General features: G+C 68.6%; 50 protein-coding genes and 1 pseudogene (1 of these 51 running past the window's edge). 31 read left to right on the top strand and 20 right to left on the bottom strand.

Annotation, left to right across the window (positions count from 1 at the left end; genetic code table 11):
* Both IT306_05715 and IT306_05710 read left to right on the top strand, forming a co-directional pair.
* On the top strand, positions 1-1060 hold the 3' portion of the coding sequence (locus IT306_05715; GenBank protein MCC7367896.1) for an MFS transporter. 296 nt of this gene lie to the left of the window's left edge; the window shows 1060 of its 1356 coding nt (coding positions 297-1356); its start codon lies off the left edge, out of view; its stop codon occupies positions 1058-1060.
* A gap of 144 nt (positions 1061-1204) precedes the next feature.
* Positions 1205-1378, top strand: coding sequence for a hypothetical protein (locus IT306_05710; protein ID MCC7367895.1), 174 nt, complete (start codon positions 1205-1207; stop codon positions 1376-1378).
* A gap of 68 nt (positions 1379-1446) precedes the next feature.
* Here the strand turns inward: IT306_05710 and IT306_05705 are convergent, their stop codons facing one another.
* The 3 genes from IT306_05705 to IT306_05695 all read right to left on the bottom strand — a co-directional run bounded on the left by IT306_05705 (position 1447) and on the right by IT306_05695 (position 5329).
* A complete protein-coding gene (locus tag IT306_05705; protein MCC7367894.1) occupies positions 1447-2277 on the bottom strand; it encodes an ABC transporter permease in 831 nt (276 codons plus the stop codon).
* On the bottom strand, positions 2278-3258 hold the full coding sequence (locus IT306_05700) for an ABC transporter permease (GenBank protein ID MCC7367893.1): 981 nt from the start codon (positions 3256-3258) through the stop codon (positions 2278-2280).
* 184 nt (positions 3259-3442) lie between these two features.
* Positions 3443-5329 carry an ABC transporter substrate-binding protein gene (locus IT306_05695; protein MCC7367892.1) on the bottom strand — a complete coding sequence of 629 codons (1887 nt, stop codon included), beginning with the start codon at positions 5327-5329 and terminating at the stop codon, positions 3443-3445.
* Positions 5330-6005: 676 nt separating this feature from the next.
* Here IT306_05695 and IT306_05690 point away from each other — a divergent pair.
* The 3 genes from IT306_05690 (at position 6006) to IT306_05680 (ending at position 10162) form a co-directional block, all read left to right on the top strand.
* A complete protein-coding gene (locus IT306_05690) occupies positions 6006-7106 on the top strand; it encodes a mandelate racemase (protein ID MCC7367891.1) in 1101 nt (366 codons plus the stop codon).
* Positions 7107-7508: 402 nt separating this feature from the next.
* Entirely contained in the window at positions 7509-9665 is a 2157-nt protein-coding gene (locus tag IT306_05685) for a flagellar hook-length control protein FliK (GenBank protein ID MCC7367890.1), read from the top strand.
* A gap of 191 nt (positions 9666-9856) precedes the next feature.
* Complete coding sequence (locus tag IT306_05680; protein ID MCC7367889.1) at positions 9857-10162, top strand: EscU/YscU/HrcU family type III secretion system export apparatus switch protein; 306 nt, start codon at positions 9857-9859, stop codon at positions 10160-10162.
* Here IT306_05680 and IT306_05675 read toward each other — a convergent pair.
* On the bottom strand, positions 10146-12602 hold the full coding sequence (locus IT306_05675; GenBank protein MCC7367888.1) for an AAA family ATPase: 2457 nt from the start codon (positions 12600-12602) through the stop codon (positions 10146-10148). The two genes, IT306_05680 and IT306_05675, sit on opposite strands and share 17 nt — an antisense overlap.
* 352 nt (positions 12603-12954) lie before the next feature.
* Between IT306_05675 and IT306_05670 the strand changes: the two genes are divergently transcribed.
* From IT306_05670 to IT306_05620, 11 genes are all read left to right on the top strand, one after another.
* The gene (locus IT306_05670) at positions 12955-14403 is read left to right on the top strand and encodes a universal stress protein (GenBank protein ID MCC7367887.1); all 1449 of its coding nucleotides are present in this window, start codon (positions 12955-12957) and stop codon (positions 14401-14403) included.
* A 706-nt stretch (positions 14404-15109) separates the two neighbouring features.
* On the top strand, positions 15110-18649 hold the full coding sequence (gene nifJ, locus IT306_05665) for a pyruvate:ferredoxin (flavodoxin) oxidoreductase (GenBank protein MCC7367886.1): 3540 nt from the start codon (positions 15110-15112) through the stop codon (positions 18647-18649).
* A 137-nt stretch (positions 18650-18786) separates the two neighbouring features.
* Positions 18787-19182 carry a hypothetical protein gene (locus IT306_05660; GenBank protein MCC7367885.1) on the top strand — a complete coding sequence of 132 codons (396 nt, stop codon included), beginning with the start codon at positions 18787-18789 and terminating at the stop codon, positions 19180-19182.
* A 54-nt stretch (positions 19183-19236) separates the two neighbouring features.
* The gene (gene hoxE, locus IT306_05655) at positions 19237-19773 is read left to right on the top strand and encodes a bidirectional hydrogenase complex protein HoxE (protein MCC7367884.1); all 537 of its coding nucleotides are present in this window, start codon (positions 19237-19239) and stop codon (positions 19771-19773) included.
* Positions 19770-21410, top strand: coding sequence for an NAD(P)H-dependent oxidoreductase subunit E (locus tag IT306_05650; protein MCC7367883.1), 1641 nt, complete (start codon positions 19770-19772; stop codon positions 21408-21410). Before hoxE ends, IT306_05650 begins: the two co-directional genes overlap by 4 nt.
* The gene (gene hoxU, locus IT306_05645; GenBank protein MCC7367882.1) at positions 21407-22129 is read left to right on the top strand and encodes a bidirectional hydrogenase complex protein HoxU; all 723 of its coding nucleotides are present in this window, start codon (positions 21407-21409) and stop codon (positions 22127-22129) included. Before IT306_05650 ends, hoxU begins: the two co-directional genes overlap by 4 nt.
* On the top strand, positions 22126-22716 hold the full coding sequence (locus IT306_05640; GenBank protein ID MCC7367881.1) for an NADP oxidoreductase: 591 nt from the start codon (positions 22126-22128) through the stop codon (positions 22714-22716). Before hoxU ends, IT306_05640 begins: the two co-directional genes overlap by 4 nt.
* Positions 22717-22842: 126 nt before the next feature.
* Positions 22843-24288: a Ni/Fe hydrogenase subunit alpha gene (locus IT306_05635; GenBank protein ID MCC7367880.1), complete on the top strand. Its 1446-nt coding sequence runs from the start codon at positions 22843-22845 to the stop codon at positions 24286-24288.
* Positions 24288-24806, top strand: a complete 519-nt coding sequence (locus tag IT306_05630; GenBank protein ID MCC7367879.1) for a hydrogenase maturation protease — start codon at positions 24288-24290, stop codon at positions 24804-24806. The genes IT306_05635 and IT306_05630 overlap by 1 nt, the downstream gene beginning before the upstream one ends.
* Positions 24807-24945: 139 nt before the next feature.
* Complete coding sequence (locus tag IT306_05625) at positions 24946-25323, top strand: hydrogenase maturation nickel metallochaperone HypA (GenBank protein MCC7367878.1); 378 nt, start codon at positions 24946-24948, stop codon at positions 25321-25323.
* Positions 25323-25583, top strand: coding sequence for a HypC/HybG/HupF family hydrogenase formation chaperone (locus tag IT306_05620; GenBank protein MCC7367877.1), 261 nt, complete (start codon positions 25323-25325; stop codon positions 25581-25583). The genes IT306_05625 and IT306_05620 overlap by 1 nt, the downstream gene beginning before the upstream one ends.
* A 9-nt stretch (positions 25584-25592) precedes the next feature.
* On the opposite strand, the gene IT306_05615 is transcribed toward IT306_05620, so the two are convergent.
* The 3 genes from IT306_05615 to IT306_05605 all read right to left on the bottom strand — a co-directional run bounded on the left by IT306_05615 (position 25593) and on the right by IT306_05605 (position 29895).
* Positions 25593-26237, bottom strand: coding sequence for an NIPSNAP family protein (locus tag IT306_05615; GenBank protein ID MCC7367876.1), 645 nt, complete (start codon positions 26235-26237; stop codon positions 25593-25595).
* A 61-nt stretch (positions 26238-26298) separates the two neighbouring features.
* Positions 26299-26589, bottom strand: coding sequence for a nucleotidyltransferase family protein (locus IT306_05610; GenBank protein ID MCC7367875.1), 291 nt, complete (start codon positions 26587-26589; stop codon positions 26299-26301).
* A 54-nt stretch (positions 26590-26643) separates the two neighbouring features.
* Positions 26644-29895 (bottom strand): efflux RND transporter permease subunit, encoded by a 3252-nt coding sequence (locus IT306_05605; GenBank protein MCC7367874.1) that lies wholly within the window; start codon positions 29893-29895, stop codon positions 26644-26646.
* Positions 29896-30054: 159 nt separating this feature from the next.
* Between IT306_05605 and IT306_05600 the strand changes: the two genes are divergently transcribed.
* Complete coding sequence (locus IT306_05600; protein ID MCC7367873.1) at positions 30055-30216, top strand: DUF664 domain-containing protein; 162 nt, start codon at positions 30055-30057, stop codon at positions 30214-30216.
* 323 nt (positions 30217-30539) lie between these two features.
* Here the strand turns inward: IT306_05600 and IT306_05595 are convergent.
* The 10 genes and pseudogenes from IT306_05595 to IT306_05550 form a co-directional block, all read right to left on the bottom strand.
* Positions 30540-30618: pseudogene (locus tag IT306_05595) on the bottom strand (hypothetical protein).
* A gap of 103 nt (positions 30619-30721) precedes the next feature.
* The gene (locus IT306_05590; GenBank protein MCC7367872.1) at positions 30722-31846 is read right to left on the bottom strand and encodes a mandelate racemase/muconate lactonizing enzyme family protein; all 1125 of its coding nucleotides are present in this window, start codon (positions 31844-31846) and stop codon (positions 30722-30724) included.
* A 127-nt stretch (positions 31847-31973) separates the two neighbouring features.
* Entirely contained in the window at positions 31974-32351 is a 378-nt protein-coding gene (locus IT306_05585) for a response regulator (protein ID MCC7367871.1), read from the bottom strand.
* A 101-nt stretch (positions 32352-32452) separates the two neighbouring features.
* Positions 32453-33487, bottom strand: coding sequence for a methionine synthase (locus tag IT306_05580; protein ID MCC7367870.1), 1035 nt, complete (start codon positions 33485-33487; stop codon positions 32453-32455).
* A 77-nt stretch (positions 33488-33564) separates the two neighbouring features.
* Positions 33565-35547 carry an aconitate hydratase gene (locus IT306_05575; GenBank protein MCC7367869.1) on the bottom strand — a complete coding sequence of 661 codons (1983 nt, stop codon included), beginning with the start codon at positions 35545-35547 and terminating at the stop codon, positions 33565-33567.
* Positions 35548-35787: 240 nt separating this feature from the next.
* Positions 35788-36999 (bottom strand): hypothetical protein, encoded by a 1212-nt coding sequence (locus tag IT306_05570; GenBank protein ID MCC7367868.1) that lies wholly within the window; start codon positions 36997-36999, stop codon positions 35788-35790.
* Positions 37000-37017: 18 nt separating this feature from the next.
* Positions 37018-38532 carry an extracellular solute-binding protein gene (locus tag IT306_05565; protein ID MCC7367867.1) on the bottom strand — a complete coding sequence of 505 codons (1515 nt, stop codon included), beginning with the start codon at positions 38530-38532 and terminating at the stop codon, positions 37018-37020.
* 116 nt (positions 38533-38648) lie between these two features.
* Positions 38649-39533, bottom strand: a complete 885-nt coding sequence (locus tag IT306_05560) for a carbohydrate ABC transporter permease (GenBank protein ID MCC7367866.1) — start codon at positions 39531-39533, stop codon at positions 38649-38651.
* Positions 39530-40483, bottom strand: a complete 954-nt coding sequence (locus IT306_05555; GenBank protein ID MCC7367865.1) for a sugar ABC transporter permease — start codon at positions 40481-40483, stop codon at positions 39530-39532. The genes IT306_05560 and IT306_05555 overlap by 4 nt, the downstream gene beginning before the upstream one ends.
* A 354-nt stretch (positions 40484-40837) precedes the next feature.
* Positions 40838-41980, bottom strand: a complete 1143-nt coding sequence (locus IT306_05550) for a citrate synthase (GenBank protein MCC7367864.1) — start codon at positions 41978-41980, stop codon at positions 40838-40840.
* A 275-nt stretch (positions 41981-42255) separates the two neighbouring features.
* Here IT306_05550 and IT306_05545 point away from each other — a divergent pair, with 275 nt between their 5' ends.
* Positions 42256-42402, top strand: coding sequence for a hypothetical protein (locus tag IT306_05545; GenBank protein MCC7367863.1), 147 nt, complete (start codon positions 42256-42258; stop codon positions 42400-42402).
* Positions 42403-42542: 140 nt separating this feature from the next.
* Positions 42543-43892 (top strand): glutamine synthetase, encoded by a 1350-nt coding sequence (locus tag IT306_05540; GenBank protein ID MCC7367862.1) that lies wholly within the window; start codon positions 42543-42545, stop codon positions 43890-43892.
* A gap of 68 nt (positions 43893-43960) precedes the next feature.
* Here the strand turns inward: IT306_05540 and IT306_05535 are convergent, their stop codons facing one another.
* Together IT306_05535 and IT306_05530 are read right to left on the bottom strand one after the other, a co-directional pair.
* Positions 43961-44314, bottom strand: a complete 354-nt coding sequence (locus IT306_05535) for a hypothetical protein (GenBank protein MCC7367861.1) — start codon at positions 44312-44314, stop codon at positions 43961-43963.
* A complete protein-coding gene (locus tag IT306_05530; protein MCC7367860.1) occupies positions 44311-44529 on the bottom strand; it encodes a hypothetical protein in 219 nt (72 codons plus the stop codon). Before IT306_05530 ends, IT306_05535 begins: the two co-directional genes overlap by 4 nt.
* 319 nt (positions 44530-44848) lie before the next feature.
* Here IT306_05530 and IT306_05525 point away from each other — a divergent pair, with 319 nt between their 5' ends.
* Positions 44849-45163 (top strand): hypothetical protein, encoded by a 315-nt coding sequence (locus IT306_05525; GenBank protein ID MCC7367859.1) that lies wholly within the window; start codon positions 44849-44851, stop codon positions 45161-45163.
* A 176-nt stretch (positions 45164-45339) separates the two neighbouring features.
* Positions 45340-45795 (top strand): hypothetical protein, encoded by a 456-nt coding sequence (locus tag IT306_05520; GenBank protein MCC7367858.1) that lies wholly within the window; start codon positions 45340-45342, stop codon positions 45793-45795.
* A gap of 78 nt (positions 45796-45873) precedes the next feature.
* Here the strand turns inward: IT306_05520 and IT306_05515 are convergent, their stop codons facing one another.
* Complete coding sequence (locus IT306_05515; GenBank protein MCC7367857.1) at positions 45874-46905, bottom strand: zinc-binding dehydrogenase; 1032 nt, start codon at positions 46903-46905, stop codon at positions 45874-45876.
* Positions 46906-47440: 535 nt separating this feature from the next.
* On the opposite strand from IT306_05515, the gene IT306_05510 reads away from it, so the two are divergent.
* The 10 genes from IT306_05510 to IT306_05465 all read left to right on the top strand — a co-directional run bounded on the left by IT306_05510 (position 47441) and on the right by IT306_05465 (position 57490).
* Positions 47441-47764 (top strand): NIPSNAP family protein, encoded by a 324-nt coding sequence (locus tag IT306_05510; GenBank protein ID MCC7367856.1) that lies wholly within the window; start codon positions 47441-47443, stop codon positions 47762-47764.
* Between the two features lie 328 nt (positions 47765-48092).
* Positions 48093-49085, top strand: a complete 993-nt coding sequence (locus tag IT306_05505) for a GDP-mannose 4,6-dehydratase (GenBank protein ID MCC7367855.1) — start codon at positions 48093-48095, stop codon at positions 49083-49085.
* A 213-nt stretch (positions 49086-49298) separates the two neighbouring features.
* On the top strand, positions 49299-49781 hold the full coding sequence (locus IT306_05500) for a MarR family transcriptional regulator (protein MCC7367854.1): 483 nt from the start codon (positions 49299-49301) through the stop codon (positions 49779-49781).
* Between the two features lie 127 nt (positions 49782-49908).
* Positions 49909-50460 carry a YceI family protein gene (locus tag IT306_05495; GenBank protein MCC7367853.1) on the top strand — a complete coding sequence of 184 codons (552 nt, stop codon included), beginning with the start codon at positions 49909-49911 and terminating at the stop codon, positions 50458-50460.
* Between the two features lie 249 nt (positions 50461-50709).
* The gene (locus IT306_05490; GenBank protein MCC7367852.1) at positions 50710-51456 is read left to right on the top strand and encodes a ribonuclease Z; all 747 of its coding nucleotides are present in this window, start codon (positions 50710-50712) and stop codon (positions 51454-51456) included.
* 24 nt (positions 51457-51480) lie between these two features.
* Positions 51481-53727, top strand: a complete 2247-nt coding sequence (locus tag IT306_05485) for a sulfatase-like hydrolase/transferase (protein ID MCC7367851.1) — start codon at positions 51481-51483, stop codon at positions 53725-53727.
* A 115-nt stretch (positions 53728-53842) separates the two neighbouring features.
* Complete coding sequence (locus IT306_05480; GenBank protein ID MCC7367850.1) at positions 53843-54997, top strand: GntR family transcriptional regulator; 1155 nt, start codon at positions 53843-53845, stop codon at positions 54995-54997.
* A gap of 129 nt (positions 54998-55126) precedes the next feature.
* A complete protein-coding gene (locus IT306_05475; GenBank protein ID MCC7367849.1) occupies positions 55127-55993 on the top strand; it encodes a substrate-binding domain-containing protein in 867 nt (288 codons plus the stop codon).
* A 7-nt stretch (positions 55994-56000) separates the two neighbouring features.
* Positions 56001-56699: an ABC transporter permease gene (locus IT306_05470; protein ID MCC7367848.1), complete on the top strand. Its 699-nt coding sequence runs from the start codon at positions 56001-56003 to the stop codon at positions 56697-56699.
* Complete coding sequence (locus IT306_05465) at positions 56696-57490, top strand: ABC transporter ATP-binding protein (GenBank protein MCC7367847.1); 795 nt, start codon at positions 56696-56698, stop codon at positions 57488-57490. Before IT306_05470 ends, IT306_05465 begins: the two co-directional genes overlap by 4 nt.
* The last annotated feature ends 181 nt before the right edge of the window (positions 57491-57671 follow it).

The following is a 57671-nucleotide window of genomic DNA, read 5'->3' as shown; positions in this document are numbered from 1 at the left end:
GTACGGCCGCAAGGCCGGCCTGATGCTCGGGCTGGCGCTCACGCTGCTCGGCACCCTCGTTATCGGTGCGGGCATCCTGGCGTGGTCGTTCGGGCTGGTGATCGTCGGGCTGGTCGTGTTCGGGCTGGGGGTTGGCGCAGGCCAGCAGCTACGGCTGGCGGCGGCTGACATGTTCGTGCCGGCCAGGCGCGGCGAGGGGCTGGGCTACGTGCTGACTGGCTCGCTGGTCGGCGCGATTGCGGCGCCCCTGCTGATCGCGGCCAGCAAGAGCATCGGCGCGTCGATGAACCAGGACGAGCTGGCCATCGTCTGGTTCCTGCTGCCGATCATCATCGTGCCAAGCATGCTGCTCGTGCTGCTGGTGCGGCCCGACCCGAAGACCATCGCTCAGAACCTGGCCCGCTACTACCCTGGCTACGCCCCGCCGACGACCCAGGCGGCGCACACGGTCTCCATCGGCGGGCCGCGTGTCTGGGTCCGCAACTTCCCGCTGGCAGCGGCCTTCGCGAACAGCTTCGCCGCCCTCGGCGTGATGTCGATGATGATGGCGATGACGTCGTTGGCGCTCGACCATCACGGCTACAGCCTGACGTCGATCTCGGCCTCGGTGTCGCTGCACGTCATCGGTATGTTCGGGTTCTCGATCCCGATAGGCCGCCTGAGCGACCGTTTCGGGCGGCGCAACCTGATGCTGGTCGGGAACGTCCTGCTGGCCGTCGGCTCGATCCTGGTCCCGACCTCGCCTGAGTACATCGTCATCACCACGGGGACGTTCCTGGTCGGATTGGGCTGGTCGTGCGTGAACGTGGCCTCGTCGGCGCTGATCACCGAGGTGGTGGCCCCGGCCGAGCGCGGCCGGGCCATCGGCTTCAGCGACACGATCAGCCAGGCATCCACCATCGCGATGCCGCTGGCTGGCGGCCCGATTGCCGCGCACCTGGGCCTGCCGGCGCTGGCCGTCGTGGCGCTCGCCGTGCTGCTGGGACCGGTCATCATGCTCTCGCGGCTGCGCGAGCACGAGCCGGGCCACTACGGCCACGCGCCAGCCGGCGCGACGTAGGCGGCCCTCCGTGGAGGGGTGTGCGCAGCGGCTGACACTCCTTCACGGACGCGCAGCCCCCGGGCGGCCCGTTCCGACCCCTCAGACTGGTATCCTCTTCCCAACACACGCCTGCCGCGCTGCTGGCCGCTGAGGATCGACCGCATGACTGCCAAGACTGGCTCTCTCCCGACGCCCACGGGCACCGACGACAAAGAGTGGCAGTGCCTGACCTGCCAGAACGTCGTGCTGAGCCCAACGCTGCCCTACAAGTGCCCGCGCTGCGGCGCGTCGCGCGTCAAGTTCGTCATCAAGGGGCAGACCGGCGAGGGCGAGTAGCAGCAGCTCACACCGCGCGCGGACCCTGTGGCGACTCCCGTGCTGGACGTTGCCCGGGACGACGCTGCTCAGCCGGCCTCGCGGAGGCGTGGGTTGAGGGCGTCGTTCAGGCCATCGCCGATGATGTTGAACGCCAGCACCACCAGCGAGATCGCCAGCCCCGGGAACAACGACATCCACCACGCTTGCCGCAGGTACTGCTGAGCCTGATTGAGCATCCCGCCCCAGGAGACGAGGTTCGGGTCGCCCAGGCCGAAGAAGCCGAGGCCGGCTTCCAGCAGGATCGCCGCTGCCACGTCCAGCGAGCCGGTCACCACGATGGGGGCCATGACGTTCGGCAGCGCCTCGCGCACGATGATCGCGCCCGAGCCCATGCCGCCCACCCGCGCGGCGTCCACGAACGGCGCTTCGCGCAGCGACAGAAAGCTGGCGCGGACCACCCGAGCGGTCTGTGGCCAGCTCAGGATGGCGATGACGGCGATCAGCTTCAGCAGCCCGGCCCCGAACAGCGCCACGATGATGAGCGCCAGCACGAAGCGCGGCAGCGTCTGGAACAGCTCGGAGATGCGCATGAGCGTGGCGTCCACGACGCCCCCGAAGAAGCCGGCCAGCGCGCCGACCACCACGCCGATTGCCAGGGCGCTGGCAGCGGCCAGCCCGCCGACGGCCAGCGAGACCCGTGCGCCGTAGACCAGCTGCGCCCAGATGTCCCTGCCCAGGTGATCGGTGCCGAGGACCGCGCCGGGCGTCAGCGGCGGCTTGAGGGCGTTGGCGCTGCCGGCCTGCGGATCGGCGCCCGCCACCAGCGGCGCGCCCACGGCCATCGCCAGCACCACGACGACAAAGACTGCCGAGACGACGGCCTGCGGGGACCGGCTGAAGCGGTACCAGAAGTCCATTTACTGGTACCGCACGCGTGGGTCGATGGCGGCGTACAGCAGGTCGGTGATCAGGTTGACCACCACGACCGTCATCGAGATCAGCAGCAGGATCGCCATCAAGACCGGGTAGTCTCGCTTGGAGATCGAGTCGAACAGCAGGCGGCCGATGCCCGGCCAGCCGAAGACCGTCTCGATGAGCGCCGAGCCGGCCAGCACGAAGCCGACGTTGTAGCCGATCACGGTGACGATCGGCGCGGCGGCGTTCCGCAACGCGTGGACGAACATCACCGTGCGCTCGCTGGCCCCGCGCGAGCGCGCCGCCAGGATGAAGTCCGAGCCGAGCACCTCCAGCAAGCTGGCGCGCGTCATCCGCGAGACGATAGCCAGGTAGCGGAACGAGAGCGCCAGCGCCGGCAGCAGCAGGTAGCGCAGCCCGTCCGTGAACGCGCCCCAGCCCTCGGCCGGCGCGCGCAGCGAGCGGTTCCCCTGCGAGGGCAGCCAGCCAAGGCTGACGGCGAAGATCACGATCAGCAACTGGCCCAGCCAGAACTCGGGGATCGAGTAGCCGAACAGGGAGATCGCCTGGCTGCCGACATCGGCCGCCGTGCCGCGCTTGCGGGCGGCCATCAGTCCCAGCAGCACACCGACGATGCTGGCAAGGCAGAGTGAGGTGACGGTCAGTTGGAGTGTCGCGCCGAGCCGCGCGCCGATCAGCTCGGTCACGGGCTGGCGGTTGGCGAACGAGTAGCCGAGGTTGCCCTGGAGCACCTGCCCGAGATAGCGGACCAGCCGGATCGGGATCGGCTGATCCAGCCCGAACTCGCGGCGGACCTGCTCGACGTACTCGGGCGGGGCGGGGTAGTCGCCGATCAGGATGGTGGCGGGATCACCGGGGGCCAGCTGGATCAGCGTGAAGTTGATGACGACCACGCCGAGCAGCAGCGGCACGGCCTGCAGGAGCCGCTGAAGGGTGAAGCGCGCCAGGCCGCCGGACTTCATGCTGGCCGCCCGTGTAGCCCCTCACCCCCCGCCCCGCTGCGCAGCGCGAATGTCGGCTGCGCCGCGCAGCGGGGCGGGGGGTGAGGGGCTACAGCGCAAGAGGACCTTCGTTCCGCTCGCACGCTCGCTCCACTCAGGATGACAACGGGTAGTCGTGGGTTGAGGATGAATACGATCCGTCGCCTTACGGCGTCAGCCAGACCTCGCCCCAGCGGTCGCGCGAGTCGACGCCGAGCCAGACGTTGTTCAGCTTCTTCGACGCGAAGTCGATGCCTTCCTCGTCGTAGAGCACCAGCGAGGGCACCTCGTCGGACAGGATGGCCTGCGCCTCCTTGTAGAGCGCCGCGCGGTCAGCCTGCCCCGGCGTAACCGCCGCCTTGTTCAGCAGCTCGTCCACCTTGGCGTTCGAATAGCCCGTGGCGTTGACGAACTGGGCCTTCGTCTCGTTCGTCAGGTACAGCCGGTGATACCCAATCGACGGATCGCCGCTCGACACGAACGACTGCAGTGTCAGGTCGTAGTCGCGCTCGGCGAAGACCTTCTGGATCATCACGGAGCGCTCGAGCGGCTGGATCTCGACCGTGATGCCGACCTGGCGCAGGTTGTCGCGGATGATCTGCGCGCCGGCGACGAAGTTCGGGCGCGCCGCGTCGTGTACCAGCCGGAGCGTCGTGTTCGGCGCGACGCCCGCCTGGGTCAGCAGGGCCTTCGCCTTCTCCACGTCGAGCGGGTACTTGCGGGCGTAGCTCGCGTCGTCGTTGACCAGCCACTTGAAGGCGTCGCCCAGCGGCCCGAAGCCCGGACGCCCGAGGCCGCCCATCGCCTGCTGCACCTGGGTCTCGCGGTTGATGGCGAACGCCAGGGCCTGCCGGACCTCCTTCCTGGCGAGGACCGGGTTGCCCTGGTTCATCATCATGAAGTCGATGGCGCCGGTGCCCTGCCCGCGCTTGCCGATCAGTTGCTGATTGGTGCTCAGGCGGCCAACGTCGGCCTTCGGCAGGTAAAAGTCCACGACAAAGTCGATCTCGCCCGTCTCCAGGCCCGCCGAGCGGTTCGCGCCCTGCGGCACGATCTGGAAGACCAGGGCGTCCAGGTACGGCTTCGGGGCGTCCCAGTAGTCGGTGTTCCGGACGACCTTCAGGCTCGATCCCCGGTTCCACTCCGCGAACTTGAAGGGGCCGGTGCCGATTGGTGACTGGTTGGCCGGGTTCGCCTTCGGGTCCGAGCCTTCGTAGACGTGCTTGGGGAGGATCGGCGAGTCGAAGGCCGTCTGCTGGAGCAGGAACGGCGCGTACGCCTCGGAAAGCTTGATGGTGACCGTCAGCGGATCGGGCGTTTCGATGCTCTGGAGCCGCTTGAGGGTGGTCTGGGCGCGCGGGTGCAGCTTCGCCAGAATCTCCTCAAAGCTGAACTTCACGTCGGCGCTGGTGAACGGCTTGCCGTCGTGCCACTTGACGTTCGGCCGCAGCTTGAAGGTGTACTCCTTGCCGTCCGCCGAGACCGTCCAGGAGGCCGCCAGGGCCGGCTGGGCGTTGAAGTTGTGGTCCGTCCAGACGAGGCCCTCGAAGATCTTCGAGCCGACATCGCCGGCCGCGTAGCCGGTCGTGATGCCGAGGTTCAGGGTCTCGGGATCGGCGTCGATGGCGACGATGGCCGTGCCGCCCGGCTTGCCGGCCGTCGCAACGACCGGCGGCGGAGCCGATGGCCCGGTGACGACGCTGCCGGAGGGCGCGCCAGCGCCGGCCGGCTTGGCCGCCGGGCTGGCGGCCGGGGAGGCCGCCGGTGCGGCGGCTGGCGAAGCTCCGGCCGCTGGTGAGGCCGCCGCGGCCGCCGGCGATGACGCCGCGGCCGGTGACGCGGCAGCAGGCGCGGCTGGTGATGCCGCCGGCGCGGCCGGCTTGGTGGCCTCGGAGGCCTTCGGGGCGGCGGCGGGCGCCGCCGGCGCTGCCTGGCCGCAGGCTGCCAGCAGCAGCCCCATGACCATCAGGACACTGACCAGCAGGCTCGCCGACGTGAGCCGCCGCCCCTGCCGCATCCGATTTCGTGGCCCCACGCCTGGGGAACTGACCATAGTGATACCTCCGCAACGCCCGCCGACTCCGTCCTCTTCGACGTGACGCAGGGGCCGTACCCACGCGAGCAGCAAACGCGGCCACCGTTCGGCGGCATGCGCGCCTCGCGACGGGGCGAAGTGTACACGACGAGTGGTCAGCGGTCGGTGATGAGTTGCCAGTGGTCAGTTATCAGTGGACAGCAACGCGTCGGTCTTCTTGACAGACAGAGGCGCTGTCATCCTGAACGAGCAGCGGTGCTGTCATCCTGAACGAGCAGCGGTGCTGTCATCCTGACGGGCAGCGGTGCTGTCATCCTGAACGAGCGAGCTTGCGAGCGACGTGAAGGATCTCACCCGCTGACCGTCAACGCTCGCGTCAGTAGGTGAGGCCCCCGCTTCTATGAGCGTCATGGCGGTGTGCGTGCTGTCAACGACCGCGTCAGCGGGTGAGATCCTTCGCTGCGCTCAGGATGACAATTGGGTGTTGCGTGCTTGCTGCAAGGCAATGACGCGCATCAGAAGGCATACTCCCACGCCCCACGCCCCACGCCCCACGCCCCACGCCCCACGCCCCACGCCCCACGCCCCACGCCCCACGCCCCTTGAAACCCAGAACCCGAAACCCAGTACCCCCGCTCGTGACCGTTTGACATGCTCTCCCGGGCCGGCCATCATCTCGGCTGGGAGGCGACCGATGAAGATCACCGACCTGTCTGTCACGCTCCACAACTGGGACGTGCCGCCCGTCAGCTACGGCGGCACGAAGGCCGGCGGCATCGTCGAGGTCGGCGTTGTCACGATCTCGACCGACGAGGGCATTGAGGGACACAGCTTCCTCGGGGCGTCAAGCTCGGGCGCCAACGAGAGCCTGCACGAGGTCATCGGGCGGCTCAAGCCGCTGGTGATGGGCCGCGATCCGCTCGACATCGGGGCGATCTGGCAGGCGATGTGGGCGCGCAATCGCCAGGTCTCGATGCGCTCGATCTGCTGCATCGACGTGGCGCTCTGGGACATCGCCGGGAAGGTGGCCGGCCTGCCGATCCACCGGCTCATCGGCACCTACCGCGACAAGGCGCCCGCCTACGCCTCGTCCGCTGTCATGGAGACGCCCGAGGAGTACGCTCAGGAGGCGCTGAGCTTCCGCGAGCGCGGCTGGCAGGCGTACAAAATCCACCCGCCCCGCATCCCGAAGCTGGACATCGCCGTCTGCGAGGCGGTCAAGCGGGCCGTCGGCGACACGATGGTGCTGATGCTCGACTCGACCTGGAGCTACAGCTACGAGGACGCCCTGCGCGTCGGGCTGGCGATCCAGGAGATGGGCTACTACTGGTACGAAGACCCGCTGCCCGAAGACGATCTGTACAACTACGTCAAGCTGAAGGCGAAGCTCGACATTCCGATCCTGGCGACCGAGCACTCGCCGGGCGGCCTCTACGGCTACACGTCCTGGATCACCCAGCAGGCCACCGATATGCTGCGCGGCGACGTGGCGGTCAAGGGTGGCCTCACGCCGATGATCAAGATCTGCCACCTGGCCGAGGCGTTTCGCATGAAATGCGAGATCCATCACGGCGGCAACTCGCTGAACAACGTGGCGAACCTGCACCTGACGATGGCCGTCCCCAACTGCGAGTACTTCGAGGTGCTGCTGCCGGATTCGGCCCAGAAGCATGGCCTCGTGCAGGAGATCGAGGTCGATGCCCAGGGGTTCGTGCACGCGCCGACCGCGCCCGGCCTGGGCTACCAGATCGACTGGGAGCTGATCCGGCGCAACCAGACGCGGGTCGTGCGCTAGACGCCTCTGGGAGCGCTGACGCTTCTGGGAGCGCGGCGATCTTCGCCGCCCCCGGTACGGTTCCACATCGAATTCGGCCGTCTCCGACGTTTCGTCGGGGGTGGCCGTCTCTTTCCGGCCGTTCCGGACGTTCCTGACGTTGTTCGGGACGGCTGTATCCAGGACGGAGCAGGCCGCCGCGACTTCTGACTAGCTGACGGATGTTCGATCGCTCACCGAGGCCGATGCCAGCCTGTCTGCATCTGTTCCGCGCACGCGGTGGCCCGCATGGACGCCGGGAACCGCTCACCTGAGGCTCGACGGCTACCCCGCAACCGCCGATAGTCCTAGTAGCACCGACGCGCTGCCCGGCGTATCCGAAGCTGTGCCCACGCCCACCCCATCCCAGGAGGAGCCGCCCTCATGGAGCCCGTCGCCCCGGTCACGTCGACCATCGCCGGCCGCCTGCCGGCCCTCGGGTTCGGCACGCTGACGGCCGGGCAGCTGGTGCAGGCGCGCGTCTCGCGGGTCGACGGCGATCAAGTGCGCTTGCAGTGGGGCGAGCACACCTTCAACGCGTCGAGCAGGGTGCCGCTGACCGTCGGGCAGCAGGTCAACCTGATGGTCGAAGAGAGCGCCTCCGGCAAGATGCTGCTGCGGATGGTGGACGATACCTTCGGCAGGGCACGCCAGACGCGCGGCGCCGAGAGCAGCGGCAGCCAGACCGCCGGGACGGCCGCGCCAGCGACGGGCGCGCGGCAAGGGCCGATAGCGCCCGTGGCCGGGCGCAGCGGGCAGCCAGGATCGGACGGACAGGGACAGGCCGGCAGTCAACAGGGCTCCGGACAGTCGAACGGTCAGAGCGGTCAGTCCGGGCGGCCAGAGTTCGGCTCGCAGCTTCCGACGGGCCTGCCGGGCCAGCCGACGAGCGCTGCCGGGCAGCCATCCGCCGCGAATGGCCAGCCTGGGCTGGGCCTGCCCGGGCAGACCCTCCTGCCAGGACAGCCTGCTCGGGCGGGCTTCGCGCCGGGGCTGGGCCAGCCGAACGGTGGTGGTTCCGTCTTCCCAGGATCGGCTGCGCCCGGTGGGCCATCGGCGGGAACGCCCTGGATGCCCGGTGCGTTCGGGCTGCCGACGCTGGCCGGCAGTGCCGAAGCGCTCGCGAGCCTGATGTTCACCCAGCTCGACGGCCGGCCCGGACGGGCGGGCGTTGCCGGCGCGACCGGCCCACAGGCGTGGTCGCCGTCCGGAGCCGTCGCGGACCCGGAAGCTGCGAACGATGCTGCCACCGAGGTGTCCGGCGCAACCGGTTCGCAGCGCACGGCCCCCGGCGTCGCCGCTTCGACGGGCCTCATCGCCAAATCGGCCATGCCGACCTATGGCCGGCTGGCGCAGAGCGTGGGCGGCGCGGTGGCGTTCGGGCAGTTGCTGGCGACGAACACGCCGGAGATCAGCCAGACGCTGGCACGGGCATCGCTCGCGCCCACCGACCTGGGACGCCTGCTGGTCAACCTTGGAGTCCATCCCGACGAGATGAACGCTGTGCTGGTGGGCGAGCTGCTGGCGCAGGGCGTCACCGTGCAGGAGGGGACCGTCCGCAACCTGCGCCGTGAGGTCGCGGCGGCCGGCGGCTCCCTGCGCGATGTTGGCCCGGCCGTCTCGCTGATGCGGCTCGGCCTGCCGATCACGCCGCTCAGCCTCGCGGTGGCCCGGCAGCTCCAGGCCGGGCAGTTCGCGCCGAGCGCCGCCTGGGGCGAGCTGCTCGACACCATGCAGCAGCTCACGCGCAGCCCGATGTCCGGCAGCCAGGCCGGCGTGCTGGCCGCCGAGCTGCTGGCCGACTGGCGCGTGCCGCTCGAGGAGGGCGCGGCGGGCATCGCGCGGTGGCTCCAGCAGTCGCTCGACCGCACGGGCACGCCGCTCGAGGCGAAGCTCGCGCGGCCAGCCCTGGACGCGCCACCCCCGGACGGGACGTCGCGCGCCGCGCTGACCTCCCCGGGCCAGGATGTGCGCGCCCGCCTCGACTTGCTCGCCCAGTCCCTGCCGCCCCAGGCGCGCGAGGGCCGGAGCGCCCTGGCAACCTCCCTCTCGGCGTCGTTGCAGCGGGTTCAGGCGACGGTTCAGGGCGAGCAGCTGCTCAACGGCTCGCCGGCCGCTCCCGCCGAGCGCTCCGAGCCACGCTTCTTCGCCGTCACCATCCCAACGGTGATGGGACAGCAGTTGAGCACGCTGGAGATGCGCGTCCGCGAGCGCGACGCCCGCCCGACGAAGCCCGGCGAGCCAGCCCGTCCGGACGTGGTGCAGCTCAGGCTCAACCTGCCAGGGCTGGGCGATCTGGCCGTCAACCTGACCGTCGGACAGCACAGCGTGGCCTGCCACTTCGGGGCCGCCACGCCGTTCGCCGAGGCGCTGCTGAACGCCAGCGCGTCGGAATTGGTCGGGCGGCTCAAGCGGCTGGGCTACGGGCACACCACCGTGGACGCAGCCCACGAGCCGCCACCGCCGGCCCCATCCTCGCAGACGGGCGTGGCCGGAAACGCCGGCTCGCCGCGCCTGCATCAAGTGGATGTCCACGCATGAGCGCGGGCGGACGCGGGCGCACCCACCAGGGCGGCGCAGGCTCGTCGGGGCGCCGGCGCGGCGGGGCCGACCAGCAGCACGTCGCCGATCTGGCAGGCGCTGCTCGCGCGGTAGCCGCCGGCGGACCGGCTCCAGGCCGCCCTGCCGCCAGTGTGCCGGCCCCACTCCGCTCGGCCTCCGGCGCGATCCCGATGCCGCCGCCCGGCACGCTGCCCCCCCGCGAGCCGGGCCAGCCGCGCACGGCTGTCGCGCTGACCTACGACCCTGCCAACGACGAGGCTCCCGTTGTCACCGCAGTCGGGCAGGGGCTGGTGGCCGAGGAGATCATCCGGCGGGCGCAGGAGGCGGGCGTCCCCGTCACCGAAGACCCCCGGCTGGCCGCCGTGCTGAGCCAGATCGACGTTGGTGTGGTGATCCCTCCTGAGCTGTACACCGTCGTGGCCGAGGTGCTGGCCTACGTCTACCGCCTGGACGACCGGGTCAACCGCCGGAAGTAGTCGGCGTCCCAGCTTTGCCGTTGGCGCTGGTGTGCGAGCGCCGGCGGCTCTTGCCCCGCGTGTCGAAGTGGAGCGCCGCGTCCGCGAGGTTGCGGATCTGCTCGTCCACCCGCTTGTGGACGGCGCTGGCCCGTTCGTCGGTCAGCAGCTCCAGGGCCTCGTCGACGTGGCGAACGGTGTAGATGTGGAATCGGGCGTCCGCCATCGCCTCCACCAGGTCCGGGCGCAGCATCAGGTGCTCGGCGTTCGAGGCCGGCAGGATGACGCCCTGCTCGCCGGTCAGGCCGAGGGCGCGGCAGACGTCGAAGAACCCTTCGATCTTCTGGTTCACGCCGCCGACCGCCTGCACCTCGCCGCGCTGATTGACCGACCCGGTCACGGCGATGCTCTGCTTGAGCGGCAGATCGGACAGGCGGGAGAGCAGCGCCAGCAGCTCGGCCAGCGAGGCTGAATCGCCCTCGACCTCGCTGTAGCTCTGCTCGAACACCAGCCGGGCGGTCAGCGCCAGCGGCTTCTCGCGGGCGTAGGTGTCCGCGAGGTAGCCGCCGAGGATCAGGACGCCCTTGGTGTGAATCGGGCCGCCCAGCTCCGCCTGCCGCTCGATGTCCAGCAGCCCCTCGTGGCCCAGGCCGATGGTCGCCGTGATACGGGCGGGCTGCCCGAACGGCAGATCGCCCACGGCCATGACGGCCAGCCCGTTGACCTGCCCGACCGCCGTGCCGGTCGGCTGCACCAGCAGCACCCCCCGCACGATCATCTCGCGGAGCCGCTCCTGCACGGCCGCCGAGCGATACACCCGCTGCTCGACGGCCCGTTGCACGTCGGCCGCCCGGACCGCTGGCGCGCCGTCCACCGCCGCCCAGTGCTCGGCCTCGCGGATCAGCTCCAGGAGACGGTCGTAGTGGATGGCGAGTTTCTGGTGGTCGTCGGCCAGTCGTGACGCCTCCTCGACCAGCACGGCGAGGGCGCCCGGCTCTGGCCTCAGTCCGTCCGGCTGGAAGCACCGCGCCGCCAGTGCCGCGAACAGGCCCTCAGCCTCCGGAGTACGCGCGGTCACGGTGTCGAAGTCGGCGCGGACCTTGAACAGTTGCCGGAAGGTCGGGTCGAGGTTGTAGAGCAGGGCGTAGGTCGTCGCATCGCCGATCAGCAGCACCTTCACGTCGAGCGGGATCGGGTCTGGCTGCAGACCGCGCGTGCTGCTGAGGCCCAGCGCCTCGCCGGCCTCCTCGATGCTGACGCAGCTCTCGCGCAGAGAGCGCTCCAGCGCGGCCCAGCAGAGCGGCGCGCGCAGCACGTCCTCCGCGCGCAGCACGAGGTAGCCGCCATTGGCGCGGTGGAGCGCCCCCGGACGAATCAGGGTCAGGTCGGTCAGGAGGGCGCCGAGGACGGCCTCGCGCTCGATCCGGCCGATCAGGTTCGGGTACGTCGGGTTGGACTCGACCACCACCGGCGCGCCGGCGGTGTCGCCGTTGTCCACGACCACGTTGACCTCGTACTTGCGGAAGGCGCGCTCCTGGATCTGCTGGGAGGGATCGGCGGTGGCTGCCGGCTGGCTGTGCTGGTGGCCAGGGGCCGGGTTGGCGCGGAAGAGGGCGATGTCCGTCAGGATGCCCTCGCGGACGTGGCTCAGGTACGCGCTGACCTCCGCCTGATCGACATAATCGTCGGCAAGGTCTTCGACCAGCCCGCCGACGGCGTGCAGGCCGACGTCGCGATCCTGGGCCTCCAGGCGCTCGCGCGACTCGCGCTCGACGGACCGCATCTCCTTCATGAAGGCGCGCACGTCCACGCTCAGGGCCGCGCGGCTCAGTTCGATGCTGGCGCGGACCTCGGCCGGCAACTGCGCGAACTCCTCCTCGGAGAGCGGCTGGTTGCGGACGACCGGCTGCAGGGCGATGCCCATCGGCGTGGCGCGCAACTGGAAGCCCTGGCGCTTGGCCCGGGCGCCCAGCTCGACCATCCGCTCTTCGCGCCGATGGTTCATCTCGTTCATGATGGTCTCGACGCCGGCGATGTACTCCTCGCTCTCGAAGGCACGGGGGATCTCGCGGCGGGCGGCCGTCACCAAGGCGCGGACGCCGTCGCGGAGGGTACGCCCCTGACCGCCCCGTAACCGAAGGGCGCGTGGGCGGGTCGGGTCGTCGAAGTTGTAGACGTAGCACCAGTCGTCGGGCGTGGGGCGCGTGCGAGCGGCCCGGGTGAGGAAGCGACGTACTGCCGTCATCTTGCCGACGCCGGGCGGTCCGGCCACGAAGACGTTGAAGCCGTCGTCATGGACGGCGATGCCAAGCTGGAGGGCGCTGAGTGCGCGCTCCTGACCGATCAGCGCGAGGTCGGCATCGCCGGGCGCGAGGTCGGGCAGCGCCAGGGTGGCCGGATCGCAGCGTCGGCGAGCTTCGTCGGCAGTCAGCGCGCGTGCACCGTGGTGGACGGCAGACATGGTGCGTGTCTCCCTTCTCGGCAGCCGAACCGTCGCTCACGGTGACCGGTCCAGACGCGCGCCGAGGTGGCGCCTTCAACGTACCGTGCGGCGGCTGGCGGCTCGGCGTGTCGAAGGGCATCAGACGGAGGGGTCGGGTGTCCTGCCGCTTGCAGAGGTGTGGGGGGATCGGGCGCCCTGACGCGGTGCAGCCGTCCCCTGGAGGAGGGGATGAAGCACCCTCGCGGGGGGTGCTCGGGCGCGCCATCCTGAGGGTGGAGGAGCAGCGGCGCGGCTTTGCGCTGCTCGACACGGTCGGCCTCGTGAGCGTATCCGCTGGACGCATCGACGCCGGGCCGGGAAGGGGTGCATCGTGCAGAAGACGTTGCTGGCGCCGCTCGATGGTTCGGAGGCGAGCGAGGCCTCGCTGCCGTGGGCGATCAAGCTGGCGCAGGACCGGGCGCTCGGCATCGTGCTGGTGCGGGTGGTCGAATACCCGCAACTGGCCACCGACACCTGGGGAGCCGGCGCCATCTCGACCGACGTGTACGAGGAGGTGCTGGAGATCGAGCGGGAGGCCGCTCGCGAGTACCTCGATGGCGTGAAGCATCGGCTCGAAGCGGCCGGCGTCGCGGCGACGGTGACGGTGGCGTCAGGCACGCCAGCCGTGGCCCTGCTCGACCTGGTGGATCAGCTTGGCGCAGAAGCAGTCGTCATCGCCAGCCACGGCCACAGTGGCCTCAAGCGGCTGGTGTTGGGCAGCGTGGCGCACCAGCTGCTGGCCCACGCGACGGTGCCGGTCTTCCTGGTCCGCGCCGATCCGCCGGATCAGCGGCGGACGCCGTCGTTCGCACGGATCATCGTGCCGCTCGATGGCTCGGCGCTCTCGGAGCGGGCGGTTGCCGCCGCGCAGGAGATCGTCGCGCCGGGCGGCACGCTGCTGCTGGTGCGCGTTGCGCCCTGGCCAGACCCATCGCTCGGCGAGGGCGGCGTAGGCCGCGTGCGCGACAACGAGAAGGCGGCCTACCGCGTCTCGCTGGCGCGGGAGTACCTGGAGCGCATCGCCGGCACGGTCCGCGCCCGCGATGTGACGGTGGAAACGCAGGTGATCGTCAGCGAGAGCAAGGGGTCCGTGGCGCACCACCTGGCGGTGACGGCGGCCACGGCCAACGTGGACGCCATCGTGATGTCTACCCACGGGCGTGGCGGCATGACCGGGTGGCTGCTGGGCAGCGTGGCCGACGAAGTCGTGCGGAGCGTGGATCGGCCGGTGCTGGCAGTGAGCGCGCGCGCGGCGGCGTCCGGCGTGATGGGCCGCCAGCGGGTGGGCGACATCATGACGCGCGACGTGCTCGCGCTGCGGGAGGACGAGTCGCTGGTGGTGGCGCTTCGCAAGCTCGTTCGGCGGCATGCGAGCGGCGCGCCGGTCCTCGACGCGAACGGCGCGGTGACCGGCGTGGTGTCACAGCGGGACATCCTGGGCTGGCACGAGCGGAAGGTGGCCGAGCTGGCCGAAGACCGCCAGCCGACCTCCGAGCACTACCTGGCGCTGCTGCGGACCGAGACGGTCAGGTCGGTGATGTCCAGCCCGGCGGCGACGATCCCCGAGACGGCGTCCGTGGCGAGCGCCCTGACGATGCTCCGCGAGCGCAGCCTGCACCGGCTGCCGGTGACCCGTGAGGGGCAACTGGTGGGCATCGTGACGGGGTCAGACATCCTGCTGGCGCTGCTGGCTCAGCTGGAGAGCGCCGACATGGAGCACCACCAGCAGGAGCTGGAGCCAACGGCGGCCGAGCTGGCCGGGGCGCAGGCCGGCCGCTGACGGCACACAAAGAAAGGCGGGGAGGGTGCGCTTCCGCGTCCTCCCCGCCGTGCTTCTCTAGCTCAGGCCCCTGCCGGCCTCGGTTATCGGGCTGGTGTCACACTCATCGAGAGCTGGGCGGCTGCCACTGTAGAGGCGTCATACGCTTGTGTGGCTGCTCTGTGCCCGGTTGACCGCTCCGTTCCTACACGCCGAGGTGGCGGCCGACGCTGTCAACCTGAATCACCATGTAGAGCAGGTGAATCGCTCGCCTGTTCTCCATCTATGGTCCCTCCTTCTGGGACTGTCGGCCAGGTGGGCCATTCCTCCTGGCACTAGCATCGTACCTCGCCCATCAGGGGGCTGGATGGGATGGTTGTCCCGCCGCCCAGGGGACAAGCGTCCCGCCGTCGGGTGAGCCAGCCCTGGAGCAGGCCCGCCGACGCATTTCTGGCAGCAAGCGAGAGGCCTGCATGCCGTCGCCGGGTGTGCTCTCCTTATCGAGTCGGGGATTGCCGGCAGTTCACCAGACGCTTCCCGTTTTGTCCTGAAAGAGTCGGGCCGTTTGCCCCTCCGACCGACGTGCCCTTCGCTACGACAATCAGGGTAAAGACGGCACGAGGAACTCGTGCCGGGCCTGGACTGGAGAGCGCACACCGTGGGCACGATCACACACAGCGAGCAGGCAGCACCCGCCCCCCTAGGTCGCTCGTCGCAGGCGCGACGCATGGTCGCCATTGATGGCAACGAGGCGGCGGCCTCAGTGGCGTACCGAGCGAACGAAGTCGTGGCGATCTATCCGATCACGCCATCCTCGGCGATGGGCGAATCGGCGGACCAGTGGGCAGCGGAGGGCCGCACCAACATCTGGGGCACCATCCCGCTCGTACAGGAGATGCAGTCGGAAGGCGGCGCCGCCGGGTCCATCCACGGGGCGCTGCAGACCGGGGCCCTGGCAACGACCTTCACGGCAAGCCAGGGTCTCCTGCTGATGATCCCGAATATGTTCAAGATCGCCGGCGAGCTGACCAGCACCGTCTTCCACGTGGCGGCGCGGTCGCTGGCGGCGCAGGGCCTCTCGATCTTCGGAGACCACTCGGATGTGATGGCTGCCCGCTCGACGGGCTGGGCGCAACTGTTCGCGTCCTCCGTGCAGGAGGCCGCCGACTTCGCCCTGATCTCGCAGGCGGCGGCGCTGGAAGCGCGCGTGCCGTTCATCCACGTCTTCGACGGCTTCCGCACCTCGCACGAGGTCCAGAAGGTCGAGCCGCTCACCGACGACGACATCCGCGCCCTGCTCGACCCTGAGCTGATCGCTGCGCACCGCGCGCGGGCGCTGTCGCCGGATCGCCCGTTCATCCGAGGGACGGCGCAGAACCCAGACGTCTATTTCCAGGCGCGTGAGACGGTCAACCCGTACTACCTGGCGACGCCGGGCATCGTGCAGCGGCTGATGTACCAGTTGGCCGCCCGCACCCGCCGCAGCTATCGCCTCTTCGACTACGTCGGGGTGCCGGACGCCGAGCGTATCATCGTGATGATGGGTTCGGGTGCGGAGACGGCCGTCGAGACGGCCAAGGTCTTGATGGCTCAGGGTGAGAAGGTTGGCGTGGTCATCGTGCGGCTATACCGCCCGTTCGACGCCGAGGCGCTGATTCGGGTCATCCCGCAGACCGTGCGGCGGATCTCCGTCCTCGACCGCACCAAGGAGCCAGGATCGGCCGGCGAGCCGCTCTACCAGGATGTCGTGACCGCCGTCTCCGAGGCGATGTCTGGCGACAACCCGCCCTTCGCCCGCCTGCCGAAGATCGTCGGCGGTCGCTACGGCCTCTCCTCGAAGGAGTTCACGCCGGGCATGGTCAAGGGCGTCTTCGAGGATCTGGCCCGCCAGCAGCCGAAGAACCACTTCACCATCGGCATCGACGACGACGTGACGCACACCAGCCTGCCCTTCGAAGAGGATTTCGAGATCGAGGGCAAGGAAGTCGTCCAGGCGATCTTCTGGGGCCTCGGGTCGGACGGCACCGTCGGCGCGAACAAGAGCTCCATCAAGATCATCGGTGAGGAGACCGACAATTTCGCGCAGGGCTACTTCGTCTACGACTCGAAGAAGGCTGGCGCGCGTACGACCTCGCACCTGCGCTTCGGGCCGCACCCGATCAACGCGCCGTACCTGATCCGCCGGGCCAGCTTCGTGGCCGTCCACCAGTTCAACTTCCTCGAACGGTACGACGTGCTCAAGGAAGCTGACGAGGGCGCAACGTTCCTGCTGAACAGCCCGTACGGCCCGGAGGAGGTCTGGGATCAGCTCCCGCGCCCGATCCAGGAGACGATCATCGCCAGGAAGCTGCGGTTCTACGTGATCGACGGCGGCGAGGTCGCGCGGGCGGCCGGCATGGCGAACCGTGTGAACACCGTCATGCAGACCTGCTTCTTCGCGATCAGCGGCGTGCTCCCGCAGGCCGAGGCCATCGCCCAGATCAAGAAGGCGATCAAGAAGAATTACGGCAAGCGTGGACAGGCCGTCGTCGACAAGAACTTCGCGGCGGTGGACAGCGCCCTGGCTCACCTCTACGAGGTGACGGTCCCGGCGGCGGTGACCAGCACCGTCGAGCAGGTCGCGCCGGTCCCGGCCGATGCCCCCGAGTTCGTGCGGAACGTCACGGCGCGGATGATCGCCGGCGATGGCGACCATCTCCCCGTCAGCGCGCTGCCCGCCGATGGCACCTACCCGAGCGCCACCACGCGCTGGGAGAAGCGGGCCATCGCCACCGAGGTGCCGGTCTGGCAGCCGGACCTGTGCATCCAGTGCGGCAAGTGCGTGATGGTCTGCCCGCACGCCGTGATCCGCTCCAAGGTCTATCAGCCGTCCGCGCTCGATGGTGCACCGGCCAGCTTCAAGAGCACCTCGGCCCGCTGGCGCGAGCTGCCGAACCACCAGTACACGCTGCAGGTCAGCCCGGACGACTGCACCGGCTGCACCCTGTGCGTCGAGGTCTGCCCGGCCGCGGAGAAGGGCAACCCCTCGAACCGAGCCATCAACATGGCGGCTGTCGAGCCGATCCGCGTGGACGAGCAGGGGAACTGGGCCTTCTTCGAGTCGCTGCCTGACCTGCCGAAGGCGAACGGCCTGTCCTGGTCGAACGTCAAGAACGTCCAGCTGTTGGAGCCGCTGTTCGAGTTCTCGGGCGCCTGCGCCGGCTGCGGCGAGACCCCGTACCTCAAGCTGGTCAGCCAGCTCTTCGGCGACCGCGCCATGATCGCCAACGCCACCGGCTGCTCGAGTATCTACGGCGGCAACCTCCCGACGACGCCGTGGTCGGTGAACCGCGACGGGCGCGGCCCGGCCTGGAGCAACTCCCTCTTCGAGGACAACGCCGAGTTCGGCCTGGGCATGCGGCTGACGCTCGACAAGCAGCAGCAGTTTGCGCGTGAGCTGCTCACCCGCATGCGGGACGAGGTCGGACACGAGCTGGTGGACAGCCTGCTCGCGACGGACCAGACCGACGAGGCTGGCATCGAGGAGCAGCGGCGGCTCGTGCAGAAGCTCAAGCGCCAGCTTGCCCTGCTCGACAATCCGTACGCGCGTGACCTCGGCAGCCTGGCGGACGTGCTGGTCCGCAAGAGCGTGTGGATCGTCGGCGGCGACGGCTGGGCCTACGACATCGGCTACGGTGGCCTGGATCACGTCCTGGCCAGCGGCCGCAACGTCAATATCCTGGTACTCGATACGGAGGTGTACTCGAATACGGGCGGTCAGGCCTCGAAGGCGACCCCGCTCGGCGCAGTGGCCCGCTTCGCGGCCGGCGGCAAGCCGACCCCGAAGAAGGATCTCGGTCTCATCGCCATGACCTACGGCAACGTCTACGTGGCGCAGATCGCGATGGGCGCAAGCGACGTTCAGACGCTCAACGCCATCCGCGAAGCCGAGGCCTACGATGGACCGTCGCTGATCATCGCCTACTCGCACTGCATCGCCCACGGCATCGACATGGCCAAGGGCATGGAGCACCAGAAGCTGGCCGTCGAGTCTGGCCACTGGCCGCTCTACCGCTACGACCCGCGCCTGCACGTCGAAGGGAAGCACCCGCTGCGCCTCGACTCGAAGGAGCCGACGCGCCCGCTCTCGGACTACCTCTACAGCGAGGGTCGCTACCGCCAGCTGGCCCAGTCCGATCCGGAGCACGCGGCCGAGCTGCTCGACCACGCGCAGCAGGCGGTCAAGGCACGCCGCAAGGTCTACATCCAGCTGCTCGAACAGGACTAGCGGAAGGTCCCTCACCCCGCCCCTCTCCCGCACGCGGGAGAGGGGAGACGGATCGAGTGGCTCGCCGTTTGCCTGCTGAGCCCCGGCGTTCGACTGACACGACGACCACCCCCTGATGCCCCGAAAGGAGGCTCCCCATGGCCCAGAAGACGACCGCCAACCAGAACGACCTGGCCGACCTGATTGCCTCGCTTCCCGAGTGCATGGGAGCCGACTTCGACGCGGTCTGCGCGCCCTCGCGCTACAACGATCTGGCCTGCGCGGACGTCGTCGAGACGGCGGAGCGCATGGGGATCGACTTCGCGGTTGCGCCGTTCAGCGTCGAGCAACTCCACCTGGGCATGGCCGTCGAGGCGGACCAGCGCGGCGTTGCCCCTGACGATCTTCTGGACGAAGACCTGCTGGAGCTGGGCAAAATCGCGATGTACAATCTGCAACGGCAGAGCGATTTCTACACGAAGTTGACGGCTGCACACGCGCCCGGCGACCCGGTACCGGCAGGCTATCACCTGGCGGATGTCGGCACCGACTAGCCCGTGAGCGGCGTGCAGCCGCCTGACAGGTCATCCCATCCCCGGAGGAGCGTGATGCCCTCAGTGGGTACGAAGGCTGGGACGAACGCAATCGCCGCCCCCACGGACGACAAGCGATGGCGGGTCGTCGATGCCACGATGCGGCGCCATGGGTATCGGCCCGCGGCGCTCATCGAGGCGCTTCATTCCGTTCAGGAGTCATTCGGCTGTCTGGACGAGCCGGGCTTGCAGTACGTTGCCGCGAGCCTGGGTGTGCCGCTGTCGCGCGTCTTTGGCGTCGCGACGTTCTATCACTATTTCAGTCTGAAGCCGCAGGGCGACCATACCTGTGTGGTCTGCACGGGGACCGCGTGCTATATCAAGGAGAGTCCGGCTCTGTTGCGCGCAATTGAAGCTGAGTTCGGAATCGCGAACGGCGAGACGACGCCGGATGGCTCGCTCTCCTTGCTGACGGCCCGCTGTCTCGGAACCTGCGGCCTTGCGCCGGCCGCTGTCCTCGACGGCGACGTGGCTGGCCGCCTGCAGCCGGCCGAGCTGCTCGAACGGCTACACCAGCTCGTTGGGGCCGCGAAGGAGGTTGCAGCACGATGACACCGGAGGAGCTTTCTGAGCTTGCCGTTGCTGAGCGCCAGCGGCTCGACCGACTCGCCCACCAGATCAACGTCTGCACGGCGACGGCCTGCCACGCGTCCGGCAGCGAGGCGATCAAGACCCGCCTGACCGCCGAGGTGCGCGAGCGCGGCATCAGCGGCCAGTGCCTGATTCGAGGCGTCGGCTGTCGCGGCCTGTGCACCAACGGCCCGATGGTCAGCGTCGAGCCGCAGGGCGTGCTCTACCAGCACGTGACCGCGGACGATGCCCCGGCCCTGCTCGACAGCCTTGCGTCAGAGCCGGTCTCGCACATTCAGGCCCCGACCGACGATCCGTTCTACACGCGCCAGCACCGAATCGTGCTGGAGCACGCCGGCGAGATCGACCCCGAGCAGATCACCGAGTATATCGCCGTGGGCGGCTACCAGGCCCTGGCGAAAGCGCTCTACGAGATGTCCCCGGCCGATGTCGTCGACGAGCTGACCACCAGCGGCCTGCGCGGCCGGGGCGGGGCCGGCTTTCCGACCGGCCTCAAGTGGCGGACCGTCGCCAAGGCCCTCAGCGACCGCAAGTTCGTGATCTGCAACGGCGACGAGGGGGATCCTGGCGCGTTCATGGATCGCTCGGTGCTGGAGAGCGACCCCCATCGCGTCCTGGAAGGTATGGCGATCGCCGCCTACGCTGTGGGCGCCCACGAGGGGTTCCTGTACGTCCGCGCCGAGTACCCGTTGGCCATCAAGCGGCTGACCACGGCGATCCGCCAGGCCCGCCAGCGCAACCTGCTTGGCGACGCCATCCTGGGGACGCCGTTCACGTTCCACGTCGAGATCCGCCTGGGCGCTGGCGCGTTCGTGTGCGGCGAAGAGACCGCGCTGATCGCGTCCATCGAGGGCGAGCGCGGCTCCCCACGCCCCCGACCGCCGTACCCGGCCGAGGTCGGTTTGTGGGGCCGCCCGACGCTCATCAACAACGTCGAGACGCTGGCCAACATCGCCCCGATTATCAAGAACGGCGGTGCGTGGTTCGCCGGCATCGGCACCGAGAAGAGCAAGGGCACCAAGGTCTTCGCGCTGACCGGTCAGGTCAAGAACACCGGCCTGATCGAAGTGCCGATGGGGATCTCCCTGCGGGAGATCGTCTTCGACATCGGCGGCGGCGTCCCGGAAGGCCGGTCGTTCAAGGCCGTGCAGACCGGCGGACCGTCCGGCGGCTGCATCCCCGACGAGCTGCTGGACAGCTCTGTGGACTATGAGTCGCTCACCCGGCTCGGGTCGATCATGGGATCGGGCGGCATGATCGTGATGGACAACACGTCCAGCATGGTCGAGGTGGCCCGCTACTTCATGGAATTCTCGATGACTGAATCGTGCGGGAAGTGCATCCCCTGCCGCGTTGGCACGGCGGAGATGCACGGCATCCTGACGCGGTTCTGCGAGAAGCGGGCGACAGAGCGCGACCTCGCGCTGCTCGAACAGCTCTGCGATCTGACCAGGCATGCCAGCCTGTGCGGCCTGGGCCAGTCCGCGCCGAACCCGATTCTCAGCACGCTCCGCTACTTCAAGCAGGAGTACCTGGCGGCGCTCGAGAGCAACCAGCCTGAAGAAGTCGGCGCTGCCGCCGAGGAGGGGCGATCATGACCGTGCCTCCAGCTCGGATCCGGACCCTCACCATCGACGGCAAGGACGTCGGGGCGCGCGAGGACGAGACGATCCTCGACGTGGCCCGCGAAAACGGCATCTGGATCCCCACGCTCTGCCAGATGACCGGCCTGTCCAACATCGGCGCCTGCCGGCTCTGCCTCGTCGAGGTGGCCGGCAGCACCAAGCTCCAACCGGCCTGCGTGACCCGTGTCGAAGAGGGCATGCAGGTGACCGCGCACTCGGACCGTCTGGCCGAGTACCGCAAGATGATCGTCGAGCTGCTCTTTGCCGAGGGGAACCACATCTGCTCGGTCTGCGTGACCAACGGGCACTGCGATTTGCAGTGGCTGGCCCAGCGGCTGGAGATCGACCATATCCGCTTCCCCTACCTCTACGGCAAGCGGTCTGTGGACGCCTCGCACGAGCGCTTCGTGCTCGACCACAATCGCTGCGTCCTCTGCACGCGCTGCGTCCGCGTCTGCGACGAGGTCGAGGGCGCGCACACCTGGGACATCATGGGGCGCGGCACCAACGCGCGAGTCATCACCGATCTCGCGCAGCCGTGGGGCGAGTCAACCAGCTGCACGAGCTGTGGCAAGTGCGTGAGCGTCTGCCCGACAGGCGCCCTCTTCGAGCAGGGCAAGGCCGTGACGGAGATGGTCAAGCACCGCGAGCTGCTGCCCATGCTCCTGACGATGCGAGGACGGCAGCGATGAGTACTGACCTCACCCCCCCAACCGCCCGCTCCGACGCGGAGCGGGGGGAGCCGAAGCCGAAGGTCAAGGCGGCGACGGTCTGGCTCGACGGCTGCTCCGGCTGCCACATGTCGTTCCTCGACATCGACGAGCGGCTCATCGAGCTGGCTCAGCACATCGACATGGTCTACTCGCCGCTGGTCGATCCGAAGCAGTTCCCCGACCATGTTGACGTGGCCCTGGTCGAGGGCGCCGTCAGCAGCGAGGAGGATCTGGAGAAGATCAAGCGCATCCGCAAGCACACCAGCATCCTCATTGCCTTCGGGGATTGCGCGGTGACGGCGAATGTGCCTTCGATGCGGAACTCCTTCAGCGTGAAGGACGTGTACCAGCGCGGCTACTTCGAGACGGCCACCCGGCGGGCCGGCGTGCCCGATCAGGTCGTGCCGAAGCTGCTGCCGCAGGCCCGCCCGATCCACGAGTACGTCCCGGTCGACGTGTTCCTTCAGGGGTGCCCGCCCCCCGCCGACGTGATCTACGGCCTGCTGACCGACCTGCTGGCTGGCCGCAAGCCGAATCTCACGGAGCACACGCGTTTCGGACGCTGAACGAGTAGGCAGTGGTCAATAGGCAGTAGGCAGCCAGGAGCGGCGTCGGCGTACGGCGTTCCGGTCGGCCCGCTGCGATCGCTTCTCCACTGCCTACTGCCCTCTGCCTACTGGAGCGAAGCGACGATGGCCCGACAAATCACCATCGACCCGGTCACCCGCATCGAAGGGCACGCCCGGATCACCATCCAGCTGGATGACGCCGGCGCGGTCCAGGATGCGAAGTTTCATATCACCCAGTTTCGGGGCTTCGAGAAGCTGTGCGAGGGCCGGCCGTTCCACGAGATGCCCAGCCTCATGGCGCGCATCTGCGGCATCTGCCCCGTCAGCCACCTTGTCGCCTCGGCCAAGGCGTGCGACGCCATCCTGGCCGTGCAGATCCCGCACACGGCGGCGAGCCTGCGCCGGATCATCAACCTGGCCCAGCTGATCCAGTCGCACGCGCTCTCGTTCTTCTACCTTTCCGCGCCCGACTTGCTGTTGGGGCTGGAGAGCGATCCTGTCACCCGGAACGTCTTCGGCCTGATGCGCGAGCATCCCGAGGTGGCGCGCGATGGCATCCGGCTGCGCCAGTTCGGCCAGCACGTCATCGAGCTGCTCGGGAACAAGCGCATTCACCCCGCCTGGGTGGTCCCTGGCGGCGTCAGCGAGCCGCTGGCCCCCGAGAAGCGCGCCGAGATGCTGGCGGCGCTGCCGGAGGTCACCGGCATCGTCGAGAAGGCGCTGGAGCAGTTCCGGACCGTTTTCGATCAGTTCCGTGAGGAGGTCCAGACGTTCGGGCGGTTCCCGTCCCTGTTCATGGGGCTGGTGAACGACGATGGCGGCCTGGAGCACTACGAGGGCAAGCTCAAGGTTGTAGACGACAAGGGCACGGTCCTCGAAGAGGGGATCCCGCCGGCCCGCTACGCCGAGTATATCGGCGAGTCCGTCGAGCCGTGGAGCTACCTGAAGTCGGCCTACTACCTGCCGATTGGCTACCCGGACGGCATGTACCGCGTCGGCCCGCTGGCGCGGCTCAACGTGGCGACCAGTGTCAGCACCCCGAAGGCTGCCCAGGAATTTGCCGCGTTCAAGCAGTTGGAGGCGTCCGGGCCGGTCCTCAGCTCGTTCCACTACCACTACGCTCGCCTGATCGAGATCCTCTACGCGCTGGAGAAGATCGATCAGCTGCTGAACGAGCCGGACATCCTCAGCGACCGCGTCCGCGCCCACGCCGCCCCCAACAACCTGACGGGCGTCGGCGTCGCGGAAGCGCCGCGCGGCACCCTGCTCCACCACTACAAGGTGGACAAGAACGGCCTGATGGAGTTCGCCAACCTGATCATCGCCACGGGCAACAACAACCTGGCGATGAACCGCTCGGTGTTCCAGGTGGCCCAGCACTACGTAGACGGAGAAAAGCTGCAGGAGGGTATGCTCAACCGTGTCGAGGCCGTCATCCGCGCCTACGATCCGTGCCTGAGCTGCTCCACACACGCCATCGGCAAGATGCCGCTGCGGATTCAGCTCAAGGCCCCGGATGGGACGGTCCTGGACGAGCTGGTACGCGACTCTGACGGGAAGCGTGGCTGATGACCGTGTCTACGGCTCTCGGCAGGCGGCCGCTCGTCGTGGGGTACGGCAACCCGCTCCGGGCAGACGATGGTTTCGGCTGGCAGGCGGCCACGCGGCTCGCCGGGCAGCTCTCCGAGACCGCTGCCCGGGTGCTGGCCGTCCACCAGTTGACGCCGGAGCTTGCCGAGGACGTGGCGCAGGCATCGCTGGTCGTCTTCCTGGACATCCACGAGGGCGGACAGCCAGGGGTGCTGATCGAGCAAGCGCTGGAGGGCGGCAGCGGCCAGGAGGTCGTCGCGTTCAGCCACGACGTGGACGCGGAGGCGATCCTCTTCCTGGCCGAGACGCTCTACGGCCACCGGCCGCCGGCGACCATGCTCTCGGTGGGCGGGTCCGACTTCTCGTACGCTGTCGGGCTGTCGCCGCCGGTCGATGCAGCGCTACCCGTCGCCCTTGACCGCGTCCGCTCGATCCTTCGATCCAGTCCCCTGGATCGTCCACCGCGTCTTGCGAACCCGCGTACTGCCCGTCCGTAGGGCGGGGGCCTGTCCCCCACCTGACACACTGCCGCAGGGGCGGGAGACAAGCCCCGCGCTGCACGATCCGTTGCGCACGCTGGATCACGTGGGGGACAAGCCCCCACGCTACGACGCTCACTGTCCGGGAGTCTGAATCATGCACGAGGTCGCGGCTGTCAGCGCGCTCGTCGATGCCCTGCTGGAGGCTGCCGCGCCACACGCCCCGTATCGTGCGGATCGGGTGCGCGTGCGGCTCGGCAGCGCGTTCTCGGAGGATGCACTGTATCAGGCGTTCGAGATGCTGACCGAGAGCACGCCGTTGCGGGACGTGCCGCTGCTGGTCGAGCGCACCAATCACACGATCGATTGCCGGTGCGGGTTGGAGCAGGTCATCCGTGCCGACGATCTGGCCGGCCACATGTGGGTCTGCTCGAATTGCGGGCACGTCGAGGAGGTCGCCGACGAGGACGACCTGATGCTGCTCGGCTTCGACCTGACGCCCCTGGGCCAGCCGGCCACCGCTGGGGGCCGCTGATGTGCCTGGCCGTGCCGCGTCGGGTGCTGCAGATCGAAGCCGGCCGCGTGCTGGTGGATTGGGAGAGTGGTCCGCTCTGGGCCAGCAGCGCGGCGTTCCCCGATCTGACGGTTGGCGAATACGTGCTGGTACACGCCGGGCTGGTACTGGAGCGGGTCTCGGCTGAGGAGGCCGAGACCCTGCTGGCGATGCAGGCGGAGCTTGCGGCGGACGACTTCGGCCTGCCGTCCACACCGATGGGCGGGGACGCGCCCCGCTGATGCGTTCCGCTACTGCATCGGCGAGATCGGCGTGGGGATCAGGATAGTCGTCTCCATCTCCGCGAGGCACTGGGTACCCTTCGGCACGAAGGCCTGCCACTCCGGATCGGCCAGCGCGGCGGCGCGCACCTGCGCCCGGTGGTTCAGGTCGTCGTAGGCCCACAGGTGCGCCGCGACGTTCAGCTTGCCGATCTCTGCGGTCCAGAGCCCGACGATCTTGGAGTACTTCTCGCGGGCCGGCAGGACGCCCTTGAAGAGCTTCGTCCAGGCGGGGATGCCCGCGCCGGTGCCGCGGTAGCGCCGCAGCTCGTAGACGTGGCCCTTGCCGGTCGGCGGGTGCAGACCGACATCGCCGTCGAGGTTGAGCAGCACGTTCTCCTGAGACACCATCATGTCGCGGACCTGGGAGACGTACTGCTCGTTCCAGCCGGGCAGCGTGGCGAGGCCAGCGCGCAGCGTCTCGCGCTCGGCAAGGCTGGGGTAGCTCCACAGGTGGAAGAACTGGTTCAGCGGCCCGATCTCGGTCGTCCAGCAACCGACCAGAGTTCCGTGGTTGTCGCCGCGCAGCTTGTACGCGACCTCGCTGTTCAGCTTGACGAAGGCCGGCTGGGTGCCGGGCTTGACCGTGTAGATGCGCAGCTCGTAGATCACGATGTCCCCTCCTCGTTCGTGCGCTCAGCGTCGAGAATATGCTCGAGATAGAGTCCCACGTCCTTCACAGCGGCAGCGCCTCGTGTAACACACGGTCTCGGATGCGCGGGTGGAGCGCATCGGCTGTCGCGACATCGACGCTGCACCCCAGGAGATCCTCAAGGTCGAGCATCAGGCCGGCCGGAAACCATGGCGACGGGTTCTGGCCGACATCGATCAGCAGATCCAGATCGCTGTCGGGGCTGGCCGTGCCCCGCGCGACCGACCCGAATACCCACACATTCGTCGCGCCGTGGCAGACGGCGATGCGGAGGATCTCTTCTCGGTGTGCGAACAGGGCCTGCTGCGTCGTCATGGCACGCTGAGCGTACCACGCCGGTACAGCCATCCGTGCCGGCCGGGCGGGCGTCTATGCCAGCGTTGACTGGCTGCGCTCGGGCACGATCCTGATCGGCCGGCGCGGCGCGGCGTCACGCTCGACGCGCACAGGGAGCGGCTCCCGGGCCTGCACCGTCGCCGGGGACGGCTGCCGGACGGGTGTGCTCGACCACGGCCAGCGGAACCGTAGGACCGGCAGCCCCAGTCGTCCGAACAGCGCTTCCAGCGCCGTCTTCGCGTCGTCAAGGATGGTGTAGACCGCTGGCACCAGCACCAGCGTCAGCAGCGTCGAGCTGAGGACGCCGCCCATGATGACGACGGCCAGCGGCGCGCGCGACTCACCGCCATCCTGCAGCTTGAGCGCCAGCGGCAGCATCGCGAAGAGCACCGTCGCCGAGGTCATGACGATCGGGCGGAGGCGAGTGTACCCTGCCTGGAGGATCGCTTCGTTGCGCGGCATGCCTTCGCGGCGCAGCAAGTCCGTGAAGTCCACCAGCAGGATCGCGTTCTTGCCGACCAGCCCCATCAGCATGATCGTGCCGATCAGCGAGAAGATGTTGAAGGTGTTGCCCGTCAGGTACAGCCCCAGGAACGCCCCCACCAGCGCCACGGGCAGGCTGAACATGATCGCGAGCGGCGTCAGCAGCGACTCGTAGAGCGCCACCATCAGCATGTAGACCAGGATCACCGAGAGTGTCAGCGCCTGGAGGATCGTCGTGAAGGCCGTCTCCTGCTGCTGCACCTGTCCGGCGTAGCTGAGCTGGTACCCCTGCGGCAGCGGCATGCCGGCAAGCTCGGCGCGCACGTCCCGCGTGACGTCGCCCAACGAGCGTCCGGCGACGTTGGCCGAGACCTCGATGACCCGCTGGCGGTTGGTCCGCTGGATCCGGGCGGGACCGCTGTCCTCGATCACGTTGGCGACCTGCCCCAGACGGACCAGCGTGCCGCCTTCCCCGAACAGCGGGATCGAGGCGATGCTGTCGCCGGTGCGCTGCGCGGCCGGCGCGATGACCCGCACGTCCACCTCGTCGCCGGTCGGTGGGTGCATCTGCGTCGCCACCGTGCCGCCGATGACCGTCCGCACGGCCGTCGCCACCGCCGATGCGCTCAGGTGCAGATCGTCGAGCCGCCGCCGGTCCACCACGGCCCGCAGCTCCGGCAACTGATCCTGGGCGTTGTTCTGCACGTCCACCGCGCCCGGCGTGGCCGCGACCACCGACTGGACCCGCTGGGCGAGCTGCTGGAGCGCCCCGAGATCGTCGCCGGCCAGCCGGATGGTCAGGCCGCCACCGCCGCCCTGCGCCAGCGGATTGGCGACCGTCGCCCGGACCTGCGCCTGTGGCAGCTGCCGGAACAGGGTGCGCGCCTGGGCCAGCACCTGCTGTACGGAGCGACTGCGCTCGCTCTTGTCCACCAGCTGCACGGCGATCTGGGCGTTCCGTGAGCTGGTCGAGCCGCCGCCGAAGCCGCCGCCGCTCCCGACCGTCGTGAACACGGTGCGAATCTCCGGCACCTGCCCGAGCAACTGCTCCAGCCGCCGCGTCACGGCGTCCGTGGCCTGGAGCGAGGTGCCGGGCGGAAGGGACATGCTGATGGTGAACTGGCCGTCGTCCTCCGTGGGGACGTACTCCGAGCCGATCAGGTTGTAGTGGAGCATCGCCAGGGCGCCGGCCAGCGCGCTGAAACCGATCAGCACCACGACCCATCGGAAGCGGAGCCCGACGGCCAGCAGGCCACGGTAGCCGCTGGCGAGGGCGTCGTACCCACGGTCCCAGAACGCGCCGAACCGAGCCAGCGGTCCGCTCTCGTGTACGCCGGGGGCCAGCCAGCGTGAGGCCAGGAGCGGCGTCAGCGTGAACGAGATGAACAGCGAGAACAGGGTGGCTGCCGCGATGGTGATCCCGAACTCGCGGAACAGCCGCCCGATGTTGCCGCTCATGAAGCTGACCGGCAGGTAGACGACCACGTCCACCAGCGTGATCGCAATGGCGGCCATCCCGATCTCGGTGCGGCCCCTGAACGCGGCGTCACGGGCGTTCTCGCCGTGCTCCAGGTGGCGGGTGATGTTCTCCAGCACCACAATCGAGTCGTCCACGAGGATGCCGATGGTCAGCGCCAGCGCCATCAACGAGACGATGTCCAGGCTGAACCCGAGGAAGTACATCACCAGGAAGGTCGAGATCAGCGAGGTGGGGATCGCCAGCAGCACGATCAGCGTGTTCCGCCAGGTGTGCAGGAACAGCAGCAAAACGATGCCCGTCAGAATGACGCCGATCTGGAGATCGTCGATGACGCCGGAGAGTGCGCGCCGGGTGAACACGGACGTATCGTTGGTGACGGAGAGCTGACTGCCGGCCGGCAGGCGCGACTGAAGCCGCGCGAGCGTGGCCTTGACATTGTCTGCCACCTGGACGCTGTTCGCGTCGGACTGCTTGGTGACGGAAAACCCGATGGCGTCCTTGCCGTTCAGGCGCTGCATACGGGTCTGATCGGCGGTCGAGTCGGTGACGGTCGCCACGTCATCGACCTTCACAAGGACGGGCGTGGTCTGGATGGTCAGGCTGCGGATGTCGTCCAGGCCGGTGAGCTGGCTCTGGGTCCGCACGTCGCGCGTGTTGGAGCCGCTCGTCACCACGCCGCCCGGCTGGCTGACGTTCTCGCGAGCGAGCACGGTCTGCAGCGTTTGCAGCGAGACGCCGTACGCCTGCAACCGCTGCTGGTCGACTTCGACGTGGACCTCGCGCTGCAGGCCGCCAGACATCGTCACGTCGGCGACGCCATCGGACGACTGGAGGGCCGGCAGGACCGTGTCGTTCGCCAACTGGTAGAGATCGACAAGCGATTGCGGTCCCGAGAGGGCGACGTTCACGATCGGCTGGGCCGAGGCGTCTGCCTTGACGATGGATGGATCGCCGACACCGTCAGGCAGCCGGCCACGGATCGCCGCGATCCTGCGCTCGACGTCCATCGCCGCCTGGTTGACGTCGGCGTCCTCCACGAACTGAATGTTGATGCTGCCGAAGCCCTCGGATGAGGTTGACGAGATGGTGTTGACGCCAGCCAGCCCGGCCACGGCGTTCTCGGCCGGCTTCACCACGAGGTCTTCGACGTCGCTCGGGGAGGCCCCGGCGTACGGGATCGAGACGAAGACGGCCGGGAAGCTGATGGCGGGGAAGCGGTCGACCCGCATCCGCGTGTACGAGACCGCACCCATCAGCACAATGCTCAGGATCAGCATCAGGATGGCGAGCGGCCGAATGATGGCGAGCCGGGTCAGCGCCATAGCCAGCACCTCGTGCCAGGGAGATCAGCGTCGGGAGAGGCTGGCGGCCGGCCGACCTCTCGGCGGAGGCTGGACGTCTCGTTCACGCCCTGAGAGGCGGCGCCGCCCGCCCCCAACCGGTCATCAGCGACCCGGTCGGCCGCCAGCCCTGCCACACCAATCGTACGGTGTCTCCGTACGACCTGCCGGCAATTTCTGCCTGAAACTTGCCTGACACGGCCGCTCCGTCGAATCCTGGTGCACATGATCCAGGAGACGGCCCGCCACAATGGCCATGCCGACTTCATGCGCGAGTTCACTGATGGCCAGACTGGTGAGTAGACCGGAGTCGATGGCGCACCGCCAGTAGCGCTCCTCCAATCGTCGAGGTGAGCCCCGACGATTGTTACCGCCGGCGGTGAATTGACCGGTCCGACTCGGGTGCCGATTCGTGCTGGCGCCTGGGACCTGTTCCATGACAGCGTGCTCTTCTGCGAGGAGATCACCACGCTGCACGTGTCATTTCTGACAGACGGGCCGCTTGGACGACCCGTTCCACCGATCCTGCTCGGCCAGGTGACCCGCGCCATCCGCCGGGCGCTCGGGGAGGTTGTGCCGGAGCCTCGGTAGGCGAGGGCACGATGTCCCAGTCCGCGGACGGGTCGCCCACGTCCAGTACTCGCCGGCGCGGGCCGCCTCAATGGCCGCGTTCAGTCCGAGGAGGTTTGTCTGCTCTGCGACATCCTGTCTGGTCTAACGCAAGAGCACGTGTGGATCGGGGCGCCGGTTTGTCCCGTCGCAGACAGGACAAACTGGCAGCTTCGGTTCAGTCACCGGCAGCTTCGGTTCAGTCAGCAGTCCGTGAGAACCGCCGGATGCCGTCCCAGTCGAGGTCGAGGCCCAGGCCCGGGGCCGTCGGGATCGGCAGCATGCCGTCGGCGTCGAGCCTGAACGGCGTCTGCACGATCTCCTCGATGTACGGCGAGGGCGTCAGGTACTCCACGTAGCGGGCCACCGGCAGCGAGGCGACCAGTTGCAGGTCGGCGGCCAGCCCGACCGCCGTGTTCCAGCCGTGGGGCACAAAGGTCACGTTGTGGTCGTAGGCCATCCAGGCGATACGTCGCGACTCTGACAGCCCGCCAACCTTCGTACAGTCGGGCTGGATGATGTCCACGGCCCGCCGCTCGATCCACGGCACGAACGTCTGGCGGCGGGTGAGGACCTCGCCGGTCGAGATCGGCAGCGGCGCGTGCTCGGTCAGCGTGATGAAGCCCTCGATATCGTCCGGGGGGAGCGCCTCCTCGAACCAGACCACGTCGAACTCGGCCAGCATCTTCGCCGTCTGGAGCGCCCACTTGTAGCCGTGCGGCCAGAACGCCTCGCTGCCGCCGGCGTCCACCATCAGCTCGACATCCGGTCCGACAGCGTTGCGGGCCGTCTCCATCAGCAGCCGGTCGGTCTTGCTGTCGACCCGTCCGAACGGCCGCCATCCCAGCTTGATCGCTCGGAAGCCCCGGCCGACCACCTCCTGCAAGGTGTCCCGCAGCTTCGGCGGCTCGTCGAAGAGGATCGAGCCGTACGGCTTGATGCGGTCACGGTAGCAGCCGCCCAGCAGCCGTGCGACCGGCTGGCCGCTGACCTTGCCGAGAATGTCCCAGAGCGCGATGTCGATGCCGCTGATGGCGTGCTCGACGGCGCCGCCGCGTCCCTGCCAGAACGCCATCTGGCGCAGCTTTTCGGTCACGCGCTCCGGCTCGATGGCCGAATCGCCGATGCACCACGGGCGGACCAGCTTGAGGCCGCCCTCCACCAGCGCCTGGCTGGTGTAGACGCTGCCGATGCCGTCCACGCCCTCGTCGGTCAGGATATGCACCAGCGTGTGCAGGTTCTCCTCGGGATCAACATCATGATCCCAGCCGCCCTGCGGCGTGCGCCCCATCAGCGGAATCGAGCGGATCTCGCGGATCTTCATGGCGGCAACCCTCCCACGGACAGCGCGAGGGTATCACGGCGCACGGCCGGCGGCACGCTGCCAGCGGTCAGGCGGGGCGGCCAGCGGTGGGGCGGGGCGGCCAGCGGTCAGGCGGGGCGGCCAGCGGTCAGGCGGGGCGGCGGCGCTGGCCGGCCAGGATGCGCTCCACCAGCATCGAGAGCTGGCGCGGCATCAGTGGCTTGGCGATAAAGTGGTCGACGCCGGCTTCCAGCGCCTCGTTCTCCGAGTCGAAGCCGGTCCGGGCCGTCATCACGATGATCTGGATCCCGGCAAGGTCGGGATCGGCGCGGATGGCTCGGCAGACCTCAACGCCGCTCAGCTTCGGCATCATCCAGTCGAGGATGACGATTCGGGGCCGGTGCTCTTTGATGAGCGCGAGCGCCTCCTCGCCGTCCTCTGCCTGGATCGTCTGGTGTCCATCCAGCGACCGGCAGGCCAGATAGCGGAGCATCGCGGCGTCGTCGGCTACGAGTATTCTTGCCATCACCAATGTCAACGCCCGCCAGACAGCGGTCGGGATGGGAAAGCCCCCCTCCCAGAACCGGGAGGGGGGCCAGAGTCAAGACCGGGGTCAAGCAGCGGAGCTTACAGGCCCAGCTGCTTCCGGGCGAGCCGGGCGCCGGCCGCCAGTGCCCCGATCTTCTGGTTGCACATGTAGCGCGGGCTCCACCCGAAGCCGCAGTCCGGGTTCAGCCAGAGCTTCTCCGCCTTGACGTGCTTCAGCGTCTGGTGGATGCGGCCGGCCACGTCCTCGGCGGTGTCGGTGTAGAACGATTTCACGTCCACCAGGCCCGCGCCAAGCTCGCGGCCGTCGCTCAGCCACTCGCCGACCTTCTCGATCTCGGACATCTCGCGGCTGGCGAACTCCAGCACGAACTGGTCGGTCTTCGCCTCCAGCGCGCCGGGGAAGTAGTTGGCATAGGTCCGCTGGAACCGGCCACGCCCGAAGCGATTGCCGAAGCAGATGTGGAACGCCAGCTTCGCCTTGACGCCCTCGGTCGCCTTGTTGAAGAGGCGGGCCATCTCCTCGCCGGAGACGTTGCCACGGGCCGGCTCGTCGATCTGGATGAACTCGGCGCCGGCGGCGACGAGCCCCTTCAACTCCTCGTTGATGACCTCGCAGAACCGCTCGGCGATGTCCACCGTGCCCTTGTACTGGTCACCGGGGTGGATGCGGGAGCCGAACGTCAGCGGCCCGGCGCACGTCGCCTTGAGCGGCTTGTCGGAGTGCGCCATCCCGTACTTGAACTCGTCGATGATCCCGAGGCCGCCCTCCGGGACGTCGATCTTGCCCGTCGCGACGTAGCGCGTCTGCTGGTCGTAGCCCCAGGGGCCGTCCTTGCGCTTGATCTCGATGGGCTGGATGTTCTTGATGATGGTGTAGTACGAGTCGACGTACCCATCCAGGCGGCGCACCTCGCCGTCCGTGATCACGTCGATGCCGGCCTTGGTCATGTCGCGGATGGCCGTGTCGGCGGCGTCGTCCAGCATCTCGGCAAGGTCGCCTTCACCCCAGACGCCCTTCTCGTGCTCGCGGACGCCGGCAAACCACCAGCTGGCCTTGCCGTGAGAGCCGACCACCGTGGTCGGCAAGAGTGGCAGGTTCGCGAATCGCGTCATCGGGACAGTACCCTCCAGTGATCGGTCGTCAGAGATCAGTGATCAGCCGTCAGCTATCAGGCGTCAGTTATCAGTGGTCAGCCCGTCGTCGTGCCAGCCTCAACCGCCTCGGCGGCAGCCGCCCCAGCCGCCGCCGCCCCGTTGCCCTTGACCGAGTTGAGCAGCCCGCCCACCAGCAGCAGGTTGCGCTGGCGATCGCTCGCCTCGACGCGAGTGATGATCGTCTTGCCCTTGGTGAGGTTCTGAACCGGGATCTCGCTCTCACCCGACGCGATCAGCCCCCGTGCGTCGGCGATCTCCAGCTCGTCCAGCGGATCGAGCAGGTCGTAGTCGGCCTCGTCCACCAGCGCCAGCGGCAGCACGCCGAAGTTCGTCAGATTCGCGCGGTGGATGCGGGCGAACCCCTTGGCGATCACGGCCTTCACGCCCAGGTAGCTCGGCGCGAGCGCCGCGTGCTCGCGGCTCGACCCCTGGCCGTAGTTCTGGCCGGCCACGATGAAGCCGCCGCCGAGCGACTTCGCCCGCTCCACGAATCCCGGGTCAACCAGCTTGAAGACATGCTGCGAGATGGCCGGCACGTTCGAGCGCAGCGCCAGGATGTCGGCATGGGCCGGCAGGATGCCATCCGTGCTGATGTTGTCGCCCACCCGGGTGATGACCTGGCCGGAGATCGTCGCGGCCATCGGGGCGCGCACGGGGATCGGCTTGATGTTCGGGCCGCGCCGGATCTCCTCGCGCGTGCCATCCTCGGCCGGCGGGATGATCATGCGGTCGTCGATGGTGTAGGCGCGCGGCAGACGGATCTGCGCCGGCGCGTCCGTGATCTCGCGCGGGTCCACCACCTTGCCGGCGATGGCCGCCGCCGCGCAGGTGACCGGGCTGGCCAGGTAGACGTTGATGCCCGGCGCGCCGCAACGCCCTTCGAAATTGCGGTTGAAGGCCCGCAGCGAGACGGCCCCGGTCTGCGGCACGGCCCCCAGGCCCGGGCACGGCCCGCACGACGACTCCAGGATGCGGACGCCCGCCGCGATCAGGTCGGCCAGCGCACCGTTCTGCGCGATCATGTTGTAGACCTGCCGCGAGCCAGGGCTGCAGACGGCGTTGACCCTCGGGTGCACCATCTTGCCCTTGAGGATCTTCGCCATGACCATCAGATCCTGGTACGACGAGTTCGTGCAGGAGCCGATGGCGACCTGATCGACGGGCGTCCCGAGCAGCTCGGTGACGGGCACGACGTTGTCCGGCATGTGCGGCTTCGCCACCAGCGGGACGAGCTGATCCAGGTCGATGACGATGCGATCGTCGTACTCGGCTCCCCGATCCGGCCCGACGAGGCGGAAGTCCTGCTCGCGGCCCTGCGCCGCGAGATACCGCCGCGTCTTCTCGTCGGAGGCGAAGATCGAGGTGGTGGCACCCGCTTCCGCGCCCATGTTCGAGATCGTGGCGCGGTCGGTGACTTCCAGCGAGGCCGCGCCCGGGCCGTAGTACTCGAAGACCCGCCCGACGCCGCCCTTCACCGAGAGCCGCCGCAGCATCTCCAGGATCACATCCTTGGACGCAACGAACGGACGCAGCTTGCCGCGCAGCTCGATGCCCAGCACCTTCGGCATGCGGATGTGGAACGGCAGGCCGGCCATGGCGGTGGCGACATCCTGGCCGCCCGCCCCGAACGCCAGCATCCCGACGCCGCCGCAGGTCGGCGTGTGCGAGTCCGATCCGAGCAGCGCGTCGCCGGGCCGCGAGAAGCGCTCCAGGTGAACCTGGTGGCAGATGCCGTTGCCGGGCTTCGAGTAGTGGATGCCGTGCTTGTAGGCCACGTCCTGCAGGTAGGTGTGGTCGTCGGCGTTGCGGGTGTCTACCTGCAACAACTGGTGATCGACGTAGCTCACGGAGAGCTTCGTCTTGATGCGCGGCAGCCCCATCGCCTCGAACATCAGGTACGCCAGCGTGCCGGTGGCGTCCTGGGTCAGCGTCTGGTCGATACGCAGCGAGATCTCCTCACCCGGAATCATCTCGCCGCTGACCAGGTGCTCGGCGATCAGCTTTCTCGTCAGGTTCATCGGCGTCCGTCGTTCGGTCATCGTCCGCACCTCTCCACCGTCTTCCGCGCCTTCGACCGATGCTCGGTGAGAGGCCGCGACCGTTTGACTGTCATCCTGAGCGCAGCGAGCCTGCGAGCGCAGCGAACGATCTCACCCACAATCTGACGATTGCCTGGGAGATGCTTCGCTGCGCTCAGCATGACCTGTGGCGGCGGCGTTCCGCCGCCCTTCGATATGCTCGCGTCCGTCATTATCCGTCTAGCGTGCAGCCGCCGTCTCGGCCGGCTGCTGGAACCACGCGGTTCCGTCCAGGTAGCGCGACGGCACGAAGACGCGGCCATCCATAATCCGCCGGGCCGTGCGGAACGTGCTGACGCTGACCACGTGCCAGCCCTCGGGGCGCTTCTCGGCCTTCACGCCGATGTCCAGCACCCCGGCTCCGTGCCCGATCCGGACCTCGCCGGCCGGGCCGGCGCCGGCCCGCGTGACCTCGTGCACCACGCTGCCCTCGATGGCCGCCGCGACAGCGGTGCAGATCGCTGCCGTGCCGGCCATCGTCCGATGGCACTTGCCCATCGAGAGCATCCGCGCCGTCAGGTCGATCCTCTCGGCCGGGAGATCGACGCTGCCTGTTGTCTGGTACCGTTGCGGCGGGGCGACCATCACGACCTTCGGGATCGCCTTGGCGCTGGTGTGGGCCGTGGCCGCGTCAGACGCCAGCCCGAGGCGGACGGCAGCATGGTCACGGATCTCTTCGAGGGCGGCGTGGAGCGGCCCATTGGCGTCCACGGCCTCCGGCCGCTCGGTGGCGTCCGAGCCGAGGTCGGCGGCCCGCACAAAGACCATCGGGTTGGCGGCGTCCACAATCGAGACGTCGAAGCCGCGGCCATCGGCCAGCGTGATGGACTCGCGGATCTGGCCGGTCGGCAGCAGCCCCTTGCCCATCGAGCCGCCCGGCTCCAGGAACTCCAGCGCGATCCGACCGAACGGCCCGGGCACGCCGTCGATGACGTAATCGCCCTCTGGCTCGGCTTTGCCGTCCCGGACCGGCACGTGGCAGATGTACAAGTGGCCGGTGTTGACGCTCAGCACCCGCACAATGGTGACCGGCTCGACAGCCGGGACCAGCCCCTCGTCCACGGCGAACGGCCCGACCGCCGCCGAGATGTTGCCGCAGGTGCCGAGGAACTCGACCACCGGCTGCTCGACGTCCACCTGCCCGAAGCGGAACGTGACGTCCGCGCCAGACTCTGGGCCGGCCGCCCCGACGATCGCCACCTTGCTGAGCGACGAGATCCCGCCGCCAAGCCCGTCGATCTCCCGTCCGTACGGGTCCGGGCTGCCCAGCGCGGCCAGGATGATGGCGCGCTGGGCAGCGTCGTCGTAGCCAATCAGGTCGGCCTCGCGGAACAGTACGGCTCGGCTGGTGCCGCCCCGGTAGAACGAGGCGGGGACTGTTACTTGAGGCATCGACCGTGACCTTTCACACTACAACCCGCTCAGGGCTTCCTGAACGTCCTTGTTCCACTTGTCCAACTCGGCCTTGATGTCGCCCTTGTTGAACATGATCGTCTCGAAGGCCCGCTGATACCCTTCCGACCGCTGGACCCCGGTCAGCAGCTCCGCCTCGGAGTTCACCCGCGGCACCGCCTCCTTCGAGAGCTTGGTCCAGACCGCCGCATCCGGCAGCTTCTGCAGACCAGGGTACTTCTCGGTCCAGCCGGCAACTGGGGTCACGATTCCACCTTCGAAGAGATCGTTGCCGTGGTTCGCCGCGATGAACTGCAGCAGCTTGAACGAGGTCGCGACTTGCGGCGATTTCGCGAAGACGCCGGCGGTCCAGCCCGGGCCGCTGAAGTAGAGCGGCTTCGACGGGTTGATCTGCGGTGCCAGCAGCGACTTGATATTCTGCCACGTGTCCGGATTCAGTTGCTTGAAGGTGCCGTAGGCCCACTGGCTCATCGCCGTGGTCGAGGAGGTCTCCTCCTTCGCCAGCTTCGCCGAGCCGGACTCCTTGTCCTGCGGGCGCAGCATCGACGCGCCCTTCGCGATGTAGTCCACCAGGTTCTGCATGGCCGCGACGCCCTGCTCGGAGTTGAGCAACGAGGTCTTGCCGTCGTCGGAGACGAGCTTGCCGCCGGACTGCAAGAACATCGGCTCCCAGAAGGCGTAGCTACGGTCTGGGCCGTACCCGTGCTGGATCATGAAGCCGTCTCGAGTGATCTGGCCGCCAGCGTCCTTCTTCGTCATTTTGGCGGCGAAGGGTCCGAGGTCTGCCCAGGTGATCGGCGTCTGCTGGTACTTCGCGATATCCGCCCCGACGCCGGCCTCGTCCGCATGCTGCCCGTTGACGAACAGGTTGACGGGGATGGCGCTCCACTCCAGCGGAACGTTGAACTCCTTGCCGTCGATCTTGAGGGCGTCGGTGACGCCCTTCTCCCAGAACGCGTCCCACTTCTCCTTGCCGCCCCAGGCCCCGACATCGACCGGCGCATAGACGCCGGCCTTCCCGAATTTGAGCCGGAACGCCTCGGTCGCCTCGAAGATGTCGGGCCCGGTGCCAGACGCCAGTTGCGGCAGCATCTTGGTCTTGTAGTCGTCGTCGCGCTGGACCTGGTAGTCGACTTCGACGTTCAGCTTCTCGCGGACGGCCGGGAAGATGATCTCACGGTACGCCTTGTCGGTCGGGTCGTACTGGTGCCGCCAGAAGGTCAGCTTGACCGGTGCGTCGCCAGCGGCCGGCTTCGGAGCGGTCGCGGCGGCCGCGGTCGGCGCTGCCGCTGCCGCGGCCGGCGGTGCGGACGTGGCAGCGGCCGGCGCTGCTGGAGCGGCAGCCTGCCCGGCCGGCTTGGCCGGGGCGCTGGTCGCCGCTGGCGCGGATGACGGAGTGGCAGACTGCCCGCACGCCATCAGCAGCAGCCCGGTCAGCCCGAACGCCCCACGGCTCAGAACGGCCCGGCGTGAGAGGCGGCTGCGCTCCCTGGTCGAATCTCCTGTGTCCATTCCCTCTCCCTGGTGATCGTGCTGCGACGACGATGCCGCGGATCTGCGTTGACCACTCCACACTGGCCAGTGGCGGGACCGCCCCCTCGCGGCCCGCCGTGAGGACACCGGACGGATCAGCCCTTGATCCCTGACATGGACGCTCCTTTGATGAGCTCGCGCTGGAGAACCAGGAACAGCACCAGCACCGGGATCGTCGCGATGACCGAGACGGCGAGCAGTTGGCCGTACTCGGGGACGCGCTGCTCGCCCATGTAGAAGACCATGCCGAGCGGCAGCGTCCGCATCTCGTCCTGATTCACGACGACCAGCGGCCAGAGGAACGAGTTCCACGAGCCGGTGAAGCTGAAGATGCCCAGCGCCGAGAGGGCCGGCCGACACATCGGCAGCATGATGTTCCAGAAGATGCGCGGCTCGCTGGCCCCGTCGATGCGGGCCGCGTCCATGTACTCGCTGGGCAGCGACAGGAAGAACTGGCGCATCAGGAACGTGCCGAACGTCGTCGCGAGGCCGGGCACGATCAGGCCGGCATAGGTGTTGACCCAGCCCAGCTCTTTGATGATCAAGAACGTCGGGACGAGGGTCACCTGAATCGGCAGCATGATCGTGCTCAGAATGAAGAGGAACACGAGGTTGCGGCCGGGGTAGTCGAACTTGGCGAGGCTGTACCCCGCCAGCGAGCAGAACAGCATCGGCGAGGCCGTCTGCACGATCGACACGATCATCGAGTTGAAGAAGTAGCGCCCGATGTTCTTCTGGAACGGCAGCACGTAGTTCTGCCATTGGGGCGTCGAGGGCAGCCATCGCATCGGGACGGTGAAGATCTCGTTCTCGGGCTTCAGCGATCCGAGCACGGCGAACGCCATCGGCAGCAGCATGAAGACCGAGAAGGCGATCAGGATGCCGTAGAGTGCGGCGTAGCCCAGGATCCGGCGGGCCGGCGCCCGACGCCTCGCGGCCGGGACGGTTGGGGCCGATGGCGCGAGCGGCGCGGCGGTCATAGCTCCTCGAACCTGAACAGGCGGAGCTGGATCAGCGACAGGATCACCAGCGCCAGGAACAGCACCATCGAGATCGCCGAGGCGCGGCCCATCTCCAGCAGGTTGAAGGCGCGCAGGTAGATCTCAATCGGGATGACGCGCGTCGCGTCGGCCGGTCCGCCGCGCGTGAGCACGTAGAACGAGTCGAACGCCTGAAACGCGTTGATCAGCGCGATGATCACCACGAACATCATCTGCGGCCTGAGCAGCGGCAGCAGAATGTGACGGACGCGCGCCCAGCTGCCGGCGCCGTCGATGGCGGCCGCCTCGAGGTACTCGCTCGGAATGCCGAGCAGCCCGGCCAGCAGGATGATCATGTAGTACCCCGTCGTCTTCCAGATGTCGACGAGGATCACGCTGGGCAGCGCCAGCACTGGACTGGTGAGCCAGGGCACCCCACCCGGAACCCACGGCGAGAGCAGCTGATCCAGCAGACCGCGCGGATAGAACAGGGTCAGCCAGATCAGCGCGGCGACCACCGTGGTCATGATGACGGGGAAGTAGAACGTCAGCTCGAACAGGTGGCGGAAGCGCGGCAGCGAGAACAGCACCAGCGCCAGGATCAGGGCGATCAGGACCAGCGGGACCGTCTGGGCGATCACGAAGATGACCGTGACGCGCAAGGAGTTCAGCACGCGGTCGTTTGTGAAGATAAAGATGTAGTTGTCGAAGCCGATCCAGCGCGGCGGCGTCAGCAGATCGTAGCGCTGAAACGAGATCTCAGCAGCGCGGATCATTGGATACAGACGAAACGCCAGGAAGAGCAGCAGGACCGGCAGGACGAACGCCACGCCCCACGCCTTCTGGACTGTCCGGTACGTGAAGCGCGAGCGCCGAATGGCGGCCGGCGCAAGGGAGACCGGCTGCAGCGGCGATTGATCGACCGTGATCCACCCCCGATACGCGGACAAAGCGCCGTCACGCGTTGACTGTTGGCAGGATACCCCGGGGGTTGGCGCCGTTCAAATGTGCGGTCGTGTCATCCAGGGCAATCGCATGTTGCGTGTGTCGTGCCGCCGCGTCGGGGCTTGAAAGCCCCGCCTACGATCCTGCAGTCGCTTCGCGACGCCCCGGTCTCACCGGACGACGCTGTTCCCGGCGTCCGTCGCGCTTCGGGAACACCAGCGAACATGCAATCGCCCTGTTGCGTTATCTGGTTCGATTGCAGCGCTCGCCAATTGAACTGCTGTGGGAAAGCAAGACGCCCAGACCGGCACCGTCTGGGCGTTGCTGATCGTGATGCGTCTCGTTGGCGAGACTGCTGCCTACGCGCGCTCCTCCAGCGGCAGGAACTTCTGCTGGCGCGGGCCGACGTAGCTCAGGCGCGGGCGGATGATCCGGTTCTTCTCGAACTGCTCCATCGCGTTGGCGCACCAGCCGACGATGCGGGCCGAGGCCACGAAGTTCGTGAACAGGTGCAGGGGGAAGTCCAGGTAGTACAGCGCAGCCGCCGCGTACAGGTCCACGTTGGCGACCAGCCGCTTCATCGAGCGGATGTAGTCCTCGGTGGCCAGGGCGATCTCGACCCAGGTCGCATCGGACGAGCGCTCGGCCAGCGTGCGGCACATGTTGCGGAGGTGGGGCGTGCGCGCGTCGCCGGTCTTGTAGACGCGGTGGCCGAAGCCAGGGATCAGCCGCCGCTCGGAGAACGCCTTGTCCACCCAGGGCTTGACGTTCTCGACCTCGCCGATCTCCTTGAGCAGCGCGATGGAGTCATCGGCCGCGCCGCCGTGGGCCGGCCCCTTCAGCGCGCCGATGCCCGCCACGATGGCCGAGTGGAGGTCTGAGTTCGTGCCGACCACGACGCGCGTCGCGAAGGTCGAGGCGTTCAGCTCGTGCTCGGCGTACAGGTTCATGGCCGTGTTGAACGTCTGGATCGACTCAGGGGTCGCCCGCTCGCCATTCAGCATGTAGAGGTAGTTGTCGGCGTGCCCGAGCGAGAGGTCCGGGGCCACCACCGGCTTGCCCTGGGCGATCCGGTTCTGCGCCGCGACGATGGTCGCGAACTGGGCCGTCATCCGCACCGATTTGGCGCGGTTCGCCTCGGCGCTGTTGTCCTCGGCCTGCGGATCGTAGCAGCCGAGCGTCGAGACGATGGTGCGGAAGGCAGCCATCGGATGAATGCCCTTCGGGAGGGCCTCGATGGTCGCGATCACCCGGGGATCGACCACGCGGGCGGCCTTCAGCTCGTCCTCGAAGGCGCCGAGCTGGGCCTTGTTTGGGAGCGTGCCGAAGAGGATCAGGTGGGCGATCTCTTCAAAGCTGGTGGTCTCGGCGATGTCGTGGATGTTGTAGCCACGGTACTCGAGCACGCTGGGATCGGCGAGTCCGTCCAGGAAGGTGATCGACGATTCGCCGGCCAGGACGCCCTCAAGCCCGGCGATGACCTTCTCGGAGCCCACGCTCATGCTGTCCTCCCACACGCGGGATGCGCGCCGGCCAGAGCGGCGTCGCCTGCATCAGGGCGCAAAGTCCCTCGGAGAGAGAAGTATACGTCGCTGTCCGAAGCGGAACAGCCTTGTCATCGCCGGGTTGACGGCCCGGGCGACCTCTGGGGCGGTACGTTGTCACTACCGACACACGGTGCGCCGTTGTCATCGTTGATGCACGGTTGCACGCGTACGTGGCGGCCCGCGTGATTTCGCAGCGACCACGCTGTTCCAAACAGTTGGGGAGGTTCACCATGCTTGTCGATGAGATCATCCGCGCCCTGCGCGATCCTGAGTACCGCGCGCAGCTGATGTCCGAAGTCTACGGCGCGCTGCCAGACGGCTCGCTCGCCCGGACGGACCCGTCCGAGGGCGACCAGGAGTCTGCCACCGACGCCTGAACCTTGAGATCATCGCGCGGGCGTTGTCCGCGCGAGGTTTCGGGCTGGCGCCGGCGTCCAGATACTCCCGCGCCGGCCTGTTCAGACCAGTACAATCGCCACGACCGGGGTTGACCGGGGTCGAGGAGGCTGCCGTGGCGATGGCCGATGTCCTGAGCAAGCTCCGCACGACTGACATTCAGCTGGTGCGGTTTCTGTACTGCGACAACGCCGGTGTCATCCGCGGCAAGGCGTCGCACAGCGACGGGCTTGAGAGCCGCATGGAGGGCGGCATCGGGCTGACGGTGGCGATGCAGGCGATGAACCTGCTCGATCAGCTCCAGGCGGTCGAGGGGATGGGCCCGGTCGGCGAGATCCGCCTGATCCCCGATGCTGACACGTTCGTGGTGCTGCCGTATGCCGCCCGCTCGGGGCTGATGCTGGCGGACATGCAGACGCGCGACGGCAAGCCGTGGGGGGCGTGCCCGCGCAGCTTCCTGAAGCGGATGATCCGCCGCGCGACCAACGAGGGGCTGCAGGTCAAGGCGGCTTTCGAGCCGGAATGGTCGCTGGCGGTGCGCGTCGACGACCGCTACGTGCCGTTTGACGAGTCGCTGTGCTTCAGCACGGTCGGGTTTCAGACGGCGGCGACGGTGATCGACGAGATCGTGGAGGCGCTGACGAAGCAGGGGCTGCGCGTCGAGCAGTATCACCCGGAGCTGGGCAGCGGCCAGCAGGAGCTGTCCATCGGCTACGCCCCGGCCCTGCGGGCGGCCGACAACCAGATCCTGTACCGCGAGACGATCCGTGCCGTGGCCTTCAAGCACGGCTACTTCGCCTCGTTCGCGCCGAAGCCCTGGCCGGACCAGGCGGGCAACGGCTGCCACATCCACCTCTCGGTCTGGGATCCGACCGGCGAGGAGAACCTGTTCTTCGACCGGGCTGCGCCGTATCAGCTCGGCCCGCTCGGGCGGCACTTCGCGGCCGGCCTGCTGGAGCATCTGCCGGGCCTCGTGGCGCTGACCTGCCCGAGCTACAACAGCTACCACCGGTTGCAGCCGCGCTCGTGGAGCTCGGCGTTCACCTGCTGGGGGCCGGACAACCGCGAGGCGGCCGTCCGCGTGGCGAGCACCTACGCCGGCCAGGAGATGCGCTCGATCAACCTGGAGCTGAAGTCGGCGGACAACAGCGCGAATCCATACATCGCCCTTGGCGGGGTGATCGCGGCGGGCCTGGACGGCATCACGCGGCGGCTTGAGCTGCGCGAGGAGCAACTCGTACTGGTGGACCCGGACACCATCCCCGACGAGGAGCGCGCCGAGCGTGGCATCAACCGGCTGCCGGACTCGCTGTCGGCGGCAGTGGACGCGCTGGAAGCCGACGAGGTGCTGATGGACGCGCTCGGGCCACTGCTGGCGACCTCCTACGTGGCCGTGCGCCGCTCGGAGTGGGGCGCGTTCTCCAGCCAGGGCTCGGCCTTCGAACACAAGCACCACTTTTGGAAATACTGAGTCCTACTCTGGAGCAACGGTGCTTCATCTGGTCAGAGGGTGTGACAGCAGGCCTATCCGTGCTTGCCTCACACGGCCGGCGTCAGGATGCCGAATGCCAGGCGGCGTAGCTCGCTGAGGTTGCCAGAGAACGGCGTACCCCAGTCGTGCAGCGTCATGCCCTCAAGCAGAAGCTGGCCGGCCGATTCAGCGATCTCGGGGCCGTCGACCACGTCACCGAGCGCCACGAACAGGCGTGTGAATGTGGTGTCTGCATCGACTGGGGCAAGCCGGCCAGCCGCGATGGCGTCGGCCGCCCAGAGTGCGAGCAGTGCGATGGCCCGATCCGTGGCAACAGCGGGCAGCGCCGGGTACTCGCTGATGATCGATTCGGCAGCCTGTGTCAGTGCGGACACGACTGGCAGATTGTCCGTCTGCATCATCGTTCTGGCTCCTCGGCACGGTACTTCAGATGGGGGCCGTGCAGCGGCGCCCCGTCTGCTCCGACGACTTCATGCCACACCTCACGGGTGACCCCGGCTGCATCGCGAAGCCGGCGAACCCGCGACTGGCTGCCATCTGGGCGGTAGTGCTTCTTGATGTGGATCTCCTCAACCCAGCCATTCGCGAGTGGGCGCACGATGTCCGGCCGACTCATGCGCTACACACTCCTCGAAAATCGCACATTTGGAACGGCGCGTTCGAATCAATCTCGCCCTTTGCGCCTGTTCGGCTGACTGGACCCCGTCCATAGGTGACATGAGGATCATACCCATTCCGCCGCGACCTCTCAGCAGGAGCATCTCATGAGCCGTCGTCACCAGATATGCTGCCGCCGCGCACTGCCCCATCCGCGCGGATCGACGAGGGGACACCTGTCCGTCATGACGCGGGACGGCTGCCCCGGCTCGCTGGCCACGTGCGTCACGTATCCATAGAGAGAGCCTCGTGGACTCCACTCCTGGACGTGGCGAATCATGTCGAAACGCACGCGCAAGGCGCACCAACGCTCCGTTGCCCGCCCGCTGCTGCTCGCCGGTGGCCTGCTCGTCCTCACCGTCATCGTCGCAGCGCTTGTCTGGACGGAGCCGGGCTGGCTGCAGTCAGGTACGGCGCGCGTCGCGACTGACGCCAGCGCCCCCGGGCGTCTCGTCGCCAGCGAGGCCACCGTCGATCTCGGGCGCGTCCCGTTCGACAAGATGGTTGAGGGCAAGTTCTCGCTGGCGAACACCGGGGGCCAGCCCGTCCGCCTGACCGGCAACCCGAAGGTGCAGATGCTGGAGGGCTGTTGACCGGCCACCCCTGCCGTCAGTTCGACGGTCGTCAAGCCCGGCGAGACCATCACCGTGCGCTACCCCTACATCATGCACACCGGCATGGGCGGCCCGCACCGCTTCGAGATCCGACTCGCCACCGACAGCCCGGAGACGCCCCTTGTGACCCTGACGCTGAAGGCGGTGTCCGGCTGATGCATGCCAGACCGATCGCGCGACGCGCCGTCCTCGGCGGGCTGCTCGGGCTGGGCGGCGTGGCTGCCTGGGCCGCCGTCGGCCGGGCGAGCGAGCGCTGGTTCGGCGCGAGCGGCGGCCCCGGTCCGACAGGCCGCTGGCCGGCCTGGGTCTCCCGCTCGCCAAAATCCCGCAACGCCTACTCGGTGGCGTTCGCGAACCTCGAGCTGATGGCGACGCTCCCCTGCTACTGCGGCTGCGGCGTGATGCCGAAGCCGCACATCAACCTTGCCGACTGCTTCGTGCAGGCCAATGGGGAGGTCGAGGAGCACGCCTCGGGCTGCGAGACGTGCCAGGATGAAGCGCTCGACGCCGTTGCCTGGGCGAACGCAGGCAACAGTTGGGCGGAGATCCACACCCGCATCGTGGCCGAGTACTCGGAGCGCGGGCCGGCCTACCCCGGCCACCGCGGCTGAGGCCGACGATGTGACCCCCGCTCCAGGCGCGCTGGAGCGGGGGCCAGGGGTGCGCGCCTCCTGGAATGCCGATGTCCGTCAGTCGAAGAGGAAGACGCCCTTACCCGTCGTCTGGGTGTCGAACAGCTTGTAGGCGGCCTCCGCCTCCTCAAGCTTGAAGCGGTGGGTCAGCAGCTTGCCGAGCGGCACCTTGCGGTCCACCACGAACCGCGCGCACTCGGCCTGCCCGACCGGGTTGAACGTCCACGAGCCGTACAGCGTGATCTGGCGGTGGATGATGTCCGGGGTCGGGTTGAGATGGACCTCGCCGCCCTCGCCCACGAAGCAGGCGCGGCCCCAGTTCTGGGTGCTGCGGACCGTGTTCGCACGGGCCGTGGCGTTGCCGGTGCAGTCCAGCGCCGCCTCAGCGCCCCAGCCGTTCGTCAGGTCGTAGATCGTCTTGACCGGATCGACCTCGCTGGCGTCCACCACCTCATCCGCGCCAAAGTCCCGCGCCAGTTGCAGCCGCTCGCTGCCCACGTCCACGGCGATGACCCGCGCACCCATCGCCTTCGCCAGCATCGTGGCGCTCAGGCCGACCGGTCCCTGGCCGTAGATCGCCAGCGTGTCCCGGCCGGAGACGGCCAGCCGCTTCACCGCCATATACGCCGTGCCCGTGCCGCACGAGACCGACGCCCCCTCCTCGAAGGTCAGCTCGTCCGGCAACGGCACCAGCATGTACGGCTGGACCTTCATGTACGGCGCGTGGCCGCCGTCGTACATGCCGCCGTACACCTTCGCCTCGAACGGGCACATCTGGTAGTACCCGATCTGGCACATCTTGCACTTCTCGCAGCCGCTGTAGTGATAGATCATCACCCGCTGGCCAATCGGCGCCGCGTTCTCGGACACCTGTGAGCCGCGCGCCACCACCACGCCGCACGGCTCGTGGCCGGCCACGTTCGGGGGGCGCTGCGCGCGGACCGCCTTCGGTGCGCGGTAGCCGGACAGGTCGCTGCCGCACATGCCTGAGGCTTTCATCTGCACCAGGACTTCGCGTGGCCCCGGTTCAGGATCGGCGAAGTCGCGCAGCTCGACGGTGCGCTCACCAGGGAAGTACACACCCTTCATCGGTTCTCAGCCCTCCCAATCGCTTCGACGAGATTGCGTGGCGTTGGTGCACCCCGCTGGCTCAGCGGCCGGCGGGATGCGTCCTCAGGCATGGTAGTCCGTGGCGATGCTCCGGTGCCGCGTGCTGAGGTGCGATCCGGTGTCGTGACGTCAGGGCGATTGCATGTTCATTGGTGTCCCCGAAGCATCATGGAACGGGCGGTCGGGGACTGAAGTCCCCGCCTACAGTCACACCGTCGCTGCGCGACGGCCGCCGGAAACGGCAGGCACTGGTGCGACTGGAGCGTCGCGCAGCGACTGCAGGATCGTAGGCGGGGCTTTCAAGCCCCGACGCGGCGGCACGACGACATCAACATGCAATCGCCCTGGTCGTGGCGTGCGGTGCAATGCGAGGACGTGCGATGCCGGTGCACACTTGATGGCGCTGTCCCGGGGTATCCTGTGCCAACCGCCGCGAGCCGGCGTCTGTTGCCACCGTTGCCAATGAACCGGCGCACTCTGACTGGTGCGCCCGGCAGGAGGGGAGACTTCGACCATGGCATTCTTCGAGCTTCGTCAGTACCGAATGCGCCCCGGCCAGCGGGACGCCTGGGTCAAGCTGATGGAAGAAGAGATCGTGCCGTTCCAGACCTCGAAGGGGATGGTCATCGCCGGGATGTGGACCGGCGAGGAGGACAAGGATCTGTACGTCTGGATTCGCCGCTTCGAGAGCGAGGAGGAGCGCGAGCGGCTGTACGAGGCGGTGTACCAGAGCGACACCTGGAAGAACGTCATCGGGCCGCGCGTCGGCGAGCTGATCGACCGCGAGCAGATCAAGGTGACGCGCCTGGAGGCGACGCCCAAGTCGGTGATCCGGTAGCGGTGCGCGCAGCCTGCTCCCCGCACGATGTGGGAGTGGGCTGCCCCCCCTGGCGCGCCCGGCGGCCAGCCTTCTGAATCCGGGTGGCCGCTACCAGCCTCAATCAGTTGCAGTATCCACCTCCGGTAGCATCGGCACTGCGAGTCCTGGCCGGCGCATCCGTGTCGGCCGTCTGCCCAGTCCGGCAGCACGCTGCGTTCGGGCCTGTGCTCTCGGGTCAGGCAGGCCCTGGTGGGATCGCGACGGCCAGACCCCCCTGGGATTTGGTCACAGCGCGCCCGGGATCGTAGACTTCGCCTCCAGTCACCGCACTGAACAAAGGATCGCCATGAAGCGCGCGCTGATCACCGGCATCACCGGGCAGGACGGCCGGCACCTCTCCGAGCTGCTGTTGCAGAAGGGGTATGAGGTCTACGGCCTCATGCGCGGACAGCACAACCCGAAGCGGGCGATCGTCGAGGACGAAGTGCCCGACGTCCGCCTGCTCGAAGGCGACCTGACCGACCAGGTGTCGCTGATCAGTGCGATCCAGAAGTGCCAGCCCGACGAGGTCTTCAATCTCGGCGCCATGAGCTTCGTCAGCCTCTCATGGAACCAGCCGGAGCTGACGGGCAACGTCACCGGCCTCGGCGCGCTGCGGGTGCTCGAAGCGATCCGTAACGTGCAGGGCGCGAACGCCAGCGCGGCGGCCAGCTCGGGCATTCGCTTCTACCAGGCGTCCAGCAGCGAGATGTTCGGCGCGGCCCCGGCCCCTCAGAACGAGGCCACGCTCTTTCATCCGCGCAGTCCCTACGGCGTGGCGAAGGTGTTCGCCCACCACATCACCGTCAACTACCGTGAGAGCTACGGGATGTTCGCGTGCAGCGGCATCCTGTTCAACCATGAGGGGCCGCGGCGCGGCCCGGAGTTCGTCACCCGGAAGATCTCGAAGGCCGCGGCTCGCATCAAGCTCGGAGTGCAGGACCGGCTGACCCTGGGCAACCTTGAGTCGAAGCGGGACTGGGGCTACGCCGGCGACTACGTCGAGGCGATGTGGCTGATGCTCCAGCAGGCGCGGCCCGACGACTACGTCATCGGGACCGGCCAGTGTCACAGCGTCCGTGACTTCGCGGAGGCGGCGTTCCGCTGCGTCGGGCTGAATTGGGAGGAGTACATCGACTACGACTCCTCGCTGCTGCGGCCGGCCGAGGTGGACGTGCTCCAGGCAGACGCCTCGAAGGCTCGAAAAGCGCTCGGCTGGTCCCCGAAGGTGGACTTCGACGGGCTGGTCTCGTTGATGGTCGAGAAGGATCTCGAGCGGGAGGGGCCGGCCGCGCGGTAGCGGCCCGGCGCTCGCTCACGGTCCGGCCATCGCTGGCGGCGCAGCCGTCGGTCCGCCTTGAGACGGCCGCTGGGCCTGAGTCGGGCCGGGGCGTCGGCCGCCACGCAGAGCGAGCCCGATATCGCCGCCAGCGCATCGCCCACGCTGCCGAGAATCGCACCGCCGGACGGGAATACGCCGCCCCGTTCCGTGGTTTGAGTTCATGAGTGAACGATGAAACGCCAGATCGCCGTGCCGACCGCCCCGAAGTCCACCGTCTCCGAACGGACGACGCTGCGCCGCCCCGAACAGGGCGTCGTAGCGTGGGTCCGACTGATGCGGGTGTACCAGAAGATCCAGCACGCGACCACCGAGGAGATGCGCCGCGAGGGCATCAGCGTCGGGCAGTTCGACGTGCTGGTGCAGGTCGGCGCGGCCGAAGGCGCGACCCAGCAAGCGGTGGCCGACGCGCTGCTCGTGACCAAGAGCAACGTCTGCCAGCTGCTGGACCGGATGGAGCGGGCCGGGCTGGTCGAGCGACGCCCGCACGGCCGGACCAACCTGCTCTACCTCACCACGGAGGGAAAACAGCTGCACGACCGCCTCGTACCGGCCCACGAGCGCCGCATCGCCGAGCAGTTGGCGGCGCTCAGCCCCGACGAGCAGGCCACACTCAGTGGCCTGCTGCGAAAGCTCGACCACAGCCTGACCTCCTGAGATCAGGCGTGCGCCCAGATCCACCTGCTGCTGCTGTCCATATGTTCATTACTGGACAGTTGATCGTTGTATCATCGTCGTATGGCGCGGGGGTGACGTCTCCCCTGCCGCACCAAAGGAGCCTTTCATGTCCGCTGACACCCAGACCGCCGTCTCCACCTGGAACATCGATCCGGCCCACTCGGTCGTGGAGCTGGCCGTCAAGCACATGATGTTCTCGACTGTGAAGGGTCGCTTCTCCAACGTCGTCGGCACGATCACCCTTGACGAGCGCAACCTGGCCAACTCGGCGGTCTCGACCACCATCGACGCCGCCAGCATCGCCACCGGCGAGACGAACCGCGACGGCCATCTCCGGTCGGCCGATTTCCTCGACGTGGACAGCTTCCCGCAGATCACCTTCGAGTCGACGGGCGTGGTCCCGCGCTCGGGCACGTCGTTCGCCGTGGTCGGCAACCTGACGCTGCGCGGGATCACCCAGGAGGTCTCGCTCGAGGCCGAGCTGACCGGCAAGGGCACGGATCCGTGGGGTGGGCAGCGGGCTGGCTTCACCGCCGCCACCACCATCAACCGCAAGGACTTCGGCCTGACCTGGAACCAGGCGCTGGAGGCCGGCGGCGTCCTGGTGAGCGAGCAGGTGAAGATCGCGCTGGAGATCCAGGCGACGCAGCAGGCGTAAGGCGCGGCAGGCGCAAGGCGCGGCGGGCGTAAGGCGCGGCAGGTGCAGGGCCACGCGTCCCGCACATCGACCATCGGTCTGGTAGTCGAAGCGGCAGGGTGGAGCATTCCGCCCTGCCGCTTTCCGCACTTCCGCTCCGCGCTCTGCCGCTGCCCTATACTCACCGCCGGCAGGACAGCCCTTGCGGACATCGACCGGTCCGGCCCGCGCAACGGCGTGCAACACGGGGGCGCTGCGCGGAGGGTTCCTATGGCGACGCCGATTCCTGTCACGTTCCTGGGCACCGGCGGCTTCCACGCGACGGCCGGCTACTGGAACAGCTTCCTGATCGGCGGCCGGATCCTGGTCGAGACGGCGCCGGCCGTGCTCCGCAACCTGCGCGTCGCCGGCATCAAACCGAACGACATCGAGGTCGTCTTCATCAGCCACTTCCACGCCGACCACACCTTCGGCTGGCCGTTCGTGATGTACTCGTCGCTGGTCCGCGAGCGCCGCACGGCCGATCTGTGGGTCGTCGGACCGCCAGGGATTCAGGCGTTCCTCGAGAACATGGTGGCGGCCGGCGCGCTCGACCACGTGGTAGACAACGCCCGGGCGCGCGTCGGCGGCGGCTACCAGATCCGCTACGTCGAGGTGGACGAGGGACCGCAGACGGCCGGCAGCGTCAACTTCCGGGCCGTTCGCGTCGATCACGACCCGGCCCTGGAGTGCTTCGGCTACCTGATCGAGGTTGACGGGCGGACGGTCGGCTACTCCGGCGACACGACCCTCTGCCCGGGGCTGCGGGCCATCGCGGCCGGGGCTGACGCGCTGGTGATGGAGTGCAACTCCCACCACGACCTGAACCCCGTCCACCTGACCTTTGACGATGTCCGGATCATCCGCCGGGAGTTCCCGGACCTGCCGATCGTCATCACCCACCACTCGGAGGACGTGGACGACGGCGGCCTGCCGAACGTCCGCGTGCCAGCCGACTTCGAGACCATCACCATCTAGAATCCCTTTCGGAGCGTGCCAACGATGACCGAGCCGACGACCTTCAGCGGACAGATCGGGCGAAGCTATCGCGATTCGACGCCCTGGTGGCCGGAGCCGACGCGCGCACCGGCCGGCTCACCAAATATCGTGTTCATCGTGCTGGACGACGTCGGGTTCGCCCACCTCGGCTGCTACGGCTCGGACATCAGCACGCCGCACATGGACCGACTGGCGGCCGGCGGCCTTCGCTACACGAACTTCCACACGACGGCGATGTGCTCGCCAACGCGGGCCTCGCTGCTGAGCGGTCGCCAGCATCACGCGGCGGGCGTCGGCGCGGTGGCCGAGTTCGCCGTCGGGTTCCCCGGCTACCAGGGCGCTCTGACGAAGCGCGCCGCCACCCTGGCCGAGATGATCGGGCCGAAGGGGTACAGCACGCTGGCGGTCGGGAAGTGGCACCTGATGCCGCTGCGTCACGCCTCGGCGGCCGGCCCGTTCGACTACTGGCCGACGCAGCGCGGCTTCGATCACTGGTACGGGTTCGCGGGTGGGTACACCGACTCCTGGCACCCGGAGCTGTACGACGGCACCACGGCGGTCGATCTGCCGGGCACGCCGGGCTACCACCTGTCAGAGGATCTGGTTGACCGGGCCATCGTGCAGGTGCGCGACCAGCAGTCGGCCGGGCAGGACCGGCCGTTCTTCCTCTACGTCGCGTTCGGGGCGGCGCACTGGCCCCATCATGTGCCACTGTCGTACGTCGAGAAGTATCGCGGCAGGTACGACCAGGGCTGGGACGTGGCGCGCGAGGCGTGGCTGGCTCGCCAGAAGGAGATGGGCATCGTCCCGCCGGCGACCGTGCTCGCGCCGAGCGATCCGGAGGTGCCGGCCTGGGACACCCTCGACGCCGACGAGCAGCGGCTGGCGGCGCGGCACATGGAGGTCTACGCCGGCTTCCTGGAGCACACCGACGCGCAGATCGGGCGGCTGATCGACTACCTGGAGGCGATCGGCCAGCTCGACAACACGCTGGTGATGCTGATCTCCGACAACGGCGCAAGCCCCGAAGGCGGGCGGCTCGGCTGCGTCAACGTCGATCTCCAGTACCAGGCCGGCGTGCAGGAATCGACCGAGATCGGGCTGGCGGCGCTCGACCACCTCGGCGACGAGACCACCAACCCGCACTATCCGACTGGCTGGGCGCAGGCCGGCTGCACGCCGCTCAAGTGGTACAAGATGGACACCCACGGCGGCGGCGTCCGCGATCCGCTGATCGTCCACTGGCCGGCCCGAATCAAGGATGGCGGCTCGCTGCGCCACCAGTACCATCACGTCGTGGATATCGTGCCGACGATCCTGGAACTGCTCGGCGTGGAGGCCCCGGCCGAGGTCAACGGCATCCCGCAGCTGCCGATCCACGGGACCAGCCTTGCCTACAGCCTGGATCATCCCGACGAGCCGACCCACAAGCAGACCCAGTACTACGAGATGCTGGGCGACCGAGGCATCTGGCACCAGGGCTGGAAGGCGGTCACGCACCACGCGGCCGGCACGGACTTCGAGGCCGACCGCTGGGAGCTGTACCACCTGGACTCCGACTACTCGGAGATCGACGATCTCGCCGCCGAGCAGCCCGAGCGGCTGCGCCAGCTCGTGGAGCGGTGGTGGGCCGAGGCCGGCCTGCACAACGTCCTGCCCCTGGACGACCGGCGCGGCGACCGCACCGCGACCGGCGGCCACCCGAACCCGCGCCGGACGTTCGTCTACCGTCCCGGTATGGCCCGCGTCGAGCGCTGGAACGCACCGAACGTGACCAATCGCTCGTTCAGCATCGCCGCGGATGTGGAGATTCCGAACGACGGCGCTGAGGGCGTGTTGCTGGCGGTTGGCAACCGCTTCGGCGGGTACACCTTGTTCGTCAAGGCTGGCCGCCTGACGTTCGAGTACAACGCTGGCGAGGCTCGGTACGCGGTGACGTCGGGGGCGAAGCTCGCGGCGGGACGGCACGCGCTCAGCATGGCGTTCGTCAAGACGGGGCGTCTCCAGGGGCGCGCCACGCTCTCGATTGATGGGGTGGAGGCCGGCAGCGTCGAGTGCCCGCGTACCTGGGCGATCAACCCGGCCCGCTCCAGCCTCTACTGCGGCCGGGACATCGGCGCGCCGGTCAGCGACGCCTACCGGTCGCCGTTCACGTTCACCGGCACGATCCACACGGTGACCGTGACCCTCGAAGATGACCAGGCGCGCGACGCTGCGGCCGAGCGCCGGGCAGCCATCGCCGAAGACTAGGGTCGTGGATCATGGATCGTGGGTCACGACCCACGATCCACGACCCAGGTCCATCCGTGACGCTGTGGCCGTCCCTGTCGTACACTCGTCACACGCGTTTTGTGACAAGCAGGCCATGGTACGTCTCGCTCACGCCGATGCCCTGTACGAGCGCATAGCGGCCGAGATCTTGCGCCGCGTTGCGAGCGGTAAGCTGCGTCCTGGCGACCGCCTCCCGCCGATCAGGCAGGCGGCCGGAGAGTGGGGCGTCAACCTGAACACCGTCGCCCGGGCCTACGCCGCTCTTGCCGAACGCGGCATCCTGGAGACGCGCGCCGGTGGCGGCACTGTCGTGGCGCGCACGTCGGCGACCTCGGCCGCCGATGGGCTGGACCCCGTCAGTCAGGCTCGTGCCGAGCGGCTGCAGGCCCGACTCGGCAGCGCGGTGCTCGAAGCGCTGGCGGCCGGCTACGCCGAGGCCGAGATCGAGGCGGCCGTGAGCGCTCAGTTGGCGCGCTGGCGGGCGACGCGGGTCGAGGAATCGCAGGGCGGCGTGCACGAGGAATCACAGGCTGCCGACGCCGAGGACGCCCTGCGGCTCGTGGGGAGCCACGACCTGGCGCTTGAGGTGCTGGCGGGGCGGCTCCGCGCGCTGCCAGACTCCGTGATGCTCGAGGTTGTGCCGACCGACAGCCTGGACGGCCTGTTCGCCCTGGCGCGTGGCACGACGGACCTGGCCGGTTGCCACCTGCTCGATCCCGAGACCGGCGACCACAACGTCTCGTTTGTGCGGCGGCTGCTGCCCGGCGAGACGGTCCTGTTGGTCACGCTGGCCCATCGACAGCAGGGGCTGATCGTGCGGCCGGGCAACCCCCGGGGGATTCACGGCATCGCGGATCTGGCCCGTCCGGGCATCACCATCGTCAATCGGCACCGGGGCAGTGGCACCCGTGTCCTCTTGGATGACGCGCTCGGCCGGGCGCACATCGACCCGCTGACGCTCGCCGGCTACGACCGCGAGGAGGCGACCCACCTCGCCGTGGCCGGAGCGGTGGCGGCAGGCACGGCAGATACCGGCCTCGGCATCCTGGCGGCGGCCCGCGCCTACGGACTCGACTTCGTGCCCGTCGCCCGTGAGCGCTACGAGCTGGCCCTGCGGCCGGTCACGGCGTCCCTGCCGGCCGTGCAGCATGTGCTTGAGACGCTACGGTCTGCCGACTTCCGCGCGGTGGTCACGGCGCTCGGCGGCTACGACACATCGGAGAGCGGCGTCGTGCGGAGCGTCGAGTAGCCCGGAAGAAGCCCCCACCCCCGACCCCTCCGCCGCACGCGTGAGAGGGGAGTCTGCATAGGAGATTACCTCATCCTGCGAAGCACACTGGCTGACCCCTTGGGCGACTCGCCATATGTGCACTCGTCGGTGTGGCGCCTGCTGGCGCTCGCGCTTGCCCTCGCGCTGGCCGCCTCCGCCTTGTGGCCGGCGGCTGCATGCGCCGAGCAGCCGCCCCTGATCCTCGGCACGACCATCGATCTCCAGCGGACCGGCCTGCTCGACGTGCTGGCGCCAGCCTTCGAGCGGCAGACCTCGCGTTCGGTGACCGTGGTGGCCGTCAGTGCGCCGCACGCGCTGGTGCTGGGCATTCGAGGCGAGCTTGACGTGCTGCTGGTGGACGCAGGCGACGACGAGCCCGGCTTCATGGGGGCCGGACACGGCGTCGAGCGGCGGCTGGTGATGCACGGCGACGAGGTGCTCGTCGGGCCACGCAACGACCCGGCCGGGCTGCGCCAGACCTCCAGCCCAGCGGATGCCTTGCGGCGGATCGCGCAGACCGGTGCGGCCTGGATCAGCCGGGCTGACAATTCGGCGCTCTACCAGATCGAGAAGCAGCTCTGGCGCGACGCGGGCATCGATCCGCTCGGGCAGCCCTGGTATCAGCCATACGGCCAGGGGATGACCGCGACCCTCGCCGCTGCCACCGAGCGGCAGGCGTACACCCTGGCCGACCGACCGACGTTCCTGGAGCGACAGTCGCAGCTCGATCTCGCCATCCAGGTCGAGAAGGCGCCCGATCTGCTGCGCCTGTACCACGTGATCGTCGCCAACCCGGCCAGGGGGCCGTGGATCGACGAGGCTGGCGCGCGGGCATTCATGACGTATGTGCTCGGTCCCGAGGCGCAGGAGCTGATCCGAGGCTACGGCACGGACCGCTTCGGTCAGCCGATCTTCACGCCAGATGCCGGGCGTGTCGAGACGGATGTGCGCCCGGCCCGTCGCACGGGCGGGTAGCTCCACCATGGATCTGTTCCTCGAGGGGCTGTACCGGGCGGCGACTCTTATCCTCCAGGGCGATCCCGAGCTGTGGCGGGTCACCCTGCTCTCGCTGCGCGTGTCGGGCACGGCGATCCTGCTCTGTCTGCTGGTGGGCGTGCCGCTGGGGTGCACCATCGCGCTGACGCGCTTCCCCGGGCGCGGCCTCGTCATCACGCTGGTCAACAGTGGGATGGGGATGCCGCCCATCGTGGCCGGCCTCGTCGTTAGCGTGATGCTCTGGCGGACCGGGCCGCTCGGACAGCTCCGGCTGCTCTACACGCCCACCGCGATGATCATCGCGCAGTGCGTGCTGGCCCTGCCGGTCGTGATCGGCCTGACGATCGCCGCCATCCAGCAGCTCAATCCGAAGCTGCGGCTCCAGATCCTCGGCCTGGGCGCGTCGCGACCGCAACTGCTCTGGCTGCTGATCCGCGAGGCTCGGCTGCCGCTGCTGGCCGCTGCGATGGCCGGCTTCGGAGCCGTCATCTCGGAAGTCGGCGCATCGATCATGGTCGGCGGCAACCTGATGGGCCAGACCCGCGTGCTGACCACCGCCACCGTGATGGAGGTCAGCAAGGGCGAGTTCGGAACGGCGATGGCCCTGTCCATCGTGCTGCTGCTGCTGGTCTACGGCGTCAATGCGCTCTTGACCTGGGTCCAGCAGCGCGGACGGCCATTGTGAGCGTCGGCGAGCTTCCGGCGGCCGGCACGTCGCCCTCGCCCGGAACTGCTGGGCCGACCCCACACCTCGACGTGCGCGATCTGCTCATCCGGCGCGGTGGGCGGGATCTCCTCCGGATCGAGCGTCTGGCGGTCCAGCGGGGGGAGATCGTCGTGCTGGTGGGGCCGAACGGCGCGGGCAAGAGCACGCTGCTGACGGCCCTGGCCCTGATCGACCGACCGGCGGCGGGGACCATCTCGCTCAACGGCGTGCCGGTCGATTGGCGGCATGGCGCGCTGGCGGCGCGTCGGCGGCTGGCGGTCGTCTTTCAGGAGCCGCTGCTGTTCGATACGACGGTTGCCGAGAACGTCGCCAGCGGCCTCAAGCTGCGGGGGATCGGGCGGCGGGAGCGCGAGCCGCGCATCCGTGACTGGCTGGAGCGGCTGGGCATCAGCCACCTGGCAGCGCGACAGGCCCGGACACTCTCGGGCGGGGAGGCGCAGCGCACCAGTCTGGCGCGGGCGCTGGTGCTGGAGCCGGAGTTGCTGCTGCTGGACGAGCCATTCGCCGCACTCGACGCCCCGACGCGTGAAGCCCTGGCCGACGACCTCCTGCCGCTGCTCCGCGAAAGCTCCACGACCACGCTGCTGGTCACCCACGACCGCGAGGAGGCCCTCGACCTGGGCGACAGGCTGGCCGTCATCATGCATGGAGAGCTGGCGCAGCTCGACACGCCCGAACGGGTCCTGGCCGCCCCGGCCAACGAGGACGTGGCCGCGTTCTTCCGCCGTCGCCGCCGGACGAGATCGTAGGTCGAGGGTCGAGGGGCGAGGGGCGAGGGGTGAGGGGTGAGGGGCGTGGGGTGAGGGGCGTGGGGCGTGGGGCGTGGGGCGTGGGGCGTGGGGCGTGGGGCGTGGGGCGTGGGGCGTGGGGCGTGGGGCGTGGGGCGTGGGGCGTGGGGCGTGGGGCGTGGGGCGTGGGGCGTGGGGCGTG

The organism is Chloroflexota bacterium (genome assembly GCA_020850535.1).
In the GTDB taxonomy this organism is placed as follows: domain Bacteria; phylum Chloroflexota; class UBA6077; order UBA6077; family JACCZL01; genus JADZEM01.
This window is presented reverse-complemented; position numbering and strand designations above follow the sequence as displayed.

What these genes read in the sequence shown, in the direction of transcription:
- IT306_05505 (MCC7367855.1), top strand. Translation starts at nt 48,093, where the DNA reads ATGAAGCGCGCGCTGATCACCGGCATCACCGGGCAGGACGGCCGGCAC.
- IT306_05545 (MCC7367863.1), top strand. Translation starts at nt 42,256, where the DNA reads ATGCTTGTCGATGAGATCATCCGCGCCCTGCGCGATCCTGAGTACCGC.
- IT306_05685 (MCC7367890.1), top strand. Translation starts at nt 7,509, where the DNA reads ATGGAGCCCGTCGCCCCGGTCACGTCGACCATCGCCGGCCGCCTGCCG.
- IT306_05590 (MCC7367872.1), bottom strand. Translation starts at nt 31,846, where the DNA reads ATGAAGATCCGCGAGATCCGCTCGATTCCGCTGATGGGGCGCACGCCG.
- IT306_05530 (MCC7367860.1), bottom strand. Translation starts at nt 44,529, where the DNA reads ATGAGTCGGCCGGACATCGTGCGCCCACTCGCGAATGGCTGGGTTGAG.
- IT306_05620 (MCC7367877.1), top strand. Translation starts at nt 25,323, where the DNA reads ATGTGCCTGGCCGTGCCGCGTCGGGTGCTGCAGATCGAAGCCGGCCGC.
- IT306_05535 (MCC7367861.1), bottom strand. Translation starts at nt 44,314, where the DNA reads ATGATGCAGACGGACAATCTGCCAGTCGTGTCCGCACTGACACAGGCT.
- IT306_05575 (MCC7367869.1), bottom strand. Translation starts at nt 35,547, where the DNA reads ATGAACCTGACGAGAAAGCTGATCGCCGAGCACCTGGTCAGCGGCGAG.
- IT306_05630 (MCC7367879.1), top strand. Translation starts at nt 24,288, where the DNA reads ATGACCGTGTCTACGGCTCTCGGCAGGCGGCCGCTCGTCGTGGGGTAC.
- IT306_05480 (MCC7367850.1), top strand. Translation starts at nt 53,843, where the DNA reads ATGGTACGTCTCGCTCACGCCGATGCCCTGTACGAGCGCATAGCGGCC.
- IT306_05495 (MCC7367853.1), top strand. Translation starts at nt 49,909, where the DNA reads ATGTCCGCTGACACCCAGACCGCCGTCTCCACCTGGAACATCGATCCG.
- IT306_05650 (MCC7367883.1), top strand. Translation starts at nt 19,770, where the DNA reads ATGACACCGGAGGAGCTTTCTGAGCTTGCCGTTGCTGAGCGCCAGCGG.
- IT306_05540 (MCC7367862.1), top strand. Translation starts at nt 42,543, where the DNA reads ATGGCCGATGTCCTGAGCAAGCTCCGCACGACTGACATTCAGCTGGTG.
- IT306_05710 (MCC7367895.1), top strand. Translation starts at nt 1,205, where the DNA reads ATGACTGCCAAGACTGGCTCTCTCCCGACGCCCACGGGCACCGACGAC.
- IT306_05560 (MCC7367866.1), bottom strand. Translation starts at nt 39,533, where the DNA reads ATGACCGCCGCGCCGCTCGCGCCATCGGCCCCAACCGTCCCGGCCGCG.
- IT306_05470 (MCC7367848.1), top strand. Translation starts at nt 56,001, where the DNA reads ATGGATCTGTTCCTCGAGGGGCTGTACCGGGCGGCGACTCTTATCCTC.
- IT306_05500 (MCC7367854.1), top strand. Translation starts at nt 49,299, where the DNA reads ATGAAACGCCAGATCGCCGTGCCGACCGCCCCGAAGTCCACCGTCTCC.
- IT306_05680 (MCC7367889.1), top strand. Translation starts at nt 9,857, where the DNA reads ATGCCGCCGCCCGGCACGCTGCCCCCCCGCGAGCCGGGCCAGCCGCGC.
- IT306_05565 (MCC7367867.1), bottom strand. Translation starts at nt 38,532, where the DNA reads ATGGACACAGGAGATTCGACCAGGGAGCGCAGCCGCCTCTCACGCCGG.
- IT306_05490 (MCC7367852.1), top strand. Translation starts at nt 50,710, where the DNA reads ATGGCGACGCCGATTCCTGTCACGTTCCTGGGCACCGGCGGCTTCCAC.
- IT306_05675 (MCC7367888.1), bottom strand. Translation starts at nt 12,602, where the DNA reads ATGTCTGCCGTCCACCACGGTGCACGCGCGCTGACTGCCGACGAAGCT.
- nifJ (MCC7367886.1), top strand. Translation starts at nt 15,110, where the DNA reads ATGGTCGCCATTGATGGCAACGAGGCGGCGGCCTCAGTGGCGTACCGA.
- IT306_05660 (MCC7367885.1), top strand. Translation starts at nt 18,787, where the DNA reads ATGGCCCAGAAGACGACCGCCAACCAGAACGACCTGGCCGACCTGATT.
- IT306_05705 (MCC7367894.1), bottom strand. Translation starts at nt 2,277, where the DNA reads ATGGACTTCTGGTACCGCTTCAGCCGGTCCCCGCAGGCCGTCGTCTCG.
- IT306_05525 (MCC7367859.1), top strand. Translation starts at nt 44,849, where the DNA reads ATGTCGAAACGCACGCGCAAGGCGCACCAACGCTCCGTTGCCCGCCCG.
- IT306_05520 (MCC7367858.1), top strand. Translation starts at nt 45,340, where the DNA reads ATGCATGCCAGACCGATCGCGCGACGCGCCGTCCTCGGCGGGCTGCTC.
- IT306_05550 (MCC7367864.1), bottom strand. Translation starts at nt 41,980, where the DNA reads ATGAGCGTGGGCTCCGAGAAGGTCATCGCCGGGCTTGAGGGCGTCCTG.
- IT306_05485 (MCC7367851.1), top strand. Translation starts at nt 51,481, where the DNA reads ATGACCGAGCCGACGACCTTCAGCGGACAGATCGGGCGAAGCTATCGC.
- hoxU (MCC7367882.1), top strand. Translation starts at nt 21,407, where the DNA reads ATGACCGTGCCTCCAGCTCGGATCCGGACCCTCACCATCGACGGCAAG.
- IT306_05695 (MCC7367892.1), bottom strand. Translation starts at nt 5,329, where the DNA reads ATGGTCAGTTCCCCAGGCGTGGGGCCACGAAATCGGATGCGGCAGGGG.
- IT306_05625 (MCC7367878.1), top strand. Translation starts at nt 24,946, where the DNA reads ATGCACGAGGTCGCGGCTGTCAGCGCGCTCGTCGATGCCCTGCTGGAG.
- hoxE (MCC7367884.1), top strand. Translation starts at nt 19,237, where the DNA reads ATGCCCTCAGTGGGTACGAAGGCTGGGACGAACGCAATCGCCGCCCCC.
- IT306_05570 (MCC7367868.1), bottom strand. Translation starts at nt 36,999, where the DNA reads ATGCCTCAAGTAACAGTCCCCGCCTCGTTCTACCGGGGCGGCACCAGC.
- IT306_05515 (MCC7367857.1), bottom strand. Translation starts at nt 46,905, where the DNA reads ATGAAGGGTGTGTACTTCCCTGGTGAGCGCACCGTCGAGCTGCGCGAC.
- IT306_05610 (MCC7367875.1), bottom strand. Translation starts at nt 26,589, where the DNA reads ATGACGACGCAGCAGGCCCTGTTCGCACACCGAGAAGAGATCCTCCGC.
- IT306_05635 (MCC7367880.1), top strand. Translation starts at nt 22,843, where the DNA reads ATGGCCCGACAAATCACCATCGACCCGGTCACCCGCATCGAAGGGCAC.
- IT306_05700 (MCC7367893.1), bottom strand. Translation starts at nt 3,258, where the DNA reads ATGAAGTCCGGCGGCCTGGCGCGCTTCACCCTTCAGCGGCTCCTGCAG.
- IT306_05585 (MCC7367871.1), bottom strand. Translation starts at nt 32,351, where the DNA reads ATGGCAAGAATACTCGTAGCCGACGACGCCGCGATGCTCCGCTATCTG.
- IT306_05605 (MCC7367874.1), bottom strand. Translation starts at nt 29,895, where the DNA reads ATGGCGCTGACCCGGCTCGCCATCATTCGGCCGCTCGCCATCCTGATG.
- IT306_05580 (MCC7367870.1), bottom strand. Translation starts at nt 33,487, where the DNA reads ATGACGCGATTCGCGAACCTGCCACTCTTGCCGACCACGGTGGTCGGC.
- IT306_05690 (MCC7367891.1), top strand. Translation starts at nt 6,006, where the DNA reads ATGAAGATCACCGACCTGTCTGTCACGCTCCACAACTGGGACGTGCCG.
- IT306_05640 (MCC7367881.1), top strand. Translation starts at nt 22,126, where the DNA reads ATGAGTACTGACCTCACCCCCCCAACCGCCCGCTCCGACGCGGAGCGG.
- IT306_05510 (MCC7367856.1), top strand. Translation starts at nt 47,441, where the DNA reads ATGGCATTCTTCGAGCTTCGTCAGTACCGAATGCGCCCCGGCCAGCGG.